At 57.2% G+C, this 57671-nt stretch carries 38 protein-coding genes (2 of these 38 cut by a window edge); 33 read left to right on the forward strand and 5 right to left on the reverse strand.

The window, feature by feature from the left end:
- The 7 genes from AB4Y89_RS00480 to AB4Y89_RS00510 all read left to right on the forward strand — a co-directional run.
- Positions 1 to 178, forward strand: partial view of a RidA family protein gene (locus tag AB4Y89_RS00480; RefSeq protein ID WP_442298946.1) — the 3' end only. The gene continues 212 nt to the left of window position 1, outside the view; only the last 178 of its 390 coding nucleotides appear in the window; its start codon lies beyond the left edge, outside the window; it ends in the stop codon at positions 176 to 178.
- Positions 179 to 1516 (forward strand): hypothetical protein, encoded by a 1338-nt coding sequence (locus AB4Y89_RS00485; protein ID WP_442298947.1) that lies wholly within the window; start codon positions 179 to 181, stop codon positions 1514 to 1516.
- 2 nt (positions 1517 to 1518) lie between these two features.
- Positions 1519 to 2553 (forward strand): Gfo/Idh/MocA family protein, encoded by a 1035-nt coding sequence (locus tag AB4Y89_RS00490; protein WP_442298948.1) that lies wholly within the window; start codon positions 1519 to 1521, stop codon positions 2551 to 2553.
- A gap of 29 nt (positions 2554 to 2582) precedes the next feature.
- Positions 2583 to 3941 (forward strand): aspartate aminotransferase family protein, encoded by a 1359-nt coding sequence (locus tag AB4Y89_RS00495; protein ID WP_442298949.1) that lies wholly within the window; start codon positions 2583 to 2585, stop codon positions 3939 to 3941.
- Entirely contained in the window at positions 3938 to 4816 is an 879-nt protein-coding gene (locus AB4Y89_RS00500; protein ID WP_442298950.1) for a fumarylacetoacetate hydrolase family protein, read from the forward strand. Before AB4Y89_RS00495 ends, AB4Y89_RS00500 begins: the two co-directional genes overlap by 4 nt.
- Positions 4817 to 5294: 478 nt before the next feature.
- Positions 5295 to 9164: a TonB-dependent receptor gene (locus AB4Y89_RS00505; RefSeq protein ID WP_442298951.1), complete on the forward strand. Its 3870-nt coding sequence runs from the start codon at positions 5295 to 5297 to the stop codon at positions 9162 to 9164.
- Between the two features lie 147 nt (positions 9165 to 9311).
- The gene (locus tag AB4Y89_RS00510) at positions 9312 to 10679 is read left to right on the forward strand and encodes a glycosyl hydrolase family 28 protein (RefSeq protein WP_442298952.1); all 1368 of its coding nucleotides are present in this window, start codon (positions 9312 to 9314) and stop codon (positions 10677 to 10679) included.
- 456 nt (positions 10680 to 11135) lie between these two features.
- Here AB4Y89_RS00510 and AB4Y89_RS00515 read toward each other — a convergent pair whose 3' ends face one another.
- A complete protein-coding gene (locus AB4Y89_RS00515; RefSeq protein WP_442298953.1) occupies positions 11136 to 12209 on the reverse strand; it encodes a LacI family DNA-binding transcriptional regulator in 1074 nt (357 codons plus the stop codon).
- Positions 12210 to 12533: 324 nt separating this feature from the next.
- On the opposite strand from AB4Y89_RS00515, the gene AB4Y89_RS00520 reads away from it, so the two are divergent.
- Together AB4Y89_RS00520 and AB4Y89_RS00525 are read left to right on the forward strand one after the other, a co-directional pair.
- Positions 12534 to 12869, forward strand: a complete 336-nt coding sequence (locus tag AB4Y89_RS00520; protein WP_442298954.1) for a PadR family transcriptional regulator — start codon at positions 12534 to 12536, stop codon at positions 12867 to 12869.
- Between the two features lie 9 nt (positions 12870 to 12878).
- On the forward strand, positions 12879 to 15536 hold the full coding sequence (locus AB4Y89_RS00525) for an ADOP family duplicated permease (RefSeq protein WP_442298955.1): 2658 nt from the start codon (positions 12879 to 12881) through the stop codon (positions 15534 to 15536).
- A gap of 214 nt (positions 15537 to 15750) precedes the next feature.
- Here the strand turns inward: AB4Y89_RS00525 and pdxR are convergent, their stop codons facing one another.
- Entirely contained in the window at positions 15751 to 17166 is a 1416-nt protein-coding gene (gene pdxR, locus AB4Y89_RS00530) for a MocR-like pyridoxine biosynthesis transcription factor PdxR (RefSeq protein WP_442298956.1), read from the reverse strand.
- A gap of 165 nt (positions 17167 to 17331) precedes the next feature.
- Here pdxR and AB4Y89_RS00535 point away from each other — a divergent pair, with 165 nt between their 5' ends.
- From AB4Y89_RS00535 to AB4Y89_RS00555, 5 genes are all read left to right on the forward strand, one after another.
- Positions 17332 to 17781 carry a carboxymuconolactone decarboxylase family protein gene (locus AB4Y89_RS00535; protein WP_442299334.1) on the forward strand — a complete coding sequence of 150 codons (450 nt, stop codon included), beginning with the start codon at positions 17332 to 17334 and terminating at the stop codon, positions 17779 to 17781.
- Between the two features lie 197 nt (positions 17782 to 17978).
- Positions 17979 to 18896: an NADP-dependent oxidoreductase gene (locus tag AB4Y89_RS00540; RefSeq protein ID WP_442298957.1), complete on the forward strand. Its 918-nt coding sequence runs from the start codon at positions 17979 to 17981 to the stop codon at positions 18894 to 18896.
- 98 nt (positions 18897 to 18994) lie between these two features.
- Positions 18995 to 19531, forward strand: coding sequence for a carboxymuconolactone decarboxylase family protein (locus tag AB4Y89_RS00545; RefSeq protein WP_442298958.1), 537 nt, complete (start codon positions 18995 to 18997; stop codon positions 19529 to 19531).
- Positions 19532 to 19757: 226 nt separating this feature from the next.
- Positions 19758 to 20375, forward strand: a complete 618-nt coding sequence (locus AB4Y89_RS00550; protein WP_442298959.1) for a nitroreductase family protein — start codon at positions 19758 to 19760, stop codon at positions 20373 to 20375.
- A 46-nt stretch (positions 20376 to 20421) separates the two neighbouring features.
- Positions 20422 to 20967, forward strand: coding sequence for a carboxymuconolactone decarboxylase family protein (locus tag AB4Y89_RS00555; protein WP_442298960.1), 546 nt, complete (start codon positions 20422 to 20424; stop codon positions 20965 to 20967).
- A gap of 255 nt (positions 20968 to 21222) precedes the next feature.
- Here the strand turns inward: AB4Y89_RS00555 and AB4Y89_RS00560 are convergent, their stop codons facing one another.
- Positions 21223 to 24864 (reverse strand): carboxypeptidase regulatory-like domain-containing protein, encoded by a 3642-nt coding sequence (locus AB4Y89_RS00560; RefSeq protein ID WP_442298961.1) that lies wholly within the window; start codon positions 24862 to 24864, stop codon positions 21223 to 21225.
- A 537-nt stretch (positions 24865 to 25401) separates the two neighbouring features.
- Here AB4Y89_RS00560 and AB4Y89_RS00565 point away from each other — a divergent pair.
- Positions 25402 to 25530, forward strand: a complete 129-nt coding sequence (locus AB4Y89_RS00565; protein ID WP_442298962.1) for a hypothetical protein — start codon at positions 25402 to 25404, stop codon at positions 25528 to 25530.
- 49 nt (positions 25531 to 25579) lie between these two features.
- A complete protein-coding gene (locus AB4Y89_RS00570) occupies positions 25580 to 27904 on the forward strand; it encodes a tetratricopeptide repeat protein (protein ID WP_442298963.1) in 2325 nt (774 codons plus the stop codon).
- 87 nt (positions 27905 to 27991) lie between these two features.
- Here the strand turns inward: AB4Y89_RS00570 and AB4Y89_RS00575 are convergent, their stop codons facing one another.
- The gene (locus tag AB4Y89_RS00575; protein ID WP_442298964.1) at positions 27992 to 30136 is read right to left on the reverse strand and encodes an outer membrane protein assembly factor BamB family protein; all 2145 of its coding nucleotides are present in this window, start codon (positions 30134 to 30136) and stop codon (positions 27992 to 27994) included.
- A 133-nt stretch (positions 30137 to 30269) separates the two neighbouring features.
- On the opposite strand from AB4Y89_RS00575, the gene AB4Y89_RS00580 reads away from it, so the two are divergent.
- From AB4Y89_RS00580 to AB4Y89_RS00625, 10 genes are all read left to right on the forward strand, one after another.
- Entirely contained in the window at positions 30270 to 32609 is a 2340-nt protein-coding gene (locus tag AB4Y89_RS00580) for a hypothetical protein (RefSeq protein ID WP_442298965.1), read from the forward strand.
- Positions 32610 to 32645: 36 nt separating this feature from the next.
- Positions 32646 to 33728 carry a hypothetical protein gene (locus AB4Y89_RS00585; RefSeq protein WP_442298966.1) on the forward strand — a complete coding sequence of 361 codons (1083 nt, stop codon included), beginning with the start codon at positions 32646 to 32648 and terminating at the stop codon, positions 33726 to 33728.
- A 361-nt stretch (positions 33729 to 34089) separates the two neighbouring features.
- Positions 34090 to 36045: an FG-GAP-like repeat-containing protein gene (locus AB4Y89_RS00590; RefSeq protein WP_442298967.1), complete on the forward strand. Its 1956-nt coding sequence runs from the start codon at positions 34090 to 34092 to the stop codon at positions 36043 to 36045.
- 22 nt (positions 36046 to 36067) lie between these two features.
- Positions 36068 to 38335 carry an outer membrane protein assembly factor BamB family protein gene (locus AB4Y89_RS00595; protein ID WP_442298968.1) on the forward strand — a complete coding sequence of 756 codons (2268 nt, stop codon included), beginning with the start codon at positions 36068 to 36070 and terminating at the stop codon, positions 38333 to 38335.
- 77 nt (positions 38336 to 38412) lie between these two features.
- Positions 38413 to 40416: a right-handed parallel beta-helix repeat-containing protein gene (locus AB4Y89_RS00600; RefSeq protein WP_442298969.1), complete on the forward strand. Its 2004-nt coding sequence runs from the start codon at positions 38413 to 38415 to the stop codon at positions 40414 to 40416.
- Positions 40417 to 40672: 256 nt separating this feature from the next.
- Positions 40673 to 41944, forward strand: a complete 1272-nt coding sequence (locus AB4Y89_RS00605) for a mandelate racemase/muconate lactonizing enzyme family protein (protein WP_442298970.1) — start codon at positions 40673 to 40675, stop codon at positions 41942 to 41944.
- A gap of 20 nt (positions 41945 to 41964) precedes the next feature.
- Positions 41965 to 42945: an RraA family protein gene (locus AB4Y89_RS00610; RefSeq protein WP_442298971.1), complete on the forward strand. Its 981-nt coding sequence runs from the start codon at positions 41965 to 41967 to the stop codon at positions 42943 to 42945.
- A 104-nt stretch (positions 42946 to 43049) separates the two neighbouring features.
- On the forward strand, positions 43050 to 45014 hold the full coding sequence (locus AB4Y89_RS00615; protein WP_442298972.1) for a beta-L-arabinofuranosidase domain-containing protein: 1965 nt from the start codon (positions 43050 to 43052) through the stop codon (positions 45012 to 45014).
- Positions 45015 to 45338: 324 nt separating this feature from the next.
- Positions 45339 to 45839 carry a peroxiredoxin family protein gene (locus AB4Y89_RS00620; RefSeq protein WP_442298973.1) on the forward strand — a complete coding sequence of 167 codons (501 nt, stop codon included), beginning with the start codon at positions 45339 to 45341 and terminating at the stop codon, positions 45837 to 45839.
- A 15-nt stretch (positions 45840 to 45854) separates the two neighbouring features.
- Entirely contained in the window at positions 45855 to 46469 is a 615-nt protein-coding gene (locus tag AB4Y89_RS00625) for an HD domain-containing protein (RefSeq protein ID WP_442298974.1), read from the forward strand.
- Between the two features lie 215 nt (positions 46470 to 46684).
- On the opposite strand, the gene AB4Y89_RS00630 is transcribed toward AB4Y89_RS00625, so the two are convergent.
- The gene (locus tag AB4Y89_RS00630; RefSeq protein ID WP_442298975.1) at positions 46685 to 46984 is read right to left on the reverse strand and encodes a putative quinol monooxygenase; all 300 of its coding nucleotides are present in this window, start codon (positions 46982 to 46984) and stop codon (positions 46685 to 46687) included.
- Between the two features lie 492 nt (positions 46985 to 47476).
- On the opposite strand from AB4Y89_RS00630, the gene AB4Y89_RS00635 reads away from it, so the two are divergent.
- From AB4Y89_RS00635 to AB4Y89_RS00665, 7 genes are all read left to right on the forward strand, one after another.
- Positions 47477 to 49540: a right-handed parallel beta-helix repeat-containing protein gene (locus AB4Y89_RS00635; protein WP_442298976.1), complete on the forward strand. Its 2064-nt coding sequence runs from the start codon at positions 47477 to 47479 to the stop codon at positions 49538 to 49540.
- A 71-nt stretch (positions 49541 to 49611) separates the two neighbouring features.
- Positions 49612 to 51819, forward strand: coding sequence for an outer membrane protein assembly factor BamB family protein (locus AB4Y89_RS00640; RefSeq protein ID WP_442298977.1), 2208 nt, complete (start codon positions 49612 to 49614; stop codon positions 51817 to 51819).
- A 119-nt stretch (positions 51820 to 51938) separates the two neighbouring features.
- Complete coding sequence (locus tag AB4Y89_RS00645; protein WP_442298978.1) at positions 51939 to 52346, forward strand: hypothetical protein; 408 nt, start codon at positions 51939 to 51941, stop codon at positions 52344 to 52346.
- A complete protein-coding gene (locus AB4Y89_RS00650) occupies positions 52339 to 53454 on the forward strand; it encodes an SMP-30/gluconolactonase/LRE family protein (RefSeq protein ID WP_442298979.1) in 1116 nt (371 codons plus the stop codon). Before AB4Y89_RS00645 ends, AB4Y89_RS00650 begins: the two co-directional genes overlap by 8 nt.
- A gap of 60 nt (positions 53455 to 53514) precedes the next feature.
- Positions 53515 to 54909: an MFS transporter gene (locus AB4Y89_RS00655; protein ID WP_442298980.1), complete on the forward strand. Its 1395-nt coding sequence runs from the start codon at positions 53515 to 53517 to the stop codon at positions 54907 to 54909.
- A complete protein-coding gene (locus tag AB4Y89_RS00660; protein ID WP_442298981.1) occupies positions 54906 to 55853 on the forward strand; it encodes a cupin domain-containing protein in 948 nt (315 codons plus the stop codon). The genes AB4Y89_RS00655 and AB4Y89_RS00660 overlap by 4 nt, the downstream gene beginning before the upstream one ends.
- 110 nt (positions 55854 to 55963) lie before the next feature.
- Positions 55964 to 57671: the 5' portion of a glycosyl hydrolase family 28-related protein gene (locus AB4Y89_RS00665; RefSeq protein ID WP_442298982.1), read on the forward strand. The gene runs 1229 nt beyond the window's last position; the window shows 1708 of its 2937 coding nt (coding positions 1-1708); it begins with the start codon at positions 55964 to 55966; its stop codon lies off the right edge, out of view.

Here is a 57671-nt window from a genome sequence, read left to right on the forward strand (position 1 = left end):
GGACGTGGTTCGTTGTACCGTGCACTTGGCGGACATCAATGATTTCGACCGCTACAACGTGGTCTACCAGGAGTTCTTCAAGGGCGTACTGCCCACCAGAACAACCGTGCAGTCTGTTCTTGGTCTTGGCATCAAGGTGGAGATCGACGCTATCGCCCGTATTCCTGGAGCAAAATAAATGCCGAAACAGGGACAGTGGCTCATCGGCTTTGCGAAGCGGCGGATTACACCTCCGCTTGGCAGTCAGATGGCCGGGTTTGATGCCCGCGTCGGGATATCCAATGCTGTGCACGATGACTTGTACGTCCGCGCATTAGTGCTCAGCGATGGCGCGATCAAAGCGGCTCTGGTCAGCGTGGAGGTCATTGCAATCTCGGCGAAGATGTCTCTCGCGATCCGTAGGCAGGTCGAGCATGCAACGGGCATTCCGCTGAGCCAGATCTTTCTCTGTGCGACCCACACACACTGTGGGCCCGTCACCCTGCACCACTTCTTCAATCAAGGCCAGCCACTGGATGAGGCCTATCTCGAAAGGCTGACTTCGACCGTCGTGGACACGATCCGCCAGGCTGCCGATGCTCTGAAACCGCGAGTCTTGAAGACCGCAATGGTGCCGTGCGGGGGTATCGCAGTGAATCGCCGGACCGCCGATGGACTTCCGGTCGATCCATTCGCTGGCGTGCTCCTCGTGGAGGAGATGACCGGCGAGAGGGTGGCAATTGGCGTCTTCTATGCCTGCCATACAACGGTTTTGGGGCCGAATACGTTGAGTATCACTCAGGATTTCCCCTTCTATACGTTGGAAGCGTTGAGGCGAGAGCTCGGTCCCGAGGTCGAACCCTTCTACATCAATGGCGCGGAGGGCGACCTGAGCATTGGCCATAAGAGCGACCTGAGCGCGGTGGGAGTGATCGACAGCTTCCGTACGTTTGAAACGGCGCAGCGCCTTGGAGAAAAGCTGGCCCAGGCTGTTCTGACAGGCATGACGCATCTGGTCGAAGAGCAGCCCCTGCTTGACGTACGGAGCGCTTATGCTCCGCTGCCTCTGAAATCGTATGATCCGTTGCCCGAGATGGCGGAGCGCAGAAGGCTGGCGATCGCAGCGTTGGCAGATTCGAAAACAACTCTCGCGGCAAAGCAGACGGCGCTCTTTGCGCGGATTGAGGAATACTATGCGCGCCTCTACGAGGAGTCTCAGACTCCAGAGCCGAAGTATCTGCCGGCCGAGATCGGTATTCTTCGTCTGGGAGGAACTGCCTTCGTATCGCTTCCGGGCGAGATCTTCGTTTGTGTCGCCCTTGCGATCCGGGAACGGTCACCTTTTCCCAGGACGCTCTTTCTAGGTCTGGCCAATGACTACATCGGTTATCTGCCGGACGAGTTTGCCTCCACAACCTCGGGTTATGAGGTCGTAGCCTCGCGTGTTCCGGCTGAAGCGGGAAGGGTTTTGCAGCAGCACGCCTTACAGTTGTTGGAGCAGGCACGCGAAGTTGTCTGCGCAGAAGGAGAGATATAGGCGTGAACAATCCTATCCGCATCGGCGTGATCGGCGCCGGCATCATGGGGCAGCAGTATGTGCGTATCTACCAGAACAACCCGTATGCCCGGGTGGGTGCCGTATGCGCGCGCCGGCTGGAGAAGGCCAGAGAGGTCGCCGCAGAGTATGATGTGCCGGTCGCGGTCGATGACTGGAAGCAGATTACCGAGTCTCCGGAGATTGAGGCCGTCTGCATTGCGCTCCCCGATGATGACCACTTCGCTGCGGCCTCCAGCGCGTTGAAGCATGGAAAGCACATCCTGATTGAGAAGCCGATGACGACCGATCTGGACCAGGCAGATGCGCTGGTGCGTCTCGCCGAGGCAAGCGGGCTCAAAGCGCAGGTGGCCTTCAATCATCGCTGGTTGGCGCCGTATCACCACGGAAAACAGGCCATTCTTAACGGAGAGATTGGGCGGCCGGTCTGTGCTTATGGACGCAAGAACGACACCATCTTTGTTCCCACGAAGTACATCAACTGGGCGCACCAGACCACCCCGGCATGGTTTCTTAGCTGTCACGATATCGATCTGGTGAACTGGTACTTCGCGTCTGAACCCGTGGAGGCCAGGGCATGGGGAGTAAAGCAGGTGTTGGTGGCGCAGGGCATCGATACCTATGACATGATCCAGGCGCAGGTCCGCTATGCCGACGGCGCGGTGGCTACCTTCGAGTCCGGCTGGATCTATCCGGACCCGTTTCCCACGATGGTGGACTCGTTTATTGGGCTTGTCGGGGAACACGGCCACCTGCACTTCGACCGCAAGCGGGAAAGCATCGAGATCAGCTCACGAGAGCGGTTCTCGTATCCGAAGAACTTCCTTTCCAGTGATGTCTTCGGGACCCTGCGCGGCGCATTTCCGGCATGCCTGGAAGACTTCGTGAACTGCATTCGGAAGGATCTGCCGCCGTCGGTCGGCGTCCGGGATGGACGCAAGGTAACGGCGGTTCTGACGGCAATCCACGAATCACTTAAGACTGGCGGCAATGTCGCTGTCCCGGTCTTGCGAGACTAAGCGCGGCACCCCATCAGGAGCGAAGTTGAATGAGTCAGCGGTATGCACGGTCCATTGCGAATCTTGAGCGTTCCCGGAAGACCCTGGCCGGCGGCGTAAGCAGCAACGTCCGGATGGGCGATAAGCCGTATCCTCTCTTCTTTGAGTACGGCAAGGGATCGCATCTATGGGACGTCGACGGGAATGAGTACATCGATTATGTACTCGGCCGCGGCCCGCTGATTCTGGGGCATACGCATCCGGAGGTGATTGAGGCTACCTGTAAACAGCTCTGGAGGGGGCAGATCTACGCCGCCCAGCATGAACTTGAGTTCGAGCTGGCGGAGCGCGTCCATCGCATTGTGCCTTGCGCAGAGCGCGTGCGCTTTGGCATCTCCGGATCGGAGGCTGTCCACGGTGCGCTTCGCCTGGCGCGCGCCGCAATCGGGCGGCAGACGGTGATTAAGTTTGAAGGGCAATATCATGGCTGGCTGGACAATATCCTGTATAGCCTGGCTCCTGATCCTGCGGCTGCTGGCGACGCCCTCCACCCGGCGACGGTTGCGGAATCGAAGGGGCAGTTCAGCGGGGAAGACAGCCATCTGGTCGTTCTTCCCTGGAACAATCTCAAGGCAGTGGAAGAGTATCTTTCTGCCCACGCGAATGAAGTCGCCGCGATTATTACCGAACCTGTGATGTGCAATACCGCCGTGATTCCGCCGCTGCCGGGCTACCTGGAAGGATTGCGGGAGCTGGCAACACGGCACGATGTCGTGTTGATCTTTGATGAGGTGATTACAGGCTTCCGTGCATCGCTTGCCGGAGCCCAGGGACGTTTCAATGTCGTCCCCGATCTGACCATCTTCGGTAAGGCAATTGCCAACGGCATGCCAATCAGTTGTCTTGCCGGAAAGGCCAGGTACATGGACCTGATTGCGGCCGGTAAGGTCGGGCACGGCGGCACGTATAACAGTATTCCCCCCGCTGTTGCCGGCGCGATCGCCACCCTTGACGTTCTAGAGCGGAATGGTGGAGCGGTCTATCAGGCAATCGAGCAGGCCGGAACAACGCTGATGCAGGGGATTCGTGAAGCTGCGGATCGGGCCGGGATCCCCGTCGTCGTACAGGGATATGGCTGCATTTTCTACCTCGGCTTCCCGGCTGGCGAGATACCCGAACGGGAGGGGCAGGTTGTCTACGATTACCGCTCCTCTCTTGGAGTTCGACAGGACCTTTATAACGACTTTGTCTGCGGCATGGTCGATCGCGGAGTCCGTATTATCCCCCGCGGCAACTGGTTCCTCTCCTCAACGCACACCGCCGAGGATGTTCAGGCAACGCTTGCTGCCGTTCACGAGGTCTTTGAGACAATTGTGGCGCCGAAGTTCGGGAAGTTGGTGTCGGCATGAAGCTCGGCGTTGTACGTCAGAACGGTTCGACGCGCCTTGCGGTTGTTTACAACGGAAAGATCGTCGATGCCACGGAAGCCGCCGGCACGACTGATCTAAAGTCCGTCGTGACCGAATGGGAGACGCTCTACCCTCGGATTGCCGCGTCGCTCGAGCACGGAACACTCTTGACCGGGGACATCCTCTGGCAGGCCCCACTGCCTGCTCCTCCGAAGTTTCTTTTGCTCGCGGGCAACTTCCGTGCCCACGTCATCGAATCCGGCTTTGCGCCTGCTCCGGAAGAAAACCTGACTCCGCAGTTCTTTATGAAGCCCTCGACAGCTATTATTGGGCCGTCGGAAGAGATACCTATTACGGATGCCAATCACGCTCTTGACTATGAGGCGGAGCTTGCCGTGGTGATCGGCCGGCGGACGCACCGGGCGTCACTCCAGGACGCGATGCAGGCGGTTTGGGGTTATACCGTCGTGAATGACATCTCCGAGCGCAAGCTGAATGACGGAATGGTCGACCGTAAGAAACGTTCGAACGACGACTTCTACGACTGGCTGGTAGGGAAGTGGTTTGACGGCTCGGCCCCCATGGGGCCCTGGCTGGTGACCGCGGACGACCTGCCTACGGATGCACGCGTGCAGGCATGGCTGAACGGAGATCAGGTTCAGGATGCGCCGCTTTCGGCCATGATTCATACCATCGCGGAGGCGATTGTCTATATTTCAAATGTCCTGACGCTTGAGCCTGGCGATGTTATCTCTATGGGAACACCCGCCGGCGTCGGTTTGGCCAGAGGACGGTTGCTGCAGGATGGTGATCTTATTGAGTGCGAGGTGAGTGGCATAGGGCGCATTCGCAACTACGTTCGAAAGGCTTTATGACATTGGACTCCTGCGCGTGGCGCTTGTTGTCTGCTTGCTGCCCGGTGGTGGGGACAGCGGTCGCGCAGCAGGAAGCCGCGGTCCTCTAAACCTCGCTCTCTGGCCACTCATACGGTGCTCTCGCATCGAATAATGACATACGCCCTTTCTATCCCTTGACAAAGTCTTCCTCCTTATCGAGGGGCACCTGGTGCATGGGCGAACCCACGTCGAAGCGACCTGGGTGACCGTGGCCGCTTTTTTGCCGGGAGAAAACGTTTCGGTTTCTCCCGGACCCTTGTGTTGGGAACGATAACAAGAATTCCTGTCGTGATTGTTTACCGCGTTTTTCATTGACAACACTGCTCCATGTTGCCTAGAGTCAGCTTCCATAAAGATAACGATCATCATTTTTAGATACAAAAGTGATCGAATTTGAGGCTGTCAGGAGCGGGCCATTGGGTGCGATGGAGTCTTGCCGCCCGGAAAGAGACGCGATATGGACAACAAAAATGCAAATTCAAAGTTACGTGCTGGGCGAGTGAGGTTAACAAACTCCTTCCATAGATTCTTCTTCGGAGCGGTGGTATTGCTGGCGGCCACCGCGGTTACGTTCGGACAATCGTCCTCCGGCATGCGCGGTAGGGTCGTTGATTCATCGGGTGCGGTAGTTCCTCATGTACAGGTCATAGTGCGCAATCTGGACACCGGTGTTGACAAGCAGACGGAGACGACAGGAGCCGGCGAATATTCGGTGCCGTTTCTTCCCGTAGGCAGGTATGAGGTCCGCGTAAATGCAGTTGGATTCCAAGTATCGCAACAGACCAACCTAACGCTCACCACCAATCAAATTCTTGATGTGAGCTTCCGCCTGCAGCCAGGCGCAGTCACAGAAACCATCAATGTTGATTCCTCGGCTCAGGTCCTGGACTATGACAAAGCCGACCGTGGTGACCTGATTGAAGCAAAGCGCATTGCCGAACTTCCGGTCAATACCGGCAACACGTTCAATCTCGCCACCCTTAGCGCCGGCGTGACATCCACCACGACGGGACAGCGTTACGACAATCAGAGCGCGCAGTCTTTGGCGATCCATGGCGCTTCTGTCGAGTTCAATATCGATGGAGTCACCAACTACAGTCTCACAGGCGGCCAAAACTATGCCTTCCCGCCGCCTACCGCAACTGTTCAAGAATTCAAAATTACAACAAATGCGTTTGACGCTGCTTCTGGCCGGGCTCCTGGCGGGTCAATCGATATGACCCTCAAGTCAGGCACGCAAAAGCTCCATGGCACAGTCTACGAAATCCTTCAACGGGTCTTCATGAACGCCAATACCTCGACAAATGGCGCTTTCATTCAGCAGGCGACGGCCGCGGGGAATCCGATCGCGCAGTACAACAAGCCTGCCTCGTCACAAGATCAGTACGGCTTTGAGGTCGATGGTCCCGTCATCATTCCTAAGCTTTGGGGACCGGAGAAGAAGACCTTCTTCACCATTTCGTATGAGAGGTTTTACCTCAGGGGAGTTGGGAATGCGGCTGCTTCTGTTCCTCTACCTGCCATGATCAATGGTGATTTCAGTTCGTTGCTGACCGCAAATGGTGCCACCTATAACCAGCCCATCTATGACCCCACGTCCGAGGCATCGTGCACGGCGAACAACACCGATAATGGCACTTATTCGAACGGGAAGCCTCATACGTGCCGCTACCAGTTTGGATATGGGCCTGGAGGCGCTCCAGGGCCGCAGGGGAACCCAGTCCTTACCGGGCGTGCGAATGTCATTTCTGCAGGCCGCCTGAACCCGGTAGGCCAGGCGATTCTTTCCTGGTTTCCAGCGCCTAATATTTCTCCTACGCCGACCACAGCTAACAATTTCTCTAACAACTATCTTGGCACGACTCCTGGTACTGCTCTTCAGCGCCTGTATCTGATCAAGGTCGACCAGAACATCGGTGACAAAGATACTGCCAACGTCACGCTCAAGCTCTGGACGGACAACAATACGGCGAATGGCGCATTCCCTCGCAATGATGTAAATGCTGCTCATCCCGGACTGAACTACGCCGCAAGCATTGCCCACTATCTCAGCCGCTATAAGAACCCGTCGGGCACTGTGGCCTGGACCCACACCTTTAGTCCTCATCTCGTCAACAACGTCAAAGTTTCTATTCTTGTGACCAATCAGACTGACAGTACAGGACCAGGGAATGGCTTCAACCCGACCAGTCTTGGACTTCCGGCCAGCATCTCCGCCGCTAATCCAAACTATTTCAACCGTTTCCCGCTCGTGAACTTGACCGGATATAACGCGCTGGGTTCAATCGCTGGTCTCAATCGCGGTGACAACGAACTTCAATTTACAGATGTTGTGAACCTGGTGCGCGGTAACCATTCCATCCACTTTGGCGCGGATCTTCGTCCCATCCAATACAGCCAGCGGTCGTCTAATGCGGCGGGTAGCGGTCTTACATTCACTGTCGGGAAGGCTTGGACACAGCAGTGGGACACAGTTGTGACTGGAGGTGCGACCAATATTTCAACCGCGGCGGGTTATAGCGGCAACGCCCTCGCATCACTCCTGACGGGAACGTTGGATTCAGGTAGCGCGGGCTCTCAGCCCGACAACTATTTTTCCTCGCATTACTACGCTGGGTTCGTGCAGGATGACTGGAAGATTCGGCCGAATCTCACCTTGAACCTGGGCTTGCGTTGGGAGAGCCTCGGCGCCCCTGTTGATCGTCACAATCGCACCATATCCGCATTCGATACCACCTCTACCAACCCGATCAGCAGTCAAGTCAATTTCTCCGGATTGCCTATCTCGACGCTCCTTGGTGGGATCACATTTGCTGGCGTAAACGGACGTCCGCCGGCACCGTTTGAGGCCGCGCTCTCGCAGTTTGGTCCCCGGGCTGCGTTCGCTTACACCGCGCATCGCAACCTGGTGGTTCGTGGTGGCATCGGTGTGTACTATCAGCAGACCGGTTCCGGGAACCAGTATGCGGCCCCGCAGACTGGCTTCGCGACAACAACGAACTACGTGGGCTCGTTTGACGGCGGCGCTACACCGCTGCACAACCTTTCCAATCCGTTCCCTACGTTCCAAACCTCCGTCGGCAATTGTGGCGGCGATGCAAGTGCCTGCCTGACAACCAACGCGGGACAAGGGCTCTCTTTCATCAATCCGAATTACCGTCCGCCTCTGGTTCTGATGTCGGCATTTGGCGTCCAACAGCAGTTGACCAAGTGGGACACGCTGGAAATTTCTTACGCGGGAAACCGCACCTATGGGCTAACGTACTCTGACGATCTGAACCATATTGGTGCCGCCGCGCAAGCCGCCTGCGATCCGAAGCGCGGTGGCGTGGGCACCAATTGTACGAACGGCGCGAGCAATGGCACCGTGGGCTATATCAACAATCCCTTCAAAGGAATTCCTGCGTTTGCCGGCACGGCGTACTATACCGCCTCGACGATTCAGCGCATCAACTTTACGCGGCCATTTCCGCAATTCACCAATGTGACCGAGACACTTCTTAACGGAGGTGAGTACTACTACAACGCTTTGGAAGCGACATATAACCATCGGACATCGTTAGGGCTTACCCTGCATGCTACCTACACCTACTCGAAAGCCATCAGCGCCGCGGGATACACTGACACGATCAATCGAATTCCTTCGCGTACTATTTCAGGAACGGATATTCCTCACAGGATCACGATCTCCGGGGTTTATCAGCTTCCGATCGAGCGTGGGCACGGGATTTTTCCGAACCTGAACCAATATTTGGACTACATCATAGGTGGATGGCAGGTCAGTAGCATTATGACCTATCAGTCTGGTCTGCCTTTTAACATCACTGGATACGAGATCGACTCTACGGCGAACGGCGGCTACATCCTGCCAAGGCAGCGCTTCTTCCCCGGTCAACCGAATCCATACCACACTCAGGCGAACAGCAATTCCTATGTGCAGGCATTCAAGCCTTGTGTCGGAACCCGTGACCCCAATACGGGTGTTGTCACGCTGCAGGCATACTCCGTTACGGCTGGATGCACGGGCGCGAACTTCATTTCCATTGGTACTTATGGTGTCGTCCCCAACACCGTCTATACCGGAATCAGGCTGCAACAGTTCGTCAACATTGACGCAAACATCAGCAAGAACTTCCATATCTACGAACGTATCGCGGCACAACTTCGCCTGGACGCGTTCAATGCTGCCAACCACGTCACCCAGTTCTCCTCGGGCTATAACACCACTGCCGGAGATGCGAACTTCGGTACCTATCAGATGGGCACAGCAGCGGGTGGGAACATCAGCAATCGAATCCTTCAAATTACCGGAAGGATCAACTTCTAGTAGCATCTCGGCGGCAGCCAAGCCTGCCGCCGACCTCAAAACCTCATCGCTTGCCCGGAGATTTTGGTGGGATATCGCCCTCTGTTCATCATTCTCTGTTTTATATTTCTCTGCATACCTTCTCCTGGAGAGGTCCTGACCGCAGCGGTGCCTGCCGGTATGCCTCAAAACAAGAACTACGTTATCCATGTCGAGGCTTCGAAAAAACCATGGCGCCAAGTCGACTGCTATGAGCCAGAAGTTGATATGCGCTCCCCCGCTAGGGCGGCAATGGCAGCATTTGAGTTTGCGGGGAAAGTCCGCGTTTCCATTGATGTGGCGTACGAGGTTCACATCGTACGGGTGCGGCCTGCTTCTCTCGGCATAAAGCCTTCGGTGTGGAGAAGACGGATTGAGTTTGAATTGGATCGTCCGGCGAATTTATCCATTGAGTTGAACGGAGACACACACCACAATCTGCATCTGTTCGCCGGTTCACCCGATACCTCGGTGCCGGCAAAGACGACCGACGGCGTGCACTACTTCGGCCCCGGTTTGCACCGCCCGGGTGATGTCCTGCGCCTCCAGAGTGGCGAAAGTCTTTATCTCGCGCCAGGGGCAGTTGTGGTGACAAGCGTCGTCTGTGACCGCGTCAGCAACGTTCACATTTTTGGTAAAGGGATTTTTTGGCACGCTAAGGATGGTATCCGTATTGACGACTCGAAGCATGTGCTTGTGGAAGGTGTAACGGTCATGAATCCGGATCATTATTCGGTACTGATCGGCAATTCATCGGATGTGACTGTTCGCAATGTGAAGTCCTTCAGCAGCAAAGGCCGGGGAGATGGCATCGACATCTTCACAAGCAAGCACGTTCTTGTAGACGGCGTCTTCATGCGCAACTCCGATGACTCAATTGCTATCTACGGTCACCGGTGGAACTACTACGGTGATACCGATGACATTACTGTCTCTAATTCCACGCTGTGGCCGGACGTCGCGCACCCTATTCTGGTCGGGACACATGGCAATTCGGACAGTCCGGAACTCATTGAGCATCTGACGTTCCGGAACATCGATATCCTTCAGCAAAATGAGCCGCAGATCGACTACCAGGGTTGCCTCGCTCTGAACGCTTCCGATGGAAACCTGATCCGTCACGTATTCGTGGATGGGATGAGGGTCGAGAATATCGAGAACGGACAGCTCTTGAACGTGCGCGTCACGTTCAACCGAAAGTACGCGAAATCGCCGGGCCGGGCTGTTGAAGACGTATATATAAAAGACCTTAGCTATCCAGAGACGCGTCCTGGGCTTTCGATCATCAATGGGTATGACGAGAGCCATATGGTCCGCCGCATTAAGTTCGAAAATCTCCGCGTCGGAGGGAATGTGATCTCAGATCACATGGCTGGCAAGCCAGGGTACTTCAAGACCGGAGATATGGCCGAAATCTTTGTTGGCGATCATGTGGAAGACATCACTTTCATAACAACAGAAGAAGCAGCGAATTTGACGACTGTAACACGGCCGTGAGATTCGGCGCCGCCGAATCCATGACTCTCGGCGAGCCTGGCGGGGAACTATTGGGAAGGGCGGAAACGGCGACCGACCCTATTGGTTGGGCCGCTAACGATGTCCACCGACGCATTTCTATTCGACTCCACGGCTCGTTTAACGCGTCATAACGTGCGCGTAACGTTCAATTCGCCACTTTTAAGTGGTTGATAATAAAGGATCGCGGCTTAACGCCGGCGACTAAACTGTTCCGAACATTGACGGGACACCCTATCTCTCTGAGACTCCTTTCGAACACCAGAATAGGAGCCGAAATGAACCAACGAAGCTGGCAGAGGGACACGGTCTTGCTCACCATGACAACAGCAATGGATCGGATGCTTTTTGCCGATGACAGGATATCGGGCAACGCAAGCTTCGCGAGAGCAAGTCGAGTCGTTCCCAAACGATCGCACCGTGGTCAGAAAAAGGCGGTTATACCGGCTCGGCAGTCTTCTTGGAGCGCGGATGAACTCCGCAAGATTCGCGCACAATAAGGGTAGCCGGCAAGAGTATCTTCTCCGGTGAACGGCTAACGTCGCTCCCGGAAGTCTCAATCCGATCCAGCAGAAGCCGAAAGGCTCGCCGTGCCAGATCCACCGCAGACTGTCCGACCGTGGTAACTGGCGGCGCGATCAGGGGTGCCAGTTCGAAATCATCGAATCCTATGATTGCGACTTCGGAGGGGATCTTTACTTTTCGCTCCGAAAAAGCTCGTAGAAGATGGACTGTGGTTCGGTAATTGGTAGCGAACACCGCCGTGGGAGCGTCTTGTTTTAGACGGACGCTATCAACCCAGTTCATGGCTGCTTCTAAACAGTCGACCTTCATGGAGAGGTTCGGGCGAAGCCCGTGCGCCGACATTGCGCTTCGGTAGCCCTTCATGCGTTCCGCAACCGGATAGGCTTCGCTGTCGAAACCAACGCAGGCAATCCGTTTGTGGCCATGAGAGATCAAATGCTCCACTGCGTCTTCGGCCCCGGCCCGGTTCTCAATCAGCACAGCATCCGTTCCAAGTCCTTCTAGCGGTCGGTCGAAGGCTACGATTGGAAGCCCCCCCTCGATGACACGCTTCATGCGGTTGGCATCCAGGGTTCCAGAAGTGACTAAAAGCAAGCCTGATAGCTTTCGCCGGGCCATTAGTTCAGCCTGCTGGGTCTCCAACTCGACATCGTGCCCAGATGAAACGATCAAAGTCAGATAACCGCTTTCTCGCGCGAGCTTTTCAATCGTGTTCGCACAATGTGCGAAGAAGATGTCTGATAGATCGGGCACAATCAACCCGATCATCATTGCTCTTTGCCCCTTGAGTAGGCCGGCCGCCTCGTTCCGTTCATATCCCAGTTGCTGGATCGCGGTGAGGACTTTCTTCTTTGTTTTTGGCTTCACTGCTGGATGGTCATTGATGACGCGTGAGACTGTCATTACGCCAACCCCGGCTACTCTTGCAACTTCACGAATTGTCGGCGTCTGCCTCGGGGACTTTCCCACGCCCTTCTTTTGTGCCACTCAAAACTCCCTAACCGAGTGCCGACATCGCGACGCCTGCTTCGCCTGACTAAGCGAATGTTTTAGTTGGAACATGATATCGCAGTTTGATGATCAGCCAGTTCAGTTCAGGGAGGAGATCGCTTCTTAGGTCTCGAAAACAATCTCGCTGGTACCTCGTTTCCCGCGTGTCTTCGATCGTATATAGGAAGTCAAGTCTAGTCCGGTGGCTGCAGGGGAGAGCTAGCCTACTGATTTTCATAGATTCTAGGAGATGTCGGCTTCTCCTATTGACTGTCTATAAGAGCAGCGTTATTGTCTTATAGGCAGTCAATAGGAGACTCAATGCCCGCCACCCCTCAAACCGATCTCCTGCAAGGAACACTCGATCTCTTGATCCTGAAGGCCCTTGCGCTCCAGCAATTGCACGGCATGGGGATATCGCGCCGAATTTCACAGATTACGAACGGAGCTTTCGATGTCAAAGCAGGCTCTTTGTTTCCTGCCTTACATCGCATGGAGCAGGCGGGTTGGCTCACTTCCTTTTGGGGGGAATCGGAAACCAATCGGCGCGCGAAGTTCTATTCGTTAACGAAGGCCGGCAAGAAACAGCTTCAGACCGAGTCGGAGCGGTGGGAACGGATATCCCTCGCTATGGCAACTGCCTTGCGCACCACATAAGGAGGCTCTGTGATAAGTCGACTGCTTGCTCTTTGGAACAATATCTTCCGTAAAAGACAACTTGACCGTGAACTCGACGAGGAGATCCGGGCCTATGTCGAACTGGTGTCAGCCCAGAAGCTACAGGAAGGCATGACGCCTGAAGAGGCTTACCGTGATGCCCGCAGTGAGATGGGAGGAATCGATCAGGTCAAGCAGAGTGTTCGCGACGTCCGCATAGGAGTTTCGCTGGAGAGGCTCGCGCAGGATATCCGGTATGGTATTCGGGGCCTCATTAAGAATCCTGCTTTTTCTCTTGTCGCTGTAGCTACGCTAGCGCTCGGAATCGGCGCGAATACTGTGATCTACACGCTGATGGATTCGATTCTGCTGCGGCCGCTTCCTTATGCGCAACAGAACCGCCTGATGCGAATTTCAGGCACCACATCTCCGATGTATCCGAAAGGATGGATTCGCGCACTGGGCTCCAACTCCAAGGCGTTTACTTCCATCGCCGGCTTCGGCGCTGACGCTGAATACAATGTGTCGGTTTCGGGATTACCCGAGCGGGTCTTTGGCGCTAAGATCACCACGAATGCACTCGACACATTGGGGATTCACCCGGCGCGGGGCAACTTCTTCAGCGCCGAAGACGCCATCGCTGGCCAGGATAACGACGTGATCCTGAGCTATGGCTTCTGGCGCCAGCATTTTGGCGGTGCACCCGATGCGCTGGGGCGCACGATCCGTATTGAAGGTGTTTCGCGGCGCATCATCGGCGTGATGCCGGCGGGTGTTCACTTTCCTTATGCAGACACACAGTTCGTCATCCCGGTGTCGTTCCGCCGCGATGCCCCAACCGATCCATGGACCGACTTCGATCTGCAAGCGTTTGGCCGATTAGCCGACGGTATAACCCCTGCGCAGGCGCAGGCTGAGCTACGCAGACTGCACGGTCTCCTGTTGCCCACCTTTCCCTGGCGCATGCCGGACGTGTGGGCCTCGGACATGACAGTGTTATCGCTTCTTGAGGCCCAAACCGGGCAAATGCGTCCGCGTCTTCTGTTGCTGTTTGGCGCAGCCGGCCTCATCCTTCTGATCGCTTGCGCGAATGTAGCCAATCTAACGCTGGCACGCGCGACTGCGCGGGAGCGCGAAATTGCGATTCGAAGCGCCCTCGGCGCATCGGGGCGCCGACTCATCCAGCAGTTACTTTCAGAGAGCGTAGTGCTCGGTGTGACAGCTGGTTTTGTGGGACTCGCCGCAGCTCTTGCGAGCCTACGCATCTTTGTACGGTTGCTTCCCGCCGACACCCCGCGCATTGAAGATGTTTCGCTGCACACAAGCGACATCCTCTTTACTCTTGGAGCTTCCATCTTGACCGGAATACTCTTCGGGCTGATCCCATCCATCAAGATGGCATCCATGAATTTGCTCTCGACATTGCGAGTCGGGGGCCGCGGCATCGCCAGTCGGGTGGCCACCTTTGCCGTGTCGGTGGCGCTTGTGATTGCACAGATCGGCCTCTCGGTTGTGGTTATTGCCTCCGCCGCACTCATGCTCCACAGCCTCTACCAGCTTTCGCGGGTCGACCCCGGCTTCCGCACAAGTGGAACGGTGACCGCTGAGATCGCCCTGGACGCAGGAGCTTGCAAGGACAAAGGCCGATGCGGCTCCTTCTTCCAGACCCTGCTCGAAAATGCGCGGGGCATTGCCGGTGTTGAAAATGTGGGTATGGTCAATGCGCTACCCCTGAGCGGTCTCGACAACAACTATGTGTATGATGCGGAGAACCATCCGCGCGACCCTCGGCAGGGTGCGCTCCTGGCGAGTGGTCGAGTGGTTTCACCCGGTTACTTCGACGTTCTGGGGCTACACCTCGTACGCGGCCGTCTGTTGAATGCGGAAGACGCCTCCGGCGCCAGCCATGGAGCCGTCGTGAACGAACAAATGGCCCAGCGGCTCTGGCCCGACCAGGATCCCATAGGCAAACATCTGCTCGACGTAAACGACTCGCCCGCCCCAGCCGTTTGGGATGCCACTAAGGCGTCGGTGATCGTCGGCGTCGTGCGCAACACGCTCGAAGGCGGTCTCGCCGGCGGCTTCAACGACGAAGTGTACTTGCCAATGACGCCAGGACGCGTGCAACCAGACATGTACCTTTTGCTACGCACACATACACCGCCCGCCGCAACCGCATCGGATTTGCGACGGGTCGTGGCGAGCATCGACTCTCAGGTTCCGGTCACGCGGGTTCGGTCGCTCGATGAAGTGGTTGCGGGCTCGGTCGCCGCGCCTCGTGCCCTCGCCTTCCTGCTGCTCGGTTTCGGCAGCCTTGCGGTCGTTATCGGGGCGATCGGCGTCTACAGTCTCATCTCCTACGTCGTGAGCTGGCGCACGCGCGAGATCGGCCTGCGCCTCGCACTCGGAGCGCAGCGTTGGCAGGTTGAGATGGCGGTCGTGCGACAGGGCCTGCTTCTGGCCGGGGGAGGCTGCCTTGTCGGACTCCTCGGCACGTTTGCAATGAGCCGCCTTTTGCAGAGTTTTCTATTTGAAGTAAACGCTCTTGATCCGGTCACGTTCTGCACCGTACCGGCGCTGATGGGGATCGTTGCCGTGATGGCAGCATGGATTCCCGCGCGTCGCGCTGCCGCAGTTGACCCAATGGTTGCACTTCGTGGAGATTAGAGTCGACCTGCAATAGGCCTGACAGAAGCTGTACACGCAGCAGCCATTCAACCAATCCACCATGTTTGGCCCCCTCGCCACGAGCGTGGCTAACTCGCGGTGTGCACGGCAATTCTCGGCCAATTTCGGCTGCTTCGGTGAGCGCTCAAGCCATCGATCACGAAAATACGATCTTCCTCTATGGTGAACATGGGGAGCATCCGCCGGTACGGACTCATCGAGAGAGAATCGCTTCTAAAACCGAAACGCCCCTTTTTATCTCATTTGCATTACACCCTGCGAAGCCCAGAAACAACGCGGGCTTCTGCTCGTACCGGTTGACAAATGAGGAGATTGGACTCACTTCCAATCCGAGTTGTTCTGCCCGTCGTTTCAATGCCATTTCGGTGATACGCGTCTTGATCCAGGCCACGGTACACATCCCCGATTGCGCGTGTTCCACATCGAGCAGGCCAGAAAGACGCCGATTCGCTTCTTCCGCAAGCAGCTGCGAACGCTCCGAGTAGACCTGCCTCATCCTTCTAACGTGGCGGCCGAAGTGGCCTTCGTTGATGAATTCCGTCAGCACGGCCTGATCTAACGTCGGCGCATGGCGATCCATGAAGCTTCGTGCGACTCTAAACGCTTCAACTAACCGTTCCGGCACAACGATGAACCCAATGCGAAGAGCGTTGAAGAGCATCTTGGTAAAGGTTCCAACATAAATGACCGACCCAGATCGATCGAGATTGTGCAGTGACGCAATCGGCTTCCCGGAATAACGATATTCGGCGTCGTATTCATCTTCGATAATCCATGCCCCCGCACGCGAGGCCCAGGAGAGAAGTTCGACTCGTCTTTCTGCTGACATGACAATTCCAAGGGGAAATTGATTGGCTGGTGTTACATACACCAGACGGGCATTGGGAGATGACTTTATCGCTCTTCCAACATCGATACCGTCCCTATCAACTGGAATGGGAATCACGCTCGCGCCGGCGCTCTGAAAGGCTCGAGCGGCTCCAGGGTACCCGGGATCTTCCATCCACACCTCGTCGCCGGGATCGAGAAGCACCCGCGCCGAAAGGTCCAACGCCTGTTGCGCGCCCGATGTCACGATGACCTGTTCCGCAGAACAACGTACTCCGCGCGACTGGCCCACATATTCAGCGATGGCTCTTCGCAGCGGTGGATAACCACCTGCGTCACCTTGCCCGTACAAAGAACGCGGTGCTTTGCGATAAACGCGCGCCGCGATCCGCGCCCACTGTTCGACTGGAAACAGATCGATCGCCGGTTCGTAGCTCCGAAACGCCTTACCGATGGAATGCGAAGCAGGCTTGAGAGATGTGGTCTTAAGAAGACTCTGCGTGCGCTTTGCTATGGTCGCTCTGGAGATTGCCTGCCGGGACGGTTTTTGTTTCACCGGAGAGGTCATCTCCCACCCTGGCGCCGGTAGGACAAAGGTGCCAGCACTCACTTCCGACGAAATGTATCCCTCAGCCTGAAGTTGCTGGAATGCTGCCACGACTGTACCTCGGGCAAAGCTGTATTGTTCTGCCAGATTTCTCGTAGACGGCAACCGTGCTCCAGATTTCAGTCTGCCATCAATAATTGCGGAACGCAGCTCGGTATAGAGCCAGCGCCACATCTCCTGGCCGTCCTGCCTTGGTTCTAAGACCAGGTCTTGAAATGTCTCTCTCTTCGGCACTGTTCAGACACCTTGACTATGGACTAGTCATCCCCGCCGATTATGGACCTTCCGGCTATTCCATTCCAATATAGCCTGACTATGGGAGGAGAATACACCTTGAAGATGAGATTGGAGCCGGTGAAGGTTTCACCCCCTGCTTACCATGCGATGCTCGGATTAGAAAGCTTCGTAAGTAAGTCATCGAAGCTTGAAGGATCTCTCCTGGGACTGGTCAGGATGGGAGCGTCGCAAATCAATGGGTGTTCCTTCTCCATTGATATGTATTCCAAAGATGCGCGTGTGAATGGTGAGACCGAGCAGCGTCTCTATGTCTTGTCTGCGTGGCGAGAAACGACCTTCTTCACCAACCGCGAACGCGCGGCTCTCGCATGGACCGAAGCATTGACGCTTATCATGGAAGGCCACGCGCCGGATGAGGTCTATGCCGAAGTCCGGAAGGAATTTGGTGAAGAAGAACTGGTCAATCTCTCATTGGCGATCATTACGATCAACGGTTGGAATCGGCTTGCGATAGGTTTCCGCGCGATCCCAGGCGAGTATCAGCCAAACTAGAGCATCTTTCCTGTTGCTGGGTATCCCGGGAGGAGTGTTCAGCGGCGTTTTCATTGAGGAAAACGCCCATAGATGCAAAAGCCCTGCACTACACCTACAGGAAAAAGCTCCAACTTCGATTTACCAAGGGGCAGTTCCTATGAACAAACATGGCACGACTACCGGACAGGCAAGAACTCGACATGGGGAGGTAACCGATGAAAGCGATTGTAGCTACAGATCAGGCAGCGGGAATGGCTGGGGTAAAGCTCGTAGAGCGTCCCGAGCCGCAGGCGGCGATCAACGACGTCGTTGTTCAGGTTTATGCGTCGGGATTTACCGGGGATGAGCTGTCGTGGCCCTCTACCTGGACCGATCGTGTCGGCCGTGACCGGACGCCCTCAATTCCGGGACACGAACTGGCGGGAGTGGTCACTGCTATCGGCTATGGCACGACGGGGCTGTCGATTGGACAGCGAGTGTTCGGTCTCACAGACTGGTATCGCGACGGTACGCTGGCGGAGTATGTGGCGGTTGAGGCACGCAACCTCGCGCCGCTTCCGGGTGACGTTGACTTCACGGTGGGCGCAGCCCTCGTGATGCCGGGCTTGACCGCGTGGCAGGGGCTCTTCGAACACGGCCGTCTTCAGGCGGGACAGCGCGTCCTCGTACATGGTGCGGCCGGCGTAGTCGGTTCGATGGCGACGCAGCTCGCGCGTGATGCGGGCGCATATGTCATCGGCACCGGGCGCGCGGCCGGCCGTCAGACGGCCATCGAGTTCGGAGCGCAGGAGTTCGTCGACCTCGACAGTGACGCCCTGGAAGATATCGGTGAAGTTGACCTGGTGTTCGATGTCATTGGCGGCGAAATCGCGAAGCGGTCAGTGGGCGTGATTCGCGCCGGAGGAACGTTTGTGAGCATCACCGGTCCGGCAGAGGAACGGCCTGCTATTGGCCTGGCAGTGGATTTTGTTGTCGAATCCGATCGCTCCCAACTAAGTGGGATCGTCAGGCGCGTGCGCGACGGACGGCTGCGGACGAACATCGGCAGTGTCTCGACCCTGGACGAAGCCGTCGCTGTGTTCAATCGGACTGACCGACGCAAAGGGAAGACGATCATCTGCCCTCGCCCGTAAGGACTCGAGATTGCCTAAGCCCAGCATCTCATCGGCCCGCCTGTACATACGGTGAGCTCTTAACCCGATCCATTGATCTCACAGGAAAATTCCGAGCCATGGCACGAATCGAACTTCCCACGCGGGATCAAGCTCCCGCCGAAACCCGGGAAATTCTCGACGAGATGGAACAGCGTTTGGGATTTCTTTCAAACGGACTTCGGTTGCTCTCCATGAGTCCGCGTGTTTTGCAGGCGTATGTTGACCTCCAGACCACGATGTCGCATGTCCTCGACGCGAAGACGCGAGAAGCGGTCGCGCTGGCTGTTTCGATGGCCAACGGTTGCAAGTACTGCGTTGCCAACCACTGCTTCATCACGCATTCCAATTCTCAGACAGCGCGTGACGAGATCTCGCTCAATCTCGAAGGAAAGTCCAGCGATCCTAAGAGAGCGGCTGCTGCCGCATTCGCCAAACGAGTTATCGACACACATGGAAAGGTGAGTGATGTTGATCTCGCGGCCGTTCGGGCAGCCGGGTATGCCGATGCGCAGATTGTTGAACTCACCGCACTGACGGCCCGATACACTCTGACCAACTTTTTGAACAATATGGCTGACGTCGAGATCGATATTCCAGCCGTATCCAGCGTTTGATAGCCCGAAAATCGCGAAGCAGTTTCTGGACGTGATCCGCGCCCGGGGGAAATCCTCACCGGCATGACCGGGGCACGGCCCGGCGGTGAATTTGTTGTCGAGTCCGATCGCTCCCAGATGAGTGAGATCGTCCGGCGTGTGCGCGACGGCTGGTTGCGCACAAACATCGACGTGCGAAAGCACTCTTGTACTTCAACCTATCTCTTCAACCAATGGAGTCTCAACCATGACCAACGCCGTCATCGAATGTATCTTGAGTCGCAGGGCCACCAAGTACTACGACCCTGCCGCCACCCTGAGCGACGATCAAATCCGCGAGCTGGTGCGGATCGGCACGAGCGCGCCGACATCCTTCCATATGCAGAACTGGCGCTTCATCGCGGTTCGCACACGTGAAGCCAAGGCTCGGCTGAGTCCGCTGGCCTGGAATCAGCCACCGATCACTGATGCAGCCGTTACCTTCATCGTCTGCGGCCAGTTGGCCGATTCCAGCGTAATACCAGAGCGCCTGGCGCCCCTGGTGGAAGCGGGCATCATGCCGGAAACAACGGTGCCGGAGTGGGAGATCCCCGCACGTGATCTGTATATGAATTACCCACAGCGCCAGCGCGACGAGGCAGTACGAACCGGTGCCATCGGCGCGACGGCGATCATCTATGCGGCACGCTCGCTGGGCCTGGGTTCAACGCCGATGATCGGTTTCGATGCCGAAGCGGTGGCCCGGGAGTTCGCACTGGCCGAGAATGAAGTGCCGGTCCTGTTGTTGTCCATTGGGATCGAGCGTCCGGGAAATTGGCCGCAGAAGCCGCGCCGTCCCGTGGCCGATGTGTTGGATTTCGTATAACCCAGGTGCAAACCAATAGTGCAAACCAATAGAGTGCGGAGATTACATGCCAAGAGCTGAAGCTTTAAAGCCGGAACAGGTGCCGGCCGATTCGAAACCGACTCTCGATGCGTTCACCAGGAACATCGGGTTTACCCCAAATATGATGGCGACCTTCGCGCAGAGTCCGATCGCGTTCAACGCGTGGGCCGCGCTTTTCGGCTCCTTGAGCAAGGCGCTCGACTTGAAGACACGTGACAGCATCGGCCTCGCTGTCTCCGAAGTGAATGGCTGCAACTACTGCCTGACGGTTCACAGCTTTACGGCCGAGCATATGGCCAAGCTTCCGGCCGACGAAATCATTCTCGCTCGGAAGGGCCATGCAATTGACCCAAAGCGAGACGCTGCCATCCAGTTTGCTCACAAAGTCATCAAGACCGGCGGCAAGGTCAGTGACGCCGATCTGAAAGCTGTCCGCGACGCCGGCTACACAGATGCGAACATCATGGAGATCGTGGCGCTGGTGGCCATGTACTCCCTGACGAACTTTTTCAATAACGTATTCGATCCAGAGAAGGACTTTCCCGCCGTTACGTCAGCTGGCTCGGTTTGAACTCTAGAGCATTTTTCCTGTTGCTGGGCATCCCGGAAGGAGCGTGCAGTGGCGTTTTCATTGAGGAAAATGCCCATCGATGCACAAGCCCTGCACTACACCTACAGAAAAAAATACTCTATCCGGTTGCGTCAACCCTCTCCGAGGGCGCTCGGAAGCTTCATGTGATGCGAGCTTAACCCCAAAACCCAGATGCACCCACGAAAGATTCATGGGAGCGCATCTGGGTTTTGTATGTGCGACAAGGTGGAGCTGCTAGAACAAAAATCGTCCGGACACCTGGAGTGCTCTGGGATTGTTCAGCTGGGTTGTGATATTGCCGAAGAGAGTATTGCCAACCGATGTATTCGGATTGCCGAACTGCACGCGGTTGAAGATATTGAATGCCTCCACGCGGAAGTTGAATTTCACCTTCTCGCTGAGGGAGATGTCCTTGTAGACAGACATATCCCAGTTGGCCTGGCCCGGGCCGCGCAACGTGCTATCGGTACGCGACTCGTTGCCGTATTGGAAGCGATTGAAGACGTACGGGTTGCTGACACTCTGCTGCACGAAACAGGCCGTGTTGAAGTAGGTCGTCTTTGCTGAGTTTCCTCCCAGACGGTCATACGCCGATCCGCTGGTCGTCTTGGTCCCATTGCAACCGTTCGCACTGGAGACGTACATCGGACGCATCGATCCCAGAAACGCGTAGGTTGAGAGCGTATTGGTGGCATTTGAGAGAGCGAGCGGAAGGCCTTTCTGGAAGGTTGTAATGCCCTCCACGCCCCATCCGCCGAGCAGCCCGTTGCCGAATCCGGAGAGGTTAGACAGGAACCGTTGGCCTTTTCCGATTGGCAACGGATAGACATAGCTGACTACGAGACGCTGCCGGGCGTCGAAGCTCGATAGCGCGTACTCGCCCGGAAGGTTGTTGTAGTCCGAATACCCTGCCGATCCGGTTGCGTCGAGCCATGCGGTGAGGTACTCGGCGTTGGTCAGCAGCTTGGAGAAGGTGTACGACCCGAGCAGTTGTCCGCCACTGGCCATGCGCTTCTGCAGTTTCACCTCCAGCGAATGATAGTTACTGAGGCCGGCATAGTGACCGCTGTTGGAGATGCTGCCGTAATGCGGGAACGGGCGTAGCAACTGGTTCCTGGTTACGGTGGAATTCTTCAACGTTCCCTGGGTGATGGTGGGGTAGAAGGGATTAGCCACCTTCGCGTTCAGGAAGCAGTTATTGATATTGCCCGATGAACAGTCAGGATCGGCAGCTGCCTGCGCCACAACGCTGTCCGGCAATGGATTGATGGGGAGGCTGATCGGCAGATTCTCCCCACGCAGGCCGGCATACGCTGCAGTCAACGCCATACCAAGCGGGAACTGATGCTCGACAGAGAGGTTCCACTGATACGTGTAGCCGTTCGGCTCATTGGCATAGAGAGCCTGTGCATTGCCGCCCAGGAGCACCTGCTGATAGTTCGGGTTCCGGTGCGGTGGGCCCTGCAGCCCGCCCGGATATGGATTGTCCAGCGTGTCATACGGCGTCTGCTGGCCGTCAACTGTATTGACCATCAGGTTGTTCAGGAAGTTGACGCCTGCCTGCAGCGGGGCGCTGGGAAACTGCAAGTCCGCCGGTACAAAGAACTTGCCGAATGCTGCCCAGATGACGTTGCTGTCGTTGACGCGATAGGCAACGCCGATGCGCGGTGCCCAATCGGTCCAGTTCTCGTTATAGACGCCGGCCGCGGGATGCTGCGGCGAACTGACCAGGTCGTAGGCGCCCGGCACGTTCACCACGGGGTTGATCTCCTTGGGATTGAAGGTGTTGGCCCAACCGCGCCGTGAGCGGAAGGTGCCCGGCACTTCGTAGCGCAGCCCGAGGGTTGCGGTCAGCTTATTGGTTAACTGCCAGGTGTCCTGTGCAAAGTAGCCCTGGTAGTAGAGGGTCTGATAGGTAGGCGGCGCAACCTGCACTGTCTGTCCGGTATTGGTCGATACATATCCCAACTCAAAGGAGGCGAGGGGGTTTCCCGTCGCTCCCGGCGATCCTGTGCTCTGCGAGGTAAAGATGTTGTCGAAAGTAAAGATGCCACCCGGATTGTTGTTCTGGAAGTAGTTCATCTCCAGCCGGCGCAGATCAATGCCGAACTTGAACGTGTGCCGGTTCCATATCCGTTGGTAGGTCGATGCGATGGAATAGTTGTTGTTGATCGAGAAGATGTATCCCGCAGAGCCCTCATAATAGCTGATGGGTCCTCCAGTGCTTATCATCGGCACCGCGGTAGACTTCGGCAGATTATTCAGCGAGCCGAAATTCATATACGACGGCCAGCCGAAGGCCGTGGCTTCATTAAGGCCAATGTTGGTTGGAATACGGTTGTAGTTCCACCGCAGATAGCCGAGGCGCACATCGGCTACCGACTTGGGGCTGAAGACGTACGTGTCGCCGAAGACGATCTGTTTGGTGGTAAAGACCTCCGGCGCCAGAGCAATGTAATACAGGTTATTGTTGGGGAACGGCTGGGGGTCGATGTTCTTCGAACTCCATGCGGTGTAGCGCTCAAACATCGTCTGTTTAGCACTGAGGTTCTGATCGCCGCGGATCGTGTACTGATCATTGATACCGCCGGCGGTGGCCAGTCGCGAAAAGTTGTTCAATGGTCCTTGGGCGGACGGTGTTCCTGGCACGTTCGGCTCCCCGTAGATGGGAAATGCGATCAGGTTTTTGGAAACCCCGTTCATCCTGCTCGGTGGGATGACATTCGGTGTGCCGTTGTAGGAGAACTGTTGCCGCGTAGGAGCCGTCCCGGCGTTCTGGGCCGCTGTACAAGGTGGATTGACTGTGCCGTTCCTCAGCGTAGTTCCGCATGTCGTCAGCGGATCGTAGATTGGAGCACTGATGCCGGAGAAATCACCCCTCAACTCCGCCAGGGTAGGAACGGTGACGAGAACCAGTTGGCCGTTGGTCTGGCGGTAGCCCTGGTAATCACCGAAGAAGAAGAGCTTGTTCTTCATCAGCGGTCCGCCAAGATTGGCGCCGAACTGGTTCTGGTGCCATGCCTGTTTTCCGGAGTTATTTCTCTTCGCGAAAAAGCTGTTGGCGTTGAGCACCGTGTTTCGCAGGTACTCATACGCCGTTCCATGGAAGGCGTTGGTGCCGGATTTGGTGCTCATGTTGATCACGCCGCCGGTGTACTTGCCGAACTCCGCGGTGTTGTTGTGCGTCTGGACATTGAATTCCTGAATACTGTCCTGGTCCATCACCAGCTCGACGGCATTGCCATAGGACGTATTCACTGAGACGCCGTCCACCAGGACCGATCCCTGGTTGGAGTTGCCGCCGCCGATCTGGAAGTTGCCGGCCGCGAATACATTCTGTCCGCTCAGGTTCGTATTGGACGCACCCTGCGGCACAACGCCCGGCACCAGCGCCACCAGCGCCAGCACGTTACGGCCGTTGAGGGGCAGATCGCGTACAGCGGTGCCTCCAATCACCTGGCCGAGCGATGCGCTGTCGGTCTGCATGACGGGCGGCGCATCAGTCACCGTCACTGTCTGGTTCTGATCGCCGACGGACATGGCGACGTCGACGCGCGCCACCTGGTCCACAACCACGTCAATGGGGCTGCGCGAGAAATGTTTAAAGCCGGCGGCTTCGATGTCGACTGAGTATTCGCCGCGCTTCAGTGAGAGTACCTGGTAGTTGCCCTGGCCATCGCTGGTGATGCTGCGCTTGTCGCCGGTGGCAATGTTGGTGACAGTGATGGCCGCGTTCGGAAGTACGGCCCCCGACTGATCGCTTATCGTTCCGACGATCGAGCCGAAGATATTTTGAGCGTTTGCTGAAATTGCGGAAGCGCCTGCAAATACGAGGGCGAACGCAAGTATCCGCAATACTGCTTTTGAAATCCGCATGGTAGCCTCCAGTAATTCGTACAGTGCTATGTGCGACTGAGAATCGTTGCATAATACGCAAATTAAATAGCGCGTTACACAATAGTGGTGGCACTGTAGGCCGACCGTGGAGCGATTGTCAACGCTGAAGTAAACGTTTTTTCAAAACTTTTGACCAACGCGCCTTCCACTTGGAAAAGGCTCGCGCTCAAGTGGGCTGACCACTTTGGCGTCGACAGACGTCATTGACGTACCGCCACCACTACTCATCGTAAGAAAATCTTCAAGTAAACGTTTTTCGGAGATCTTTGACCAGCATGTGTTCCGCTTGGCAACGGTTCGCGTTCAAGTGGGCTGACCACCCCTTAGAGCATTTCTCCTGTTGCTGGGTATCCCGGCAGGAACGTGCAGCGGCGTTTTCATTGCGGAAAACGCTCCATAGATACATAAGCCCCGCACTGCACCTACAGGAGAAATGCTCTAGCTTCAATGGAAGTCACTGAGACGTACCATTGCTGCCACTCACGGTAGTTCGCATCTCCAGGCCAACATCTGACCATGGCGGCCCCTCGGTCCGCTTCGTCTGGCTCAGGTTCCACGCTGCTGGTTGTCGACCTGAACAAAGATGGCGTCGCGGATATCGTGACCGGAAACAAGCTGGGCGCTTTTATTTATCTTCCGGGGTAAACCACGGCCGGCAGCCGCAAAGCATAGAGACCCTGATAGTCTGCCGTGCATGAGCAGCACGTTGAGAGGACCCGACTCCGCGGGACCGGGCACAGAACGATCGCGATATCGGTGGTGGATTCTCGCCGCCGGATCGGTGGCTCTACTCGGGACCGGCGCCCTTTGGTACACGCGGAGCCGCATTCCTCCATCGCAGCCGTCAGGCCTGCGGAGGGCGGGCTATGTGGATTCCTCTGCCTGCAGCGAGTGTCATGCCAATGTTGCGAAGACCTACCGGCTCGCGGGGATGGCGCGCACCTTTCACAGGCCGAGCGAACAGACCGTAATCGAGGATTTCAAGCAGGCGAATCGTTTTGTCCACAAGGCCTCCGGACTGACCTACACGATGATCGATCGCGATGGAAAGTTCTACATGCGGCGCTCTGCAATCGGCTTCGACGGAAAGGAAGCTGATGTTCTGGAAGAGCAGATCGACTATGTTGTCGGTTCCGGAAACCATGCGCGCGCCTACCTGCACCGGACGGAGCAGGGAAGGCTGGTGGAATTGCCGATCAACTGGTATCTGGAGAAGACCGGATCCTGGAACATGAGTCCGGGGTTCGACCAGCCCGACCAGCCGGACATGCACGGCGCCGTGAGTTCAGAGTGCATCTTCTGCCACACGGCGTATCCGCTGGCAGATGATCGAAAGACAAAGGACGACGAAGAGGTGTTTCCGGCAACGCTGCCGGAGGGGATCGACTGTCAACGCTGCCATGGGCCGGGAGCGGCACATATCGCTGCGGCGCGTGCCAAAGCCAGCGATGATCGGATATCCGAGACCATTGTCAACCCGAACAAGCTCAGCCGTGAACGACAGCTTGAGGTCTGCATGGAGTGCCATCTGGAGACGAGTGCGCGCCATATACCAAACTCCATACGTAACTATGACCGCGATCTGAATTCCTATCGGCCGGGTAAGCCGCTGGCAGATTACAAAACTTATTTCGAACGCTCGAAGGACGTCAACGACTTTGGCTTCGAGACAGCTCATGCGTCCTACCAGCTTCCGCAGTCCGCGTGCTTTCAAAAGTCGCAGATGACCTGCTTGACCTGCCATGACCCGCACGATATTCCGCGCGGAGAGGCAGCCACGCGCTCCTATGTCGAGGTCTGCCAGAGCTGCCACGCTTCAACAATAGATCTGGCGAAGGACTCTGCTCACAAAGGCGTGGTGATAAGGACGGGCAGCAATTGCCTGACCTGCCACATGCCGAAGCGACGGCCAGAAGCTTCTGTCCATGTGTTGCTGACAGATCATTGGATCCAGCGCCGTCTTCCGCCGGGCGACCTGCAAGCGCCGATTGCGGAGAAGGCCTTCGTGCCGGACCGCACCAAGGTGGGAATTTACTATCCGAAGCCGGCGACGCGGAGTGACGCCGATCTCTATCTTGCGGTCGCGCAGGTAAATGATGCCGGGGTCGACGGAACTGGAAATTTACGTGCCATCTTAGACCGCGAACATCCCAAATGGCCTGAGCCGTATGCGACGCTGGGCAAGGCTTACGCTCATGCCGGCCAGACGGCTGCCGCGGTGAAGGCGTTTCAGCAGGCGCTTGACCGTCGCGCGGAGGACGCCGACGCACTCGAAGGAATGGCCAACGTCCTGCTCGCTGCCGATCGCAAAGACGAAGCGATCGCGATGCTCGAGCGCGGCGCGAGACGATACGTCAATGACGACCGTTTTCTACTGAAACTCGGCAACACATATTTCAGACAGGGCAAAATTTCGGAGGCGCAGGACGCTCTGCATAAGACTCTCGCAGTCAATCCTGAAAACGTGGAGGCTTACAACCTTCTGGGGCTTTGCGGCGTTCGGTCCGGCGACACGCGGGATGCCGAGCAGAACTTCCGCGAGGCGATTCGCCTCGAACCGCTTCTGCCGGGGCCGCACAACAACCTCGCAACCCTGCTGGTCGGTAGACAGGAGTTTCCTGAGGCTGAGTTCCAGTTCCGGCGTGCCCTTGCTCTCAATCCGCAATCTGCGGATGCACACCACGGGCTGGGGTTGCTTCTGATCTTGACGAAGCGCGGGGAGGCGGCGGGAACGGAGTTAGAGAGCGCAGCAGCGGAAGCACCAGGCAGCGCGCAGATTTGGGTCGACCTAGGCGATCTGCGCAGCGCCCAGAGGCGCAGCACTGATGCGGCTGCGGCGTATGAGCGGGCGCTCTCGATCAATCCTTCGCAGCAGGATGCCAATCTTTCACTGGGGCTCATCCTGCTGGAGCAAGGGAAACGCAAGGATGCTGTACTTCACCTGACCGTGGCAGCACAAGGAGCCGATCCGGATGTAGGGCGTCAGGCGCAGAGCATCCTCGTTCAGGTGGGGCGGTGAACCCCTCAACGGAGGGCCACGGGGTACCGCACACCGACTGAATGTTGTGAGAGCGGAGAGCCTGACGAAGTCAGCAATTCCTGCGAGTCACGGCAGCTGCCACACCCATAAAACAGAGGTCGGTTCAGGGCGCATATATTCCGCCGATGCTCGAACTGCGCTGCTGCCGATCAGCCCAGGATTGCCGGCGATCATGGCGATGTACTGCTTCCCATCGACCATATAGGTGATCGGGAAGGCGTTGGGCACGTCCTGGACGCGGGTCTCCCAAAGCACCTTTCCATCGCGGTCATCGAAGGCGCGGAAATAGCGGTCGGCAGAAGCAGAGAACAGCAGGCCGCCCGCGGTCGTGAGCTTCGCCGATGACTGCATCACGTGAGATTTGATGTCCATCGTAAATTCTTTACTTTTTAGATCGAAACCAACCATGCGATCCGGCGAATCTCCGCCCTTCCCGGTACAGACATCATTAATGGAGAGATAGTAGCGATTGGTGTTCGGATCGTAAGAGCCGGCCAGGTAGTTGCGGGCTCCATTGTTGCTCGGGCAGCGGCGTACTCCCTGGGGAAGCACTGGGGGAAGAAGCGTCTTGGCGCCGGTCTTCGGGTCGAAGGTGAAGATGTTCTGCGCGCCGGGATCGCGCCCGAAGAGCCATTGGCCGGTTGCGGCGTCCACTGCTTCAATCACGCCGGGCTTGCCGGCCGTGAGCACCGCCTTGCGCTGCTGCCCCTGCCACTCCACGGGAGCGATGATGCGCTCGAAGGCATAGTCCTGGTCATAGGTATCGTTGGGCAGGTACTGGTAATACCAGACGAGCTTTCCTGTGTCCGGATTGAGGGCCAGCGTGGACTCGACATAGAGCGAGTCGCCATGGGTGCCGCCGTCAGGATTGTAGGTGCCTCTGTCGATCGACGACCAGGGGAAGGGCGAGCCGACGCCCACATAGAGCAGGTTGAGGTCGCGGTCGTAGCTGGGTGGTATCCAGATCGATCCGCCCCATCGCTTATTGGCAGGCACGTTGTTCCATGTCTCGTCTCCTGGCTCGCCAGGCTGCGCAATGGTGTTGAAACGCCACAACTCCTTGCCGTTGTCGAGGCTGTACGCAGCGACAAAACAACTTGAGCCGCCGGGTGCGCAGCCACTGGCACCCATGATGACCTTGTTGTTGACGACCAAAGGACCGCCGTTATAAACGCGGTGGCTCTTGATGTAATCGTCAGTCGCTACGTCCCAGACCACCTTGCCCGTCTTTGTGTCCAGGGCAATGATGTGCATGTCCGTCGTGGGGAAGATGAGCTTGTCGCCGCCAATGGCGAGGGCCCGCTTGGTTCTGTAGAAGACATCGCGGTGGTACGAGGCAGGAATGTCGTGATGGAAACTCCAGAGGAGGTTCCCGTTGCGCGCATCGAGCGCCTGCACCGTCTCGCCGAAGTTCCAGACGTAGAGGATGCCGTCGTGTACCAGCGGCGTGAATTCGGTAAAGCCGGTGGAGTTCAGGCCCCAGGTCCATGCCACCTTCAAGTTCTTCACGTTGTCACGATTGATTTGGTTGAGCGGACTGTAGCCCCAGGCGTTGTAGGTGCGGCGCCACATCAGCCAGTCGGCGGGAGATGGATCGCGCAGCATCGCATCGGTGACGGGAGTGACCCCATCGAGCGGAGAGCTAAGCTGCTTCAGGTGCATCTGTGCAGCCGCATCGAGTCCGATTCCTGAGCGGTCCGTGATGTTCAGAATTTCGCGAGGGCCGTTGTTGCCATAGCGGCCACCAATCTGGTCCGGTACGCCCATCACTGCCGGTGCACTTGGGTTCGCCTGCCCGCTGAGGACCTCTCCGACAGGAGCCGGCGAGCCGGCGGTCAATGCCTGAGGCCGCCCTGGCGCCCCATTGCGCTGGAGGATGAACGCCAGTACGGCAAGGGCATCTTCACGGCTAAGCGATCCGGGACTCGTCAGGGGCATGGTCTCGGAGATCGTTCCGAATAGCTCAGCCACCGTCCTCGACTGCCACTGCGACTGGAAGGTATTGCCAGAGAGGGCCTGCGCGTTGAACGAGCCCTGTAGGTTCTCTCCATGGCAGGTGGCGCACTTCGCGCTATAGACGGCGGCTCCGTGTTCCGTCTGCGCTGTGCCTGCGCCGGAGGTGGCCTGCGCCGCCGCGGCGACCTGACCCATTGTGGCAGTTCCGTAAATCAAAAATCCCACTCCGCAGATCAACGCGGCAAGTGTCCGCATGCCAACCTCCTTCTCAAGCCATGTTTATCGCCAGAACTTTATGGCGCTCAATCCTAACAAGTAAACGCTTACTTGGGGTATATAGTGCTGTGGTCGAGTTCGGCTCCATCTTTTGCGAGGCGAGGCAGATGAAATGAAGATGAACATCATCGGCACTACTTCCCGCCGGCCAACCGCTGCTTTCCTCGTACTAGCAGCGCTATCCCTGGCAATCTCTCTTCCGGTAGTCGCCCAGCCGATTAACCTCGGGCGGCTGCAGACCGGCGCGGCTATAACATTTACCCGCACTGCATCCGGCGGATGGGGCATTGAGATCACCGGCGGCCTGGCTCCGCGCATCGCACAACCGAAGCCCGCGGCCATTGAGATCTACCGCGCTGACGACGACATCCGCGAACTCTCAGCCGGTTACAAGACCATTCGCCGTACCGCCACTGGAATCGATGCCACAGCCGACGTGCCCTCAGCCGATGGAGTCGTTTTCCATGTGCATGATGTCTGGGGCTTGAGCGGCGGTGTGCTCTCTGTTCGCCGTGAGGTTAGGGTGCAGGGCAATGCCTCGGGCGGCTTCAGCTCTGCCATCGACCTCTCGCTCGACCGCGCCGTCGGCTGGACTGACATCAACTTCATGGCGCCGGGTGCGATCTATGCCGATCCCACCTACGACGGCGATCGCTCTCCCGGCGGAACGCTGACCTACAACGCGCGGCGGCTGGTGATGCGCGAGGACATCCTCGCCGCACCGCTGTTCGCACTCTCTTTTCAAAACGGCGCCTCCATTGCAATGCTCGATCCCCACCCGCGTGGCGACTCGATCGAAGAGGAGACGAAGCTCACGAAGCTGGTGATGATCGACCCACGCATCCAGTTCGGCGCGATGGGCACGTGGCAGGCAGAAGATGGCGCAGTCCAGCTTGGCTTTCGCTACCCCTCCACCAGCACGGACTTCGGCGGTGGCCGGCCCGCCGGCGCCCGGCCTGTCACTTCGGAGACGCGCGCTTCTACCACTCCTGCGCCTCTGGCAACGTCCGGCACTCCGCCCGCCATGCGCTGGATACGCCGCTACCACCCCATCAGCGACCGCTTCACGCACACTTACGAGGTCCGCTTCCGCTTCGGTGAGAACGAGTCCTTCCGCGACGTGACGCGCGATGCCTGGCGCTGGGCGTGGAACACGCTAAATCCTCCCGTGCTGGACCTCGACGTTAATCTCGTTCGTCGCGTGCTGCTCGATCATCTGGAAGCAAATGCCATGACCATTGACGGCCGCACCGGCATGCCGTTCGTGCTCAATACGACGCAGGAGATGACGCAGTGGAACCGGACGATGATTGCCATGGGGTTTGTCGGCAAGAACCTTGAGTGCGCCGACCAGTTGCTGCAGGAGGGTGACCGCGACCACACCGAACGCGGCCGGAAGATGCGTGAGACCGGTCTCGCCATCATCGCGTCCAACATTACGGCGCTGCACTCCATTCCGCTTGAGGCAACGGGCTACGACCTCAGAACAGGCAAGCCGTGGGACCACATCTGGGTCGCGCCCTGGCTGCGCAACGCGACGGAAGATATGACCACACTGATGCACGCGTATCAACGTGAGCAGGCTCTAGGCCGCGAGCACCCGGAGTGGCTCGCGTGGGTCAAATCGTACTCCGACTGGCTCGTCGAGCAGCAGCGGCCCGACGGCTCGTACCCACGCCGTTGGAAGCCAGGCACGAATGAAGTCATGGAGCCGACCGGCACTAGCGGCTACAACGTCGTGCCGCTCTTCGTGCTGATGACGCAGATCACTGGCGACCCCAAATATCAGGCCACCGCCATTCGCGCGGCGGAGTATGTCTGGTCCACGTGGGGCACACGCGGGCTCTTCATCGGCGGCGCCAGCGACAACCCCAACATCACGGACAAAGAAGCGGGCATGTTGAGTCTAGAGGCCTACCTCGCACTCTACGATGCAACGAAAGACCCCAAATGGCTGGATCGTGCCAAAGCCGCCGGCAATTTCGCGGAAAGCTGGATCTGGATTTGGAACCTTCCCATGGCTGCCGATGCCGACGACGCGCAACTGCATTGGAAAAAGAGCGTGCCCACGGTTGGTCTGCAGGACATCACCGCGGCCAACACCGGCAGTACCGACGAATATCTCGACTGGGCCGTGCCGTCCTATGCCCGCCTCTACAAGGAGACTAGAGATCCGCACTATCTCGCTGTTGCGCGCGTGCTGCTGATGGACACTAAGTCCATGGTTGCGCTGCCGGGCCGGCAGTATGACATGAGAGGCCCTGGCTGGCAGCAGGAAAATTTCCGACTTGGCCCTGGTCCGAACGGCCGCGGCGTAGGCTCGCACCGGCACTGGCTGCCGTGGGTCTCCGCAAACCATCTGCACGGCATCGTCGGCCTGGACGACTACGATCCGGCCCTGTACAAACAACTCTCTGCAAGACCGGCCGCGAAGAGCACCGCGAAGGAGTAGTTGCGCCGGCTCGTATTGGCGCCAAGAGGAGTATCCATGATTCGTGACACACGCGCCCTCCTGCTAACGTTGTCTTTCATTCTGGCGGGTGCAGCGGCCACCCACGCCTCCGATCCGTCCATATCGTCGGCGCTGCCACCGGCCAATCCGCTCAAGGCCAGAATCACGAACGGCATCGTCACGGCGAAGCTCTATCTGCCCAGCGCAGACAAAGGCTACTACCGCTCGACGCGTTTCGACTGGTCGGGAGCCATCTACAGTCTCACTTATAAAGGGCACGAGTACTACGGTCCGTGGTACGACAAGATCGATCCGACGGTCATCAACTGGGTCCACCGCGATGGACTGGTCGTGTCCGGGCCGTGCAGCGCGCTCATGGGGCCGGCGAATGAATTCCAGAAGCCGCTTGGGTTCGACGATGCCAGGACCGGCGGCACCTTCATCAAGATCGGTGTCGGCGTGCTGCGCAAGGATGACGGCCCTTACAACAGCTATAAGCCATACCCTGTGCTCAACCCGGGAAAGTGGACCATCCGCAAGTCGCGCAATCAGATCGTCTTTACGCAGGAGCTCTCCGACCCCGACTCGGGCTACGGCTATATCTATCGCAAGACGGTGCGTCTGGAAAAAGGCAAGCCCGAGCTGACCATCGAGCATAGCCTCAAGAACACCGGCAAACTCGTCATTGACTCCAATGTCTACAATCATAATTTTGTCGTGCTCGACCATCGGCCTCCAGGCCCGGACTTCACCTTCCGCGTGCCGTTCTCGATCCACATTGCACCTCCGGCACCCGGTCGTCCTCCGCGCGTCAATAACTTCACAGTGGTGCGCGACAATCAGATCGTCTACCTCAAGCCGCTCTCCGGCGTAGACGAGGCGGTCGTCGCCATCCAGGGCTTCGGCGACTCCGCCAAGGACAATGAGGTCGTGATGGAGAACAAGAAGGTCGGCGCAGGCCTGAAAATCTCGAACGATCGCCCGCTCAGTCGCGAGCTCCTGTGGTCCATCCGTACAGTCCTCGCCGTTGAGCCGTACATTGCCATCAACGTACAGCCAGGCAATGAAATCACTTGGACAGACACGATCGACTACTACACAATGACAGGGGCTCGGTAGAGCTGGTTCATTCCAGACTCGGAGCTATTGCGTAATATGCAAATACAATAGCGCTTTACACAACAGTTACGGCACTGTAGGCTGACTGCTGTGCAAATTTGTCAACGTTGGAGTAAACGTTTTTTTTGAATACTTTTCACCAGCATGCGTTCCCGCTTGGCAAGGGATCGCGTTCAAGTGGGTTGACTACTTTGGCTTTTACAGATGGCACTGGCGTACCGCTACAACAACGGACCATAAGGAAATATTCAAGTAAACGTTTCTCCAGAAAAGCTATTCGACTTGCCTCTCTTCCGTGCGGGAGAAAAGCAGGTTCTGGATAGGTGACGAGGACGCCGAAGTGCCCCTGAGGAAGTTCGATATGTGGAAGTTGGTCGACTGTACAGCAGTCGTAACGATCTTTGGCATGGCCTTCTTAGCTCCTTCTGCGAAGGCAAACAGAAACTTCGTACCGGACTGGACCTTTCAGGGGTCATCGCTGGCGCAGTTCCACACGCTTGGCGACGTCGATTGGCATGCAGAGAACGGCGAGATTGTGGGTGTTCCGCGTAGTCCGGCAGGCGGCTGGCTCATCATGGATAGGCCACTTCAGGACACGCAGTTCGCTGCGACCTTTCGCTGCACCGGCGGTTGCAAGGCGGGGGTGCTGTTGCGCACGCAGACGACGACGGACGGAATTCATGGCGCATACGTGGCACTTCCGGATGGGCAAAACCCCGCAGGTAGCTTTGCCTTGAAGCTTGATGCGCAGGGTCGCGAGCTTTCACGGGAACCGCTCAAACCTGCAGGCGGCATGGTGCGTGTTATGACCCCGCCCACGGCGCCGCGCACTTCGCCTCCGGCGCGGCCGGGTGGCGGTCCAATGCGTTTTCCCGGCAACGGTCTTCCGCCAGGTTCGCCCTACACGCGGCCGGACTACTCCTACCATCCTGGCGAATGGACGCCACTGGAGATCATCCTCGATGCCAACATCATGCGCGTATGGCTGCACGATGGACCGGAGGGTGGGACAGCTAACGGTGAGGCCGATGACGATGTAGCGTCGTTTGGTCCGGTGGCGTTTTACGTTGGCGGCACTGGGGAGATACGTTTCAAAAACGTAGAGTTCAAGGACCTGGGACGGCGCGTTCTGCAAGGCGAGCAAATCTCCAGCCGATTCCGCATGCAGCACATCAACGACTTTTATTACGGGTGGTCGGCGACGGCCGCCGATGTCAACCACGACGGCGTTCTCGATATCATCTCCGGTCCGTTCTATTATCTTGGTCCGGACTACAAGATTTCCCGCGAGATCTTTCTTAGCAAGACGTCCGATGTGACCTCGCAGCTTACACCCAACATGGTGAACTTTGCGTATGACTACACCGGCGACGGTTGGCCGGACCTGCTGGTCTCAAAAGGCAGGGCCATGTCGCTCTATGTGAATCCGAAGGGTGAGCTTCGGCGATGGGACCGATATGATGTGCTGCCCACCGTATGGGGCGAGGTCGTCGCCTTCAAGGATGTCAACGGAGACGGTATACCGGATGCCGTCTACGTTGGCGGTGGTTACGTGTGTTGGGCTACTCCCGATCCCAAAAATCCAACGGAGCCTTGGATCGTGCACAAGGTATCTGAGGAAGGCTATAACGTCCCCGCGCAGCATGGCATCGGCGTGGGAGACATAAACAGCGATGGCCGTATGGACATCGTCTCTCCGCACGGCTGGTGGGAACAGCCGCCAACCGGAACGCCCGAGAGACCATGGCCCTACCATCCCGCGGAGTTGGGGCGCTGGCCACGCGCCGGGGGTAGTGTAGGCGGCGCGGAGATGGCTGTATATGACGTCAATGGAGACGGGCTCAACGACGTCGTCACCAGCCTGGAGGCTCATGGATGGGGGATCGCCTGGTTTGAACAAACGCATGACAAAAACGGCACGATCTCTTTTGTCAAGCACATGATCATAGACGACTACTCCACAAAGAACGTCGGCGACGTGACGTTCTCCGAGCCGCATGGAGCAACGATCGCCGATGTGGACGGTGATGGTATTCCCGATTTCATTGTGGGTAAGCGCGTTTTCTCGCACCAGGAGAGCTATACAGATCCAGACCCGTTTGGGCCGGCGGTGCTGTACTGGTTCCGCACGATGCGCAACCCGAATGCCCCCGGACGGGCCGAGTTTAAGCCTGAGCTGATTCACAACCGATCTGGCGCAGGGTCTACGATCCTGGCGACCGATCTGAATAACGATGGCGCTGTCGATATCGTCACGTCGACCAATCGAGGAACCTTTATCTTCTGGGGCAAACCGAAAGCAAGAACCAGGAGGTGATTTCAGGATGGGGAGAGAGAATATGTTGTGCTTTGGCTGCTTCGTCAAAGGATTAGCCGGGATCGTCATCATTGCAGCCGTTGGCGCAAATGCACAGCAGTCCGCAAGTGCACAGCAGTCTAAGACCGGCTGGACAGACTACCTGGGCGGTCCGGACAGCTCGCACTTTTCCCCTTTGAAGCAGATAACGCCAGCCAACATCAGCAAGCTCGAAATGGCATGGAACTTTCCGGCAGGCGACGGCAACTACACCTTCAGTCCATTAGTGGTGGATAACATCGCGTACGTTGCTGCACACCAGGGCGCGCTCGTTGCTTTGGATGCCACTACTGGCAAAGAGCTCTGGTCACACCCATTCGCCGGCACTGGTGGACGCGCCGGCATCGGTGGCCAGCGCGGCTTGAACTATTGGGAGAGCAAAGATCGCTCAGATCGTCGAATCTTCGTCACCACAAACGGCTTCCTTTATGCCATCGATGCGCTTAGCGGCAAGGATATCGACTCGTTCGCCGACCACGGGCGGCTGGACCTGAAAACAGGCATCGATCGCACGCCGGTCTCTCTGGGCTCCAGAACCCCGGGAAGGACATTCGGAAATTTGATCATCCTCGGCAGTTTCCCCGGGGAAGGATACCTCGCGCCTCCCGGGGATATTCGCGCATTCGATATTCAAACGGGCAAGCTGGCCTGGATCTTTCACACCATCCCACGTCCTGGCGAGAGGGGCTTCGAGACATGGCCGAAGGATGGGTACAAATACCTGGGTGGCGTAGACGTGTGGGGCGAGTTCACCATAGACGAGAAGCGCGGCATCGTCTATTTCCCGGTCTCATCGACGAAATACGAGTTATATGGCGGCGACCGGCATGGGAATAATTTATTCGCGGATAGCCTGCTGGCTCTCGACGCGCGTACCGGCAAGTATCTGTGGCACTTCCAGACGGTTCATCATGACGTGTGGGACTACGACCCCAACCAGGCGCCACAGTTAGTCACGGTCCGTCATAACGGCAAGATGGTCGACATCGTCGCTCTTGCTTCGAAGAACGGATTCCTCTATGTCTTTGACCGCGTCACGGGCAAGCCTCTCTGGCCAATCGTCGAGCGCCCAGTGCCCCAGTCTGACCTGCCCGGCGAGCGGACGTCGCCTACGCAGCCCTTTCCCACGGTGGTGCCGCCGTTTGCCCGCCAGAGTATGACTGTCAATGACCTATACACCGGCTTTATGACGCCCGAAGAGGCAGTCTGGTGGAAGGACAGAATCTCCAAGGCAAAGGGTGGCTTATTCACTCCGCCCAGCGATAAGTACGAGACCATTCAGATTCCCAGCGTCACCGGCGGAGCGGCGTTCTTCGGCAGCGGCGCAGATGCAGCTAAGGGCATGGTCTTTATCGAGACCAGAAACCTGCCTTCAATTCTCAAGATGGTGCCGGCTGGGGAGTCTACGTCTGCCAACAACGGTGGACTGATCCCGGGAAGGATTGCCTCGGCTGCGCCCCGGCCGACTTCAACCATCGCCGGGGGAGCGGCTATGCAGGCAAGGCTGGGCCGAACCATCTATGAGCAGACCTGCCTGGTCTGCCATGGTCCGGATCTGAAAGGAGACCGCGGTCCTGCGCTCGACACAGTCGTTAGCAGGCTCGGTCCGGAAGGAGTGAGCACGATCATCACCCATGGACGAGGCTCAATGCCGGCATTTTCTTCCATTCCAGCGCAGGGCGTCACCGATGTGGTCGCGTTCCTGCAACAGCCGGATCTGGCACCCCCGGGAACGGGAATCGGCGGGAATTCTTTCACGGAACGCATCGAACCCGATTATCCCTCTGACCTGAATCCGAAGCCACAACGGTACAAGACTGGGTACGGGCAGGAGGGATACATCATCACGCCGCCCTGGAGCACGATCACTGCCTACGATCTGAATACCGGCAATATCGCGTGGCAGACGCCCTATGGCGATATGCCACAGGCCGGTCCAAGTGATCGCCTACGCGGCAATATCTTTCCCAAGAGCGGATTTGTTGTACTCGCATCCGGACTGGTCGTCTTCGTGGATAACCAGGGAATGCTCTACGCCCTTGACCAGAAGACCGGCAAGGTCATCTTCAGCAAGAAGGTGCCCAATGGCGGAGTGGGTGTTCCGGCTGTGTATGAGGTGAATGGTCGCGAATACATTTTGTTCGCTCTCACTGCAGGCCCAGCATTCTCGCAGGGGGGCAGGATGGCTCCTGGCGGAGTCAATCCGCCCGCAGGACAGAAGAGCTACGTCGCCTTCGCCCTCTCTCAATAAGAAGGCGCCTTAGAGTCCCATTACGTATATAGGCGGCTTCTCGGGCGCGCCTCAATAAATCGATAGGAGCTTTCTCAATGAATCCGCTACGACTGTTATCTCAGGGGAAGGTATTGAAAAGAACTCCTGGTTCTGCGGTCTCATCCCTGCTTGCCCTACTCCTTCTCGCTGGAACATCCGCCGCTTTCGCCGATAACTCCCGTCTTCCGGACGGCACCGAGTTCCCGACATGGGAGAAGCCGCTCCACTTCACGAAGACCTACTACGTCGACGCAAATGCCAGGAATGCAACCGACAGTGGGCCGGGTACAAAGGAGCGTCCGTTCCGCACGATTGACCATGCAGCACAGGTGCTCCAGCCGGGTGAACATGTCATCATCGCCGGCGGAGTTTACCGCGAGGCGATCCGCCCGGCGCGGGGAGGCACGGGGCCCGACGCGATGATCAGTTACGAAGCGGCGCCCGGAGCGGATGTCGTTGTATCAGGCGCGACCGTGACGGAAGGATGGCAGCCCAGCGAGGGCTGGAACATCGGCCCGGACCGGGAGACGAATCAGCCTGTGAAGGCATACCAGCTTCACCTTGACCCCAAGCTGTTCCCGCTTGGGTATAACCCGTTCGCTCTCGACAATGTGACCGACGATCGGTACTGGATCAATTACGCCAAGGACAATATGTGGAACTACTTCCGGCGGCGGGGTCTGGTCTTTGTGGATGGCAAGCCGCTCGAGCAGGTGGAATCGCCATCGGCCCTCGCGGGGCTTTCGGCGCGCTCGCTGAGCTTCTTCAGCGACATCCGCTGGACACCGTTGTTCCAGGAGTTTTCGCCCTATGCCGGGAAAGTGTGGGTCGAGTCAGACGGACTGACATTGCATATCCGGCTGGCAAATGACGATGACCCGGCGAAGCACGTGATCGAGATCACGAACGAGGAGTCGGTGTTCTCTCCCGCGAAGCCGTACCAGTCGTATATCCGGGTGAAGGGCATCAAGTTTCGGTATGCCGGAAACAGTTACCCAAACCCGCAGCGAGGGCTGGTTTCGACCAATCACGGCAACCACTTCATCTTTGAAGACAATTCTTTCGAGTGGGCCAATAGTGTGGGGCTCGATATCGGTGACGTTGATTGGGCCGCGGCGCGGCCGCCGCAGCCAGTTGGTTTCGACGTTGTCCGCCACAACGTCTTCCGGTACTGCGGAATCGAAGGGCTCGGCGGAACGGGTGGTCCACAGAATGTGCTGGTGGAGAAGAACCTGTTTGAGTGGATCGGCTGGCAGGATGCCGCCCGACTGTCGGAGTCCGGCGGGACGAAGATGCATCGAACGCGGAATCTGCTGTTCCGAAATAACGTGGTGCGGCACATCCGGCATGCCAACGGCATCTGGCTCGATATCGGCAACACAAATGATCGGCTCACGGGGAACATCTTTGCCGACATCCCCGGCGACGTGAATCCACACGCAATTCAAATCGAGGGCAGCGATGCGCTGAACGAGATTGACAACAATATCTTCGACCACCTCACCGGCGGAGTTCTGATCCGCGACACAAACCACGTCATCATCGCGTACAACCTGTTCGTGGACTGCGTCAAGGTATGCATCGATACAGCGTCAGGCCTCGGCGCACCGCGGCCAATCAACGGCCACACCAATGACGCGCACGACCTGAGAGTCTTCGGAAATGTGTTCTCGGGCATCGGCCAGTCGGCCATCGAGTTTAACAACCCACGCAACACCGCGGATGGAAACGTCTACGGCTTCGCCCCGGGCCGGCGGGCGGGAATGCAGCCCTACCTGCGTGTGAAATTCCCCGATCCGCCGGAGTGGGACAACCTGGAGTCCTGGCGCGATCAGCACGATTGGGACAAGACGGGAGCTACGGCCGAGGTCGCAACGACGTTCAACCCTGACACTCTCCAGCTGAGCGTGGCGGTGAAGGGCGATGTGAAGGCTCTACCGGTGTACGGCGGAATCGATGTGGACTTCTACGGCCACCCAATCACTGAGACGAACCGGATGCCCGGGCCTTTCGCTGATCTAACAGCTACAGCAGGTTCACGAGTCATCGACCCACGCTAATCAGAGCCATTCGAAAGGGGGTATTCAGGAAACGTTTCCCCGTAAGTTTTTGCTCAAATGCCTTCCACGATCGGCAGAGCCAAGGAGATGAAAAAACAGAGTTTCTCTACTCAAACGGAATGATGTGGTTGACCGAATTGCGCTGACGTAGGTATTGTTTTGGCGCCGTAAATCTATACAAATCGCTGTTCGACCGCGTTCTCTGGAATGCTTACGGTCGCCACAGCAGATTTTTAGAGCTGAGAAGGATCGAACAATGGCAAATCTCTCCAGAAGATCAATGCTGAAGCACGGCGGCCTGGCCGCACTGGGTTCTCTGGGAACGTTTTCTCTGCCGGCGCTTTCACAGGCTATCCAGGCGAGCAGTTCTCCATTCAAACGTCCCAGGCTCAAGATCACCGATGTTCGAACGGCACAGGTCAATGTGCATGGTCCGCAGACGCATGTCCGCATTTACACCGATGCGGGACTGATAGGTCAGGGAGAAACGACTGACGCGGCCGTTGGGTCCGCTGCACTGATTCGGAGCTTCCGGCGCGGCCTGGTAGGGCAGGATCCGCTGAATGTCGAAGCACTTTGGGAGAGGATTCGTACCTCCGGAGTGTTCGCCGGCGCACAGGGTGGCCAATACACTACCGCTCTTACCGGAGTTGAGATCGCTCTGTGGGACCTGGCCGGCAAGGCGCTTGGTCTGCCGGTCTACCAGCTGCTCGGTGGGAAGTTCAGAGACAAGATCCGTATTTACTGTGACTCCGGACGGGACGATGTCCTCACCCCCGGATCGGAGAAGAAGATTGACTGGATCAAGTCACAGGGTTTCACCGCGATGAAGGTCGATCTGGACGACGCCGCCGACCCAAACCGTTTCGACCGCGTCAACTGGACAGCGAACAACGCCGAGATCGATCGCATGGTGAAGTGGGTCGAGCACGTCAAGGGCATGATTCCCGCAAGCATGGACTTCGCATGCGATATGCACGGGCGTTACGATGCGCCGACCGGAAAGAAGGTCGCGAAGGTATTGGAGCCCTTCCGTTTGCTCTGGCTGGAAGAGCCTGTTCCGCCTGAAGATATCGATGCTCTGGTGGATATTCGGCACTCGACAACCACGCCTATCTGCGTTGGCGAGAACATCTACATGCGCTGGGGATACAAAGCGATCTTTGAGAAGCGTGCGGCGGACATCATCATGCCCGACATCCAGAAGGCAGGCGGTCTGGCCGAGGCAAAAAAAATCGCCGACATGTCTCATGCCTACGAGATCCCGTTCGCTCCCCACTGTGTCGTTTCGCCCATCGGCCAGATGGCTTCGGCACACGTCTGCGCCTCTGTCCCCAACTTCCTTGTCTGTGAGTGGCACTGGATCGACAACCTGGACACCTGGAAGAGCTTCGTCCAGGAAGGCGAAATCATTCAGAAGGGATACATCACGGTCACTGACAAGCCAGGTCTGGGTGTGGAGATGAATGAGGAAGCAGCGAAGAAGGTACAGATCCCCAACACGCCATGGTTCGAAGCGGGCATGTAGCCCAAGGAGTAATGACTCGCATGTATGCAACAAAAAAGTTGATAAGCGGCGCATCTGTGGTGCTTTGCGTTCTAATCGCGGCAGCGCCTATCGTTAGAGGACAGGAGGGCTTCTTCACTCCGGAGGATGTCATCAAGTACACGCCGGAATGGAAAGGGGAGCGCTTTCCTGACGGACGGCCCAAGGTGCCCGACAGCATCTTGGACCGTATGAAGAACGTCACACTGGAAGAGGCCTGGGCAACGCTTCGCTCAGCCAATTTCAATCACGAGTACGAGGACGGTTGGTTTGTCATTCATCCCGACCAGGTGCTGGTAGGAAGAGCTTTGACTGCAGTGTGGATGCCCGGCCGGCCAGACATCCAGAAGGTGATCGAAGAGGACCAGAAGGGCAAGCGCAAGGGAGCCATGAACGCTTGGCCTGTCGATATGCTTCAACCGCGAGACGTCTATGTTGCCGATCACTTTGGGCTGAAAGCGGACGGGCCGTCAATCGGCGATAACGTCGGCAATGCCATCTATGCGCGCTCTGGCAACGGTATCGTCTACGACGGTGCCGTTCGCGATATCAATGGCCTGAACGAGCTCACTAACTTCAATTCGTTTGTCCGTTCGTATGATCCGTCTCATCATTTCGGGAGCCTTGCTACGGGCGCTCGCCTCAACTCCACCATGGTCAGCATCAACGGTCCGGTGCGCATTGGCCATGCGCTTGCCATGCCAGGTGACGTGGTTCTCGGCCGCAATGGTGGGGTGCTATTCATTCCCCCACAGTTGGCGGAGAGAGTCGTAAAGGATTCGGAACGTACACGCTTGCGGGACACTTTTGGACATCAACGCCTGAACGAAAAGAAATACACCGCCGGCCAGATCGATACTCGATGGACTCCTGAGATCGAGCAGGACTATCGTGGGTGGCTAAAACAAAACGAAGATCATCTGCCCGTGGCCAGACAGCAGATTGAGGAGATTCTGAAGGAGTCGCCCCCTCCCAACCAGTGAGGAGGCTATGGTATACGATGCCTCTTCTGGCGAAAGCTTGAGATTTTCCGTTGTAAGTGCTCTACGGCGTATGCTGATCTGAGCGACTCGACCTATAGAAGCGAATGATGCAATCAAAGCTCTCACGACGACAGATGCTTCAGCGAATCGGAGGCCTGGGACTCGCGGCCGCGACTCCGAACGTATTCGCCACGCAAGCGGCGGCGACTCAGAGGCAATCGCTCAATCCTGTTCCGTCGCCTGTGGCCCGGCAGGTGACATCATTCGCGCTGCATGATGTGGAGCTAATGCCTGGGCCATTCTTCCAGGCACGGCTTCGTAGCCAGCAGTATTTACTCACGCTTGAACCAGATCGCATGCTCCATACCTTCCGCGTGAACGCTGGTTTGCCGCCGAAGGCAGAGGTGTATGGCGGCTGGGAATCGAATTCAACATGGGCCGACATCCACTGCCAGGGCCATACGCTGGGCCATTACCTCTCCGGCTGTGCGCTTATGTTTGGCGCTACACAAGACGCTCGCTTCAAGCAGCGGACTGACTACATCGTCTCCGAGTTACGCGACTGTCAGACCGCCAGCAAGTCCGGTCTGATCACCGCGTTCCCTGAAGGCAACTCCCTGATGGATACCGTCCTCAGTGAAGGGAAGTACACTGGCGTTCCCTGGTACACCCTTCATAAGATCTACGCTGGCCTGCGCGATGCCTGCCTATATACGAACAACCCCACGGCAAGGGAAGTGCTGGTTCGATTCTGCGACTGGGCCGTCACCGCGACTTCTCCGCTCACTGACGCGCAGTTTCAGAAGATGCTCGAGAGTGAGCATGGCGGCATGAACGAGGTGCTTGCCGACGCCTACGCTATGACCGGTGATGCCCGGTATCTCTCACTTGCAAACCGCTTCTGCCACCAGAGCATCCTTATCCCTCTGGCCAAGAACCGTGACTATCTCGACGGTCTCCATGCCAATACACAAATCCCGAAGATCATCGGCTTCCGCAGGCTCTACCAGGAGACGGGGCAGAAGGACTATCAAGTCGCGTCCGAGTTCTTCTGGAAGACGGTCGTGAACACGCGTTCTTTCGTGAACGGAAACCACGGGGACGACGAGCACTTCTTTCCGCCGGCAAAGTTCAGCGAGCATGTTTTCTCAGCGAAAGCCTCCGAGACCTGCTGTGAATACAACATGCTCAAGCTGACGAAGATGTTGTTCGAAGATAGTCCCTCCGCGGCCTACGCGGACTTCTACGAGCGTGCTCTCTACAACGACATTCTTGCATCGCAAGACCCGGACACAGGAATGGTGACCTACTTCCAGGGGAACCGCCCGGGATACATGAAGCTCTACTGCACTCCCATTGATTCGTTCTGGTGCTGCACAGGTTCAGGCATGGAGAACCATGCGAAGTACAACGAGTCCATCTACTTCAAGAGCGAGGACGCGGTATACGTCAATCTCTTCATCCCTTCCACCGTTCGCCTGCGGCCAGGAGTATCGCTTGCACAGACGACGCAATTTCCCGAGCAGCCTGGCACGAAGCTGCAGTGGAAGACCGACGCACCGATCCACTTCAGGATGAAGATACGGCATCCCTACTGGTGTAAGAGAGCCACGGTCAAAATCAACGGCAAGGTGGTTCTCAAATCCAGCGATGCGAGCTCCTATATGGAGTTGGACCGCGAGTGGCACAACGGGGATTTAGTAGAGGTCGATCTTCCAATGCACATGCGAGCAGTCGCGCTACCCGGCGAGGAGCGGATCATTGCATTCGTATACGGCCCTGTCCTCCTGGCAGGAGCGCTGGGCCGCGAGGGCATCTCCACGGGCAGTGATCTGAATATCAATGAGAGGCTCTACGGCAGTGTCCTCAATACGCCGTTCACGCCGCCAACCTTTTCAGGCGACCCGCACGATCTTGTGAGACAAGCAAAACCCGCTGGGGAGGCCCTCCACTTCGACATCCCAGCGAGTGGATCTGATACGAAGATCCGTCTGAAGCCTTACTACAAGATCGCGCACGAGAGATACGCAACCTACTGGAAGGTCTCCCCGGAAACTTCGGCGGTATAGGCTACGTCTTCCAGCCGCACTCAGGCAAAATCGCGAGGGAGCAGCTTCTCCGAGATGAAAACGTCGCTCCACGACTCTTTCGGGATATCCAGTTACGGGAAAATTGCTCTATTCGTAGCAGGCGCGATCAGGAAGCAAGAAATAGGAGCATAATCGCAAAATGTTGTAACCTTTCGCGGTAGCATTCCTCCTAATGGCATCGCCAAGCAGGAGAGTTGTGCCGTGCGTCAACATTTCATAATCTCAAGTATCTTCCCCGCAGTTCGATCCAATCCATCGGCTAAGTCTGTCCTGTCGCTTCTTTTCGCCTTTCTCGTGAGTGGGGTGTCTTTCGCGCAAACCCCTGCGATCGGGACGAAGGCGCCCGACTTTACGCTCTCCACGCCTTCCGGAAAAGCCGTGACGATGTCATCCGAACGGGAAGGGAAAAGTCTTGTACTCGTGGTATTACGGGGATATCCGGGATATGACTGTCCTTTCTGTGTGCAGCAAGTCCATGATTTCATCCTTCATGGAGCTGATTTTGCAGCGAAGGGCACTCGAGTACTCCTCGTCTATCCTGGACCGCCGGCTGCCCTGGACCAACACGCGAAAGCATTTCTGGAGAAGCAGGCCAATCTTCCAGACAACGTCGTTCTAGTGGTCGACCCGGACTATAGGATGACCAATCTCTACGGTCTCAGGTGGGCTGCCCCCCATGAGACTGCGTACCCATCCACGTTCATCCTGGACATGAAGGGAATAGTCGTTTTCGAGAAGATCAGTCATGGGCATGGCGATCGGCTGTCGGCCCAGGAAACGCTGGAACATTTACCTAAGCAGTAGACATAGAATCCAGACATGCTCAACGAAGAGACACGATTGGCTCTATACGACACGGCTCGTTTCGTGTTGGAAATCGACAAATTGAAGGGCGTACTCCGAAAGGTTAAGCCTATCGGGCAAGATCGTTACGAGAACACGGCAGAGCATAGTTGGCAGATTGCGGCATTCGCTCTTTCGATGGCCAGGAGTTTGGCCTATCCGATTCAGGTTGATCGCGTATTGGCTATGCTGCTGGTCCATGACATCGGAGAGATCGATGCCGGGGACAAGTTCGTCTTCGCAGACGACGGTTGGGAAGAGCGCAAGCTGGCAGAACTCCGAGCGGTGGAGAGGATCTTTGGCCTGGCGCCGCCAAATGTTGCCACAACATTCCTCGATCTATGGAAGGAGTTCGAAGCCGGTGAAACGCCGGAGGCCAAATTCGCGAAGGCGATCGATCGGAGCATGCCCGTTTTGTTGAACCTATCCAACGGTGGCGGAAGCTGGGTGGAAAACGGCGTGAGCTACCAACGCGTTGTGAGTCGAATTCAACCTGAGATTGAAAATGGGTGTCCGGAGCTATGGACGTATCTGAAGGCTGAACTGGATAAAGCGCGAGGTAGCGGCTTCTTTGCAATTGGGAGCAAATAGAACATTTCCCTATTGGTGGGTACCTTCGAAGGGCGTGGAACGCGTCTTGGAGTCACATATGAGGCGAGGCTGAGAGCTTGGCTAGCCCTGACTCTGTACAACGCTGATGCGCCCCAATCTTTTGAGGCGCGTCAGCAGATGGCCTGACGAAAGAAGAAGCGGAGCGCCGTTAGCATCGCAGCAGTCCGGGATCCATTAAGAATGCACCGTTTCGTTTATAGCTTCTCAGCCAGGATGTCGATGGTTTTGATGTCTGGCGATGTGACGAAAAGTTCCTCGGCACGAGCAAAGAGCGCCTTCGCCACTTCTCCGCCAATATGTGCCGTACGCCCTTGCTCATCTTCGAACGTGTCGAAGATGCCGAAAGTGGCCGAGGCAATCTTGAACGCGTACCAGGCGGTTGTACCCGCTTCCGCCCGGACCAGCGGGACTGCCGATTTCAGGAAGGCTTCCACCTCCGCCTCTTTTCCCGGGCGCGCCTGTAATGTGGCCAGTAAGCCGAACTTGGTCATCATGGTTCTCCAATTATTAAGCAACAACTCGCCGCTGTCTCATGTGGCGCCCAGTACGGGCTTGCTTTGAACACCCATGAAGCAGCAACGGTTCGTTAGAGCCGCTAGATAGCCAAAGGTTACAAGGGAGATTGTGTGTCTCCTGGCCGTCCTTCGGTTTCCGGCTCAGATCATTACAGTCAGACACAATTCGAGCGTCCTATGCCTCCTTCCACTCTGGCGACTTGTGCCGGAGCCGCACGGCTTTCGGAGACTGATGGGATTCCATGTAGCGCCCGATGAGCGATCCTTTTCTTCGAGAAAAAAATAAAGATAAATACGTTTTTATAGGTTGACTAAGGATGGTGCCGTTCTTTAAGTTTTGGTCGCAAACTTTATCCGCTGCTTTGCGTGATTGAAAACGCGCTCTGGGAACAAACACGAGGTTCTCCCGCATCGGCAACAAGGTACGGTTGCTACGCACAGTGAGCTGAAGGGTAGCAAAGGAGAAGTCGTTTGGCGGAAAACAATCCAGTAAAGAGCAAGCAGCTTTCGATCGATCGTCGGCAGTTCCTGGAATGCGCTGTGGGTGCGACAGCCATGTTTGTCCTCGGCAGGTACGGGTTTGCGCAGAATCAGACTGCTGAAGGCGACGACCGCCTACCGGACGGCTCAGTGTACGTCTCGTGGGAGCAGCCTCTGAAGTTCTCGAAGACATACTACGTCGACAATGGTTCTGCTCATGCCAGTGACAACGGTCCTGGCACTGAGGCGAAACCTTTCCGCACCATCAACAAGGCCGCTCAGGTGCTGCAGCCTGGCGAGCGCGTGGTGATTGCCGCTGGAACATATCGCGAGTGCGTGAAGCCGGCGCGTGGGGGAACGAGCCCGGACAAGATGATCAGCTACGAGGCTGCTCCCGGAGCGAAGGTTTACATCAAGGGATCAGAGGTGGTGAAGGACGGATGGACGCAGGACCCGGCGGTCGCTTTTGGCCGGCCTGGCGCCACGCCTCCTCCTCCGCAGGCACCTACATGGGGATTCCAGCTAACGGGAGCGATGTTCCCGGATGCCTACAATCCGTTTGCGCTGGCCAGCGTTGCCGGCGACCGCGTCTGGTTGGACACCAAGGCCGTGGACATGGGGCCATACTTCCGCCGCCGTGGTCTGGTGTTTGCGGACGGCAAGCCATTGGAGCCGGTGGAGCTGCAGCGTGAGCTGGTGAGCCCGAACCTGCCTGGGCCGCCGCCGCCGGGAGCACCGCAGTCAATGGCCGGGACGCCGCCGCGTACACGCAACGGACCGATGATGCAGGAGCTTGGTGGAACCAAGGATGACAGGTTCTACACCGATGCGAATGGCCAATCGATCCACATCCGTTTGGCGAGCGGGACACCGGCTGATCACACGATCGAGATCACGACTCGCGAACAGGTGTTTGTCCCCGCGAACCGTGGGACCAGTTACATCCGTTTGAAGGGAATCACCTTCGCGCATGCCGGTAATGGGTTCCCTCTGCCGCAGCGTGGAGCCATGGTGGATACCAATGGTGGAGGACGCTGGGTATTCGAAGACAACACCTTTGAGTGGGCGAATGCTATTGGCCTGGAGATTGGTGGATTGGCCCCAGCAGGCTCGCAGCAGCCTAACAGCGCTCACATCATCCGCAATAACACCTTCCGCTACAACGGCATTGAAGGCGTAGCGGGCATTGGTTCGCGCGACGTGCTGATTGATAACAATTTGTTCGAGTGGAATTGCTGGGCCGATGCGGAACGTGAGTGGGAGTCTGCAGCGGCGAAGTTTCATCGGGCGCAGAACATGATGTTCCGTCGCAATGTGATTCGTCATACCCGCCACGGCAACGGGATCTGGTTGGACAGCGGTGACGTGAACTGCCGCATCACGAGTAATATCTTTGCCGACACGCTGACGGTAAGCGCGGCGATCCACATGGAGATGAACCCGCAGCATAACCAGATTGATAACAACATCATCTGGGACGTGCGCAATGCTGAGCCGGGAACTCCGGGGCAGCGTGGATGCGCGGGTTCGGGCATCTTCATTAACGCGAGCGACAAGATTGTTGTTGCACAGAACCTGATCGGCAAATGCGACAACTCGGGCATCTTTGCGATTGTTCGTCCGGACCGCGCAGGCAGCGGTCTTGCGTCAGAGAACAAGATCAGCAACAACATCTTCTCAACGTTGGGCAAGTCGGGAATCGTGTTTCTCACGGAGAAAAACGAGGCCGACGGCAACGTGTATGCATCGCTGCCGAACGACTTCCAAGGGTTCTTTGCGGGCGAACAGAAACAGTGGTTCAGCCTGGCGGACTGGCGAGCGAAGTATGGCTGGGACAAGAACTCAGTCGTGGCCGATGTGCAGGTGAGCTTCGACCCGGACAAGCTGGAGTTGTCGATCAATAGCCCGCAGCCGTTGCCGAAGGTCAGTGCGATAAATCAGATTGACCACGACATTTTTGGTAAGACGGCGGGGGCAACAAGAGTTGCCGGACCGCTGGCTGATCCGGGATCGAAGCGTGTCTGGAAGGTCGACCCACGCCGCACCCTTGCTTAGACAGAAGGCTTATGTCGGGCGAGATGCTTGTCGCTATAAGCAACGCAGAAGGTTCAACGGAAAGATGAGTGATGAGAACGAGGCCAATTGGCGGATCGATCGTAGGAGCGATTGTCGTGGTTTGTGCGGCAACAGCTTTGACTCAACGGAGCAGAGAAGCGGGAAATAGTCCGATCGATTCGGGGCATATTCGTTATTCTTCACTGACCCAAATCAACGCCGGCAATGTACAAGGTCTAAAGCCGGTCTGGATCTATGACACCGGTGTAAAGGGGCGGGGCTGGGAGGGTAGCCCCATTGTGGTCGATGGGGTCATGTACCTCTCCATACCTGGAGGCGCCTCCGCCTTGGATGCAGAATCCGGGAAAGAACTGTGGAAGTTTATTCCCAAAGATCTCTCCAGACCTGGACGGGATCGAGGTGTTGCCTATTGGCCTGGGGATGGTGCGCTCGGCGCGAGAATCATTTACGCTACCGCGGACCGGCTGTATGCGCTCGACGCAAAGACTGGCTCTCCTATTCCCGCTTTCGGTCAGGATGGGAAGGTGAATCTACGCGATGAGGTCGCGGATAAGTATCCGGATGCGCTCTACACGATCTCATCGCCCGCCGCGATCTACAAGAATCTCGCAATCATCTCACCCTCCACACAGGAGTTTGGCAGCAAAGGTCCTAGTGGTGATCCCCGAGCCTTCGATGTCCGGACCGGGAAGCAGGTCTGGCGCTTCCATACCGTCCCGCAACCAGGAGAGCCCGAAGACGGTTCATGGGGGCCGGAGGGCTGGAAAGAACGAGCGGGACCCAGCGCCTGGGGTGGTGCGACGGTGGATCCGGCAACCGGCCTCGTGTTCATCCCGATTGGAAATCCCGACGACAGTTACAACGGGATTGATCGCCCCGGAAATAACTACTATGCGAACTCAATCATTGCGCTCGACGCCAATACCGGAAAGTTGAAATGGTTTTACCAGATGACGCATCACGACATTACAGATGTCGATGCGGCTGCTGCGCCAAGCCTGATTGACATACACCGAAATGGACAAGTCATTCCCGCGTTGGTGGAGGTGCCGAAATCGGGAATCGCATTCATCCTTGATCGGCGTACCGGCAAGCCTGTGTTCGGAGAGGAGGAGCGTCCGATCCCTCAAAGCGATGTTCCCGGAGAACATAGTTCACCGACTCAGCCGTTTCCGCTCAAGCCGGAGCCTCTCGCGAGAATGCGAATAAGCCGGGATGACATCACCACCGTTACTCCTGAAGCTCATGATTACTGCGCCGCATCGTGGGATAAGCAGCAGATGCACAATGATGGTCCTTATACCCCGGTCAGCACGAAGGGCACCACGGTTTTCGCGCCGGGGACATCGGGCGGCGGGAATTGGGGTGGCGTCTCCACCGATCCTCATCTCGGCTACTTCTTCGTCAATGTGTCGAATATGCCTACCACCAGCCGGATGGTTCCTGATGGTGCAGGCGGCTATAAGCTGCAAGGGGCTTACGGACGCTTCAATGATACGAAGGGATGGCCGTGCGTTCGTCCTCCGTGGGGCGAAATCATTGCCGTGAATGCGAACACCGGAGACATCGCATGGCGCTCGCCCCTTGGCGTTTCGGATGATTTTGGTGCGGCAGGCAAGAGCACCGGTACCCCTAACCTGGGTGGATCGATAGCCACTGCAGGAGGGTTGGTCTTCATTGGAGCCACAGTGGATTCGCGCTTCCATGCTTTTGATTCACACACGGGGAAGGAAGTCTGGACGGCCACGTTGCCAGCTCCCGCAGTTTCAACTCCTCTCACTTTTCAAGGTAAGAGCGGTCGTCAATATGTGGTCGTTCCCGATGGCGGCCCCGGCACCATCGGTATGCCCGGCCGTTTTTTGAGCTATCACGCGATCCTGATAGCGTATGCGCTGCCAAAGGCTGGCGAGAGTGCGATCGATCTTGCTCAGTATGCGCCAGTACCTGCGCCTCGCCCACCAGGTGTTGGGAACCAGTTTGCTGCTGCTGGGCCGTCGTCACTCGGTACGGGAGCTGAGCCGATCTTGCCCGCTGGCGAGGGAAGAGAGGATGTGATCTCCATGTGCGGCCAGTGTCATGGCGTTAGCACCGCAGTGGCAAATCGTCGTTCGCCGGATGGATGGAGAGACCTCATTCAGGACATGCGGTCCCGCGGTGCGCAGGGGGATGATGCAAAAGCCGGCAGAGTCCGTGACTACCTCTCGCGCTATTTTGGGCTGCTGACGTCTCCTGCGGAACCGAAAACACCCGGCAGGTGAATGGAGAAGCAGGAGCGTTATGACTGTTGATTTGCTTCGTCGGGGCAGGTTCGGAGAAAGGGCAGCAGCCGGGAGTTTTAGCTTTGAACTGGGAGAGACGTATGAATAGAAGATCGTTGTTGAAGTTTTCAGCTTTACTCGGCATCGCGCGGCCGCTTATTTCCACAGGCATCGCGGTGGCCGAGCCCTCTAAACAGCAAGTTCAGAAGGCGATTGTTCTGTACTGCGATCTCGCGATCGATCCCGCGCGCGAACAGGAGATGTTGCATCAGTTTCATACCCAGTTCAAACCCGCGGCAGAAAAGTTCGAAGGATACATCGACGTCAAGATCGTGAAGCTCCGCAAGGTGGTTCAAGGGCGCCCAGCGCCCGCATCGAACATCAATTACCGCTTTCAGCTGACATACAGAAGCGAAGAGCTGCGGCAGCGCTGGATAGCTTCCGACGTGCACGCACGCGTATGGCCCCTCATCGAAAACACGGTGACTAATCGGGACTATCTTGTATTGCTAACGGATAATGCCTAGCGGCCTGGTTTGTGAAAGGACACAGGCGTCTGCCGAAGTTAAGGAAGTCATCAAAACGGAGAGCATAATGCATCTGAGTTTGAGATCGATTGTTGCTGGTGTTGCAAGCCTCGCCTTATCCGGGTTGATAGTGGGGCAAACTCCGCGGGATGCAGGCAAACGCCTTTCGGCTCCTGCGATTGCAAGCGGAGGGGAAATCATTCGGTTCGATCCTGGTTTGGATGCTCTGATCGCTCCGGGAACAAAAATCGAGAAGGTTGCCAGCGGCTTCACCTTTGCCGAAGGCCCAATGTGGCAGTCAGGGCGTTTGTTGTTCTCCGACGTTAAGGGAAACAAGATGTACGCACTTACGCCGGACGGAAATCCGACCCTCTTGATGGACCACTCGGGTGGTGTCGAAAATGTTCGCCCTGACGGGGGATTCAAAGGTTCGAACGGTATCGCGACCAACAAGGATGGCAGCGTGCTCATGACCCAGCACGGAGCTCGAAGGATCGTGCGCCTTGATGAGCACCTGAAGCCTTCCACGTTCCTCGACCGGTTCGAAGGGAAGAGATTCAACAGTCCGAACGACCTGGTCTTCGCACCGGATGGTGCGTTATGGTTCACCGATCCGCCCTACGGGCTTGATCGCCAGGACAGTGACCCTACTAAAGAGTTGAAGTTCAATGGCGTGTTTCGATATGCCAACGGCAAGCTCACGGCTCCCATAAGGGATTTAAGTCGACCGAACGGGATTGGCTTAACTAGGGACGGGAAGACCCTGTATGTTTCCAATTCAGGCCCTGAGATGTTTGTCGAGAAATACAAGGTTGCAGCAGATGGCAGCGTCTCAAATGGGACCAGATTTATTGAGTATCCCGGCAGCGCGCCTGATGTCCCCGACGGCTTGAAGCTTGATTCCGCGGATAACCTATGGACCTCAGGTCCGGGTGGCATCCGAGTGATATCGCCTTCGGGAAAAGTGCTTGGGCAAATTAAGCTGCCGGAAGTAGCCGCAAACCTGGCATGGGCTGACGATGGCAGGACGCTGTACATCACCGCTTCCACGAGCGTCTATCGCCTCCGGGTTAAGACGCCTGGGGCAATGCCGCTCTACAGAAGGTGATGAGCAAATAACGAGCCTATAAAGCTTTCACAAGTTGCGTCATCCCAGTGGACGGAAACGATGAGCATTAAACATAAAACGAAGGTTCGGTGGTCGCTGGCATCCTGGCTGTTTGTATTGAGCGCTATCGCTTACCTCGACCGTACCAACCTATCGATTGCTGGATTGCAGATAGGCCATGAGTTTGGCCTTGGCAACCAACGACTCGGCTGGATGGCGAGCGCATTTCTGATCGGCTATGCGGCGTTCCAAGTTCCAGCCGGATGGGTTTCCGCTCGATTTGGGGCTCGCCTTGTGCTTACAGTTGGTGTTCTTTGGTGGGGAATTGCGACCATCTTCACCGCACTGTTACCTTCGTCGACCACTCACGCTGTGCTCTTTCTGGTGGCGCTTCGGTTTGGCCTCGGTGTCGGAGAATCCATCATTTATCCGGCGGCCAATCATTTCGTAATGCGATGGTTTCCGTCCCATGAGCGGGGCATGGTCAACGGACTCATCTTCGCCGGGGTAGGAGCCGGCAGTGGCCTGACGCCACCTTTGCTCACCTGGTTTATCCTTCATCACGGCTGGCGTTCTGCCTTCTGGTTCAGCGCAGTAGTCGGAATTCTGGCAGGTGTTATCTGGTGGTGGATTGCGAGGGATCGCCCAGAGACGCATCCGTTGGTTGGAGAAACCGAACTTAGGCTAATCCGGGAAGTGTCACCGGGCGATTCGCCGGATCATACCGTCAGCGAGAATGGAAGACACCGTCAACCAGAATCGAACAAAATCTCTTGGAAGCTGATTTTGCATCGGTCTGATCTACTTGCGCTCATGGGGGCATACTTCGGGTTCCTGTATGTGGCGTGGGTCTACTTCAGTTGGTTCTTCATTTACATGGCCCAGGTTCGCGGCTTCGATTTGAAGGCCAGTGCCCGGTACACAATGCTTCCGTTTCTATCGATGACAATCTTCTGCCTGCTGGGCGGAAAGTTGACGGATGTGCTGACACATCGCTACGGCCTTCGTGTCGGAAGGTGTGGACTCGCAGCGAGTGCATCGTTGCTGACGGCAGTGTTTCTTGTGCTTGGATCTCAACTTCACAATCCACAGCTGGCAGGTCTGACACTCGCTGCCGGTGCGGGAGCGCTGTATCTTTCGCAGAGCGCCTACTGGTCCGCTGCAATCGATATTGCAGGCCCAAACTCAAGTGTTTTCGCAAGCATCATCAACATGGGCGGCCAGATCGGCGGCGCTGTTACCGCCTCATTGACTCCATGGATCGCGCAGCGATTCGGCTGGACGACTTCTTTTGCGACAGCGGCTGCTTTTGCGGTTCTCTCCGCGATCTTCTGGTCCACTGTCCATCCAGAACGCCCTCTGCACGTTGGACCCATCGGTCCAGGGCCTCTGCCGAACGATAACAGTAGCAAACTTGAAGCTCATAACGGAGTAATTGAGGAGGCACACCTGTGATTCTGATTTCACCACGGCAACTTCTTGGAGTAAGGCCCGCTAGAAGGGTTCAGGTTGTATTGTCGTTGCTCCTGTTTGCGTCTTCCGGCTATGCACAGACGAGCGCTCCTGCAATGCAGGGTTCGCAGCCGCTCGAGCAGCGTATCGGCCATACCGATCCAGCGAAGGCCAACCATCTCACTGCAGTACATGATGGCCCAGGTGCTTTGGATTACCGTCCATTGCTGGGCTTAACTTCTCTTGATACAAACCTGATCTTTTTCCATCGCGGCGTGATTCTGCCTAAGAGTGGCATCGGCCAGCATTTTCATAACAAGTGCGAAGAGATGTTCGTCATTCTGGACGGTGAGGCGGAGTTTACTATAGATGGCCACACGTCTCTGATCAAAGGGCCGGTTGGCGTACCGGATGTCATGGGCCATGCCCACGCTATTTACAATCCGACGGACAAGCCAATCCAGTGGCTGAATATCAATGTCGGTCTAAGCAAGACTTACGATGCCTTCAATCTGGGAGACCCCCGTCAGGATGCCAAACTCGATCCTATTCCTCAGTTCATGACCATGCATTTGGATCGGGCATTATTAAAAACGGTCGAGCACATGGGAGGGGGAACCGGCCCCGTCCAATATCGCAGAGCTCTTCCTCCGAGCGTGTTCTCGTCCGTGTGGTCGTACGTGGATCATTTAGTGATACCGGTGGGAAGTTCGGTGGGACCCGTGACCAAAGCCCAGATGAGCGAGGTCTATTATGTGATCTCGGGCAATGGCGAAGTGCGCATTGGCGCGGAAAAGGCCGCGATTCATGCGGGGGACGCTGTCCCGGTGCGGCTCAACGAGGAGCAGAGTTTCACCAGCAGCGGGAGCGAGCCACTCGAATTGATGATTGTCGGCGTCGCCAAAGACTTCCCGTCCAAGGATGCCCTCGTGAACGTTAGACGCTGATGGATGGTCTGCAGGAAAAGTGCCTGATGGCCTGAGGGACAGCCCTGCCGCTTTCACCGCGACGGGGCTTTTTGCAATCGCATATAAAACGTGCGCTATGGGAAACGAAGATGCGTGTTTGGATATGGGTGTGTGCGGCGGCAGTGCTGCTGGCGACGGCGGTCGGTGCAGAGGCCAGATCGGTCTACACCCTGCGGCCCGACGATCCGCATGCCGTCTACCTCGAGAAGGGCGCCTTTGGAGTCAAGGGTGACGGTGCCGCCGACGACTCTGACGCGTTGCAGGCAGCGATCGACAAGGTGCAGGAGACCACCGGTGCCGGCATTGTGTATCTTCCGCAAGGCCGCTACCGCCTGAACAAAACCATTTATGTCTGGGCCGGCATCCGTATCGTGGGTTACGGCGCTGAGCGTCCAGTTCTGTTTCTTGCTCCCAACACGCCGGGCTTTCAGGAAGGCCACGGCTTTCTCGGCACAGGCCGCTATATGGTGCAGTTTGCCTCCAATCGTCCTCAGCGGGGCAGCCCGATCGTCGATGCCAATGAATTCACCTTCTACAGCGGTATGAGCAACGTGGACTTCGAGATAGGCGATGGCAATGCGGCAGCGATCGCTATACGTTTCCACGTGGCGCAACACTCGTCTTTGAATCACATCGACTTTCACGTAGGACATGGTCGCGCCGCGTTGGAAGATGTTGGTAATCAGGGCAGCGACCTGAAGATCTACGACGGAGAATACGGCATTGTCTCGGTAAAGACCTCGCCGGCGTGGCAGTTCCTGCTGATGGACTCGGTCCTCGAAGGCCAGCGCAAGGCAGCTATTCATACGCAAGAGGTCGGCATGACGCTGGTGCGTAACCGGATTGCGAAGACCCCGGTTGCCGTCGAGATCAGCAAGGGCATGGCCGAGCAGCTCTATGGCCGCGATCTTGTCTTTGAAGACATCCGCCGTGCGGGTGTTGTCGTCGGCAATGTGGGGGCCGCGCACTCGCAGATCACGCTGGATGGTGTTGCCTGTAACAACGTGTCGAAGATGCTGGAGAATGGGGAAGGGGCGGCCGGTTACACGGAGATCAAAGCGCCGGGAAGGTTCTGGAGAGAAGAGAAGCTAACCCTGGGACTGGAGATTGGCAACGATGGCCGTGAGGCCGGCTATGCTCTTCGCCATCGTGAGATCTTGCTGCACTCCCTTCCGTTGCTGGCGAAGACGGATATCCCCGAGTTTCCGGCAATGAGCGAATGGGTTAACGTGCATACGCTTGGCGTGAAGGGTGACGGCGGGACGGATGACGCGCCCGCGCTGCAGAGGGCGATCGACACCTACCGCGTGCTCTACCTGCCCGAGGGCATGTACCGCCTAACGGGCACGCTGCACCTGAGGCCAGACACAGTGCTCATCGGTATGAACCCGACAACCACCATGCTGACACTGCTGGAGGAGGAGCCAGCGTTCTCAGGTACGGGTGCGGAAGTCCCATTGGTCGAGAGCGCGCGTGGCGGCAACGCCATGATGATGGGCCTTGGCGTCGGGACCGGATTTGCGAATCCGCGAGCCGGCGGCATAGTGTGGCGCGCCGGCGCAGCGTCGTTCCTTGATGACGTGAACTTCAGCGTGGGACGTGGGCGTGCAAACAGTTCATTGAGTCCTAATGCTCCGCCGGTCCCTCCGCGCACAGGTCCGCGTCGGGATACTTCTGAGAGCGAGCAGCCCAGCCTGTGGGTCGGCGAGGGGGGTGGCGGCCTGTTTCGTGGCATCTGGACGGCGAATACCACCGCGAATGCCGGCCTTGTCGTGGAGAACACGAGCACGCCCAGCA

The sequence above is a fragment of the Terriglobus sp. 2YAB30_2 genome (assembly GCF_052114765.1).
Taxonomy (GTDB): domain Bacteria; phylum Acidobacteriota; class Terriglobia; order Terriglobales; family Acidobacteriaceae; genus Terriglobus.

Excerpts from the sequence above, each read along its gene's own strand:
- AB4Y89_RS00485 (WP_442298947.1), top strand. The coding sequence starts at position 179 with ATGCCGAAACAGGGACAGTGGCTCATCGGCTTTGCGAAGCGGCGGATT.
- AB4Y89_RS00495 (WP_442298949.1), top strand. The coding sequence starts at position 2,583 with ATGAGTCAGCGGTATGCACGGTCCATTGCGAATCTTGAGCGTTCCCGG.
- AB4Y89_RS00500 (WP_442298950.1), top strand. The coding sequence starts at position 3,938 with ATGAAGCTCGGCGTTGTACGTCAGAACGGTTCGACGCGCCTTGCGGTT.
- AB4Y89_RS00505 (WP_442298951.1), top strand. The coding sequence starts at position 5,295 with ATGGACAACAAAAATGCAAATTCAAAGTTACGTGCTGGGCGAGTGAGG.
- AB4Y89_RS00520 (WP_442298954.1), top strand. The coding sequence starts at position 12,534 with ATGCCCGCCACCCCTCAAACCGATCTCCTGCAAGGAACACTCGATCTC.
- pdxR (WP_442298956.1), bottom strand. The coding sequence starts at position 17,166 with ATGTGGCGCTGGCTCTATACCGAGCTGCGTTCCGCAATTATTGATGGC.
- AB4Y89_RS00535 (WP_442299334.1), top strand. The coding sequence starts at position 17,332 with ATGAGATTGGAGCCGGTGAAGGTTTCACCCCCTGCTTACCATGCGATG.
- AB4Y89_RS00540 (WP_442298957.1), top strand. The coding sequence starts at position 17,979 with ATGAAAGCGATTGTAGCTACAGATCAGGCAGCGGGAATGGCTGGGGTA.
- AB4Y89_RS00545 (WP_442298958.1), top strand. The coding sequence starts at position 18,995 with ATGGCACGAATCGAACTTCCCACGCGGGATCAAGCTCCCGCCGAAACC.
- AB4Y89_RS00550 (WP_442298959.1), top strand. The coding sequence starts at position 19,758 with ATGACCAACGCCGTCATCGAATGTATCTTGAGTCGCAGGGCCACCAAG.
- AB4Y89_RS00555 (WP_442298960.1), top strand. The coding sequence starts at position 20,422 with ATGCCAAGAGCTGAAGCTTTAAAGCCGGAACAGGTGCCGGCCGATTCG.
- AB4Y89_RS00560 (WP_442298961.1), bottom strand. The coding sequence starts at position 24,864 with ATGCGGATTTCAAAAGCAGTATTGCGGATACTTGCGTTCGCCCTCGTA.
- AB4Y89_RS00565 (WP_442298962.1), top strand. The coding sequence starts at position 25,402 with ATGGCGGCCCCTCGGTCCGCTTCGTCTGGCTCAGGTTCCACGCTGCTG.
- AB4Y89_RS00570 (WP_442298963.1), top strand. The coding sequence starts at position 25,580 with ATGAGCAGCACGTTGAGAGGACCCGACTCCGCGGGACCGGGCACAGAA.
- AB4Y89_RS00575 (WP_442298964.1), bottom strand. The coding sequence starts at position 30,136 with ATGCGGACACTTGCCGCGTTGATCTGCGGAGTGGGATTTTTGATTTAC.
- AB4Y89_RS00580 (WP_442298965.1), top strand. The coding sequence starts at position 30,270 with ATGAAGATGAACATCATCGGCACTACTTCCCGCCGGCCAACCGCTGCT.
- AB4Y89_RS00585 (WP_442298966.1), top strand. The coding sequence starts at position 32,646 with ATGATTCGTGACACACGCGCCCTCCTGCTAACGTTGTCTTTCATTCTG.
- AB4Y89_RS00590 (WP_442298967.1), top strand. The coding sequence starts at position 34,090 with ATGTGGAAGTTGGTCGACTGTACAGCAGTCGTAACGATCTTTGGCATG.
- AB4Y89_RS00595 (WP_442298968.1), top strand. The coding sequence starts at position 36,068 with ATGTTGTGCTTTGGCTGCTTCGTCAAAGGATTAGCCGGGATCGTCATC.
- AB4Y89_RS00600 (WP_442298969.1), top strand. The coding sequence starts at position 38,413 with ATGAATCCGCTACGACTGTTATCTCAGGGGAAGGTATTGAAAAGAACT.
- AB4Y89_RS00605 (WP_442298970.1), top strand. The coding sequence starts at position 40,673 with ATGGCAAATCTCTCCAGAAGATCAATGCTGAAGCACGGCGGCCTGGCC.
- AB4Y89_RS00610 (WP_442298971.1), top strand. The coding sequence starts at position 41,965 with ATGTATGCAACAAAAAAGTTGATAAGCGGCGCATCTGTGGTGCTTTGC.
- AB4Y89_RS00615 (WP_442298972.1), top strand. The coding sequence starts at position 43,050 with ATGATGCAATCAAAGCTCTCACGACGACAGATGCTTCAGCGAATCGGA.
- AB4Y89_RS00625 (WP_442298974.1), top strand. The coding sequence starts at position 45,855 with ATGCTCAACGAAGAGACACGATTGGCTCTATACGACACGGCTCGTTTC.
- AB4Y89_RS00630 (WP_442298975.1), bottom strand. The coding sequence starts at position 46,984 with ATGATGACCAAGTTCGGCTTACTGGCCACATTACAGGCGCGCCCGGGA.
- AB4Y89_RS00640 (WP_442298977.1), top strand. The coding sequence starts at position 49,612 with ATGAGAACGAGGCCAATTGGCGGATCGATCGTAGGAGCGATTGTCGTG.
- AB4Y89_RS00650 (WP_442298979.1), top strand. The coding sequence starts at position 52,339 with ATGCCTAGCGGCCTGGTTTGTGAAAGGACACAGGCGTCTGCCGAAGTT.
- AB4Y89_RS00655 (WP_442298980.1), top strand. The coding sequence starts at position 53,515 with ATGAGCATTAAACATAAAACGAAGGTTCGGTGGTCGCTGGCATCCTGG.